The 56,390-nt window shown below is 69.3% G+C and carries 53 protein-coding genes, 1 pseudogene and 1 riboswitch (1 of these 55 cut by a window edge); of the genes and pseudogenes, 21 read left to right on the top strand and 33 right to left on the bottom strand.

Going from position 1 to position 56,390, the window contains the following annotated elements; all coding sequences use genetic code 11:
• Positions 1-73: 73 nt before the first annotated feature.
• The 3 genes from yhjD to T333_RS07880 all read right to left on the bottom strand — a co-directional run bounded on the left by yhjD (position 74) and on the right by T333_RS07880 (position 3,197).
• The gene (gene yhjD / locus T333_RS07890) at positions 74-1,096 is read right to left on the bottom strand and encodes an inner membrane protein YhjD (protein ID WP_496424024.1); all 1,023 of its coding nucleotides are present in this window, start codon (positions 1,094-1,096) and stop codon (positions 74-76) included.
• Between the two features lie 102 nt (positions 1,097-1,198).
• Positions 1,199-2,230 carry a tryptophan--tRNA ligase gene (gene trpS / locus T333_RS07885; protein WP_496424023.1) on the bottom strand — a complete coding sequence of 344 codons (1,032 nt, stop codon included), beginning with the start codon at positions 2,228-2,230 and terminating at the stop codon, positions 1,199-1,201.
• On the bottom strand, positions 2,193-3,197 hold the full coding sequence (locus T333_RS07880) for an oxygenase MpaB family protein (RefSeq protein ID WP_355000015.1): 1,005 nt from the start codon (positions 3,195-3,197) through the stop codon (positions 2,193-2,195). The genes trpS and T333_RS07880 overlap by 38 nt, the downstream gene beginning before the upstream one ends.
• A gap of 124 nt (positions 3,198-3,321) precedes the next feature.
• On the opposite strand from T333_RS07880, the gene T333_RS07875 reads away from it, so the two are divergent.
• The gene (locus T333_RS07875; protein ID WP_496424022.1) at positions 3,322-3,957 is read left to right on the top strand and encodes a TetR/AcrR family transcriptional regulator; all 636 of its coding nucleotides are present in this window, start codon (positions 3,322-3,324) and stop codon (positions 3,955-3,957) included.
• 17 nt (positions 3,958-3,974) lie between these two features.
• Here T333_RS07875 and T333_RS07870 read toward each other — a convergent pair.
• From T333_RS07870 to T333_RS07855, 4 genes and pseudogenes are all read right to left on the bottom strand, one after another.
• Positions 3,975-4,085, bottom strand: a pseudogene (locus T333_RS07870) (hypothetical protein); the annotation flags it as partial.
• Complete coding sequence (locus T333_RS07865; protein WP_496424021.1) at positions 4,081-4,572, bottom strand: barstar family protein; 492 nt, start codon at positions 4,570-4,572, stop codon at positions 4,081-4,083. The pseudogene T333_RS07870 and the gene T333_RS07865, both read right to left, overlap by 5 nt.
• On the bottom strand, positions 4,572-5,096 hold the full coding sequence (locus T333_RS07860) for a guanyl-specific ribonuclease (RefSeq protein WP_496424020.1): 525 nt from the start codon (positions 5,094-5,096) through the stop codon (positions 4,572-4,574). Before T333_RS07860 ends, T333_RS07865 begins: the two co-directional genes overlap by 1 nt.
• A 70-nt stretch (positions 5,097-5,166) precedes the next feature.
• A complete protein-coding gene (locus T333_RS07855; protein ID WP_496424019.1) occupies positions 5,167-5,946 on the bottom strand; it encodes an exodeoxyribonuclease III in 780 nt (259 codons plus the stop codon).
• Between the two features lie 69 nt (positions 5,947-6,015).
• On the opposite strand from T333_RS07855, the gene ephH reads away from it, so the two are divergent.
• Positions 6,016-6,912 carry an epoxide hydrolase EphH gene (gene ephH, locus T333_RS07850; protein ID WP_496424018.1) on the top strand — a complete coding sequence of 299 codons (897 nt, stop codon included), beginning with the start codon at positions 6,016-6,018 and terminating at the stop codon, positions 6,910-6,912.
• A 71-nt stretch (positions 6,913-6,983) separates the two neighbouring features.
• On the opposite strand, the gene T333_RS07845 is transcribed toward ephH, so the two are convergent.
• The 8 genes from T333_RS07845 to T333_RS07810 form a co-directional block, all read right to left on the bottom strand.
• Positions 6,984-8,243: an acyl-CoA dehydrogenase family protein gene (locus T333_RS07845; RefSeq protein ID WP_496424017.1), complete on the bottom strand. Its 1,260-nt coding sequence runs from the start codon at positions 8,241-8,243 to the stop codon at positions 6,984-6,986.
• Between the two features lie 28 nt (positions 8,244-8,271).
• Entirely contained in the window at positions 8,272-9,153 is an 882-nt protein-coding gene (locus tag T333_RS07840; protein ID WP_357251247.1) for an SDR family oxidoreductase, read from the bottom strand.
• Between the two features lie 93 nt (positions 9,154-9,246).
• Positions 9,247-10,125, bottom strand: a complete 879-nt coding sequence (locus tag T333_RS07835; RefSeq protein ID WP_357251250.1) for a MaoC/PaaZ C-terminal domain-containing protein — start codon at positions 10,123-10,125, stop codon at positions 9,247-9,249.
• Between the two features lie 9 nt (positions 10,126-10,134).
• Positions 10,135-10,569 (bottom strand): type II toxin-antitoxin system Rv0910 family toxin, encoded by a 435-nt coding sequence (locus T333_RS07830; RefSeq protein WP_496424016.1) that lies wholly within the window; start codon positions 10,567-10,569, stop codon positions 10,135-10,137.
• 30 nt (positions 10,570-10,599) lie between these two features.
• Positions 10,600-11,868, bottom strand: coding sequence for a lipid-transfer protein (locus T333_RS07825; protein ID WP_496424015.1), 1,269 nt, complete (start codon positions 11,866-11,868; stop codon positions 10,600-10,602).
• A gap of 796 nt (positions 11,869-12,664) precedes the next feature.
• Positions 12,665-13,303 carry a TetR/AcrR family transcriptional regulator gene (locus tag T333_RS07820; RefSeq protein WP_355000026.1) on the bottom strand — a complete coding sequence of 213 codons (639 nt, stop codon included), beginning with the start codon at positions 13,301-13,303 and terminating at the stop codon, positions 12,665-12,667.
• Complete coding sequence (locus T333_RS07815; protein ID WP_496424014.1) at positions 13,300-14,550, bottom strand: MFS transporter; 1,251 nt, start codon at positions 14,548-14,550, stop codon at positions 13,300-13,302. Before T333_RS07815 ends, T333_RS07820 begins: the two co-directional genes overlap by 4 nt.
• A gap of 145 nt (positions 14,551-14,695) precedes the next feature.
• Entirely contained in the window at positions 14,696-15,691 is a 996-nt protein-coding gene (locus T333_RS07810) for a helix-turn-helix domain-containing protein (RefSeq protein WP_357251256.1), read from the bottom strand.
• 188 nt (positions 15,692-15,879) lie between these two features.
• Here T333_RS07810 and T333_RS07805 point away from each other — a divergent pair, with 188 nt between their 5' ends.
• Positions 15,880-16,767 (top strand): NAD(P)-dependent oxidoreductase, encoded by an 888-nt coding sequence (locus T333_RS07805; protein WP_496424013.1) that lies wholly within the window; start codon positions 15,880-15,882, stop codon positions 16,765-16,767.
• A 246-nt stretch (positions 16,768-17,013) separates the two neighbouring features.
• On the opposite strand, the gene T333_RS07800 is transcribed toward T333_RS07805, so the two are convergent.
• Both T333_RS07800 and T333_RS07795 read right to left on the bottom strand, forming a co-directional pair.
• The gene (locus tag T333_RS07800; RefSeq protein WP_141807251.1) at positions 17,014-18,231 is read right to left on the bottom strand and encodes an NADP-dependent isocitrate dehydrogenase; all 1,218 of its coding nucleotides are present in this window, start codon (positions 18,229-18,231) and stop codon (positions 17,014-17,016) included.
• A 351-nt stretch (positions 18,232-18,582) separates the two neighbouring features.
• Positions 18,583-20,076, bottom strand: a complete 1,494-nt coding sequence (locus tag T333_RS07795; RefSeq protein WP_355000028.1) for an MFS transporter — start codon at positions 20,074-20,076, stop codon at positions 18,583-18,585.
• Between the two features lie 138 nt (positions 20,077-20,214).
• Here T333_RS07795 and T333_RS07790 point away from each other — a divergent pair, with 138 nt between their 5' ends.
• From T333_RS07790 to metX, 3 genes are all read left to right on the top strand, one after another.
• Positions 20,215-21,024, top strand: coding sequence for a TetR/AcrR family transcriptional regulator (locus T333_RS07790; RefSeq protein ID WP_496424012.1), 810 nt, complete (start codon positions 20,215-20,217; stop codon positions 21,022-21,024).
• Between the two features lie 52 nt (positions 21,025-21,076).
• Positions 21,077-21,187, top strand: a riboswitch (SAM riboswitch).
• Positions 21,188-21,272: 85 nt separating this feature from the next.
• A complete protein-coding gene (locus tag T333_RS07785) occupies positions 21,273-22,601 on the top strand; it encodes a bifunctional o-acetylhomoserine/o-acetylserine sulfhydrylase (RefSeq protein WP_496424011.1) in 1,329 nt (442 codons plus the stop codon).
• Positions 22,598-23,743 carry a homoserine O-acetyltransferase MetX gene (gene metX / locus T333_RS07780; RefSeq protein WP_355000031.1) on the top strand — a complete coding sequence of 382 codons (1,146 nt, stop codon included), beginning with the start codon at positions 22,598-22,600 and terminating at the stop codon, positions 23,741-23,743. Before T333_RS07785 ends, metX begins: the two co-directional genes overlap by 4 nt.
• Before the next feature lie 51 nt (positions 23,744-23,794).
• On the opposite strand, the gene T333_RS07775 is transcribed toward metX, so the two are convergent.
• Positions 23,795-24,040 (bottom strand): DUF3017 domain-containing protein, encoded by a 246-nt coding sequence (locus T333_RS07775; RefSeq protein WP_355000535.1) that lies wholly within the window; start codon positions 24,038-24,040, stop codon positions 23,795-23,797.
• 343 nt (positions 24,041-24,383) lie between these two features.
• Here T333_RS07775 and T333_RS07770 point away from each other — a divergent pair, with 343 nt between their 5' ends.
• Together T333_RS07770 and T333_RS07765 are read left to right on the top strand one after the other, a co-directional pair.
• The gene (locus tag T333_RS07770; protein ID WP_355000032.1) at positions 24,384-24,848 is read left to right on the top strand and encodes a tRNA (cytidine(34)-2'-O)-methyltransferase; all 465 of its coding nucleotides are present in this window, start codon (positions 24,384-24,386) and stop codon (positions 24,846-24,848) included.
• A gap of 24 nt (positions 24,849-24,872) precedes the next feature.
• A complete protein-coding gene (locus tag T333_RS07765; protein ID WP_355000033.1) occupies positions 24,873-25,526 on the top strand; it encodes a Uma2 family endonuclease in 654 nt (217 codons plus the stop codon).
• A gap of 12 nt (positions 25,527-25,538) precedes the next feature.
• Here T333_RS07765 and T333_RS07760 read toward each other — a convergent pair whose 3' ends face one another.
• The 4 genes from T333_RS07760 to T333_RS07745 all read right to left on the bottom strand — a co-directional run bounded on the left by T333_RS07760 (position 25,539) and on the right by T333_RS07745 (position 30,900).
• On the bottom strand, positions 25,539-25,772 hold the full coding sequence (locus T333_RS07760; RefSeq protein ID WP_496424010.1) for a DUF167 domain-containing protein: 234 nt from the start codon (positions 25,770-25,772) through the stop codon (positions 25,539-25,541).
• Positions 25,726-26,685, bottom strand: coding sequence for a DUF4349 domain-containing protein (locus T333_RS07755; RefSeq protein ID WP_496424009.1), 960 nt, complete (start codon positions 26,683-26,685; stop codon positions 25,726-25,728). Before T333_RS07755 ends, T333_RS07760 begins: the two co-directional genes overlap by 47 nt.
• Positions 26,686-26,953: 268 nt before the next feature.
• Positions 26,954-30,316, bottom strand: coding sequence for an error-prone DNA polymerase (locus tag T333_RS07750; protein WP_496424008.1), 3,363 nt, complete (start codon positions 30,314-30,316; stop codon positions 26,954-26,956).
• A 128-nt stretch (positions 30,317-30,444) separates the two neighbouring features.
• Positions 30,445-30,900, bottom strand: a complete 456-nt coding sequence (locus tag T333_RS07745; protein ID WP_496424007.1) for a hypothetical protein — start codon at positions 30,898-30,900, stop codon at positions 30,445-30,447.
• A gap of 154 nt (positions 30,901-31,054) precedes the next feature.
• Here T333_RS07745 and T333_RS07740 point away from each other — a divergent pair, with 154 nt between their 5' ends.
• On the top strand, positions 31,055-32,038 hold the full coding sequence (locus tag T333_RS07740; protein WP_496424006.1) for an SDR family NAD(P)-dependent oxidoreductase: 984 nt from the start codon (positions 31,055-31,057) through the stop codon (positions 32,036-32,038).
• Between the two features lie 29 nt (positions 32,039-32,067).
• On the opposite strand, the gene T333_RS07735 is transcribed toward T333_RS07740, so the two are convergent.
• Positions 32,068-32,520 carry a hypothetical protein gene (locus T333_RS07735; RefSeq protein ID WP_496424005.1) on the bottom strand — a complete coding sequence of 151 codons (453 nt, stop codon included), beginning with the start codon at positions 32,518-32,520 and terminating at the stop codon, positions 32,068-32,070.
• Positions 32,521-33,127: 607 nt separating this feature from the next.
• Here T333_RS07735 and T333_RS07730 point away from each other — a divergent pair.
• Positions 33,128-33,595, top strand: a complete 468-nt coding sequence (locus tag T333_RS07730) for an NUDIX hydrolase (protein ID WP_355000040.1) — start codon at positions 33,128-33,130, stop codon at positions 33,593-33,595.
• A gap of 61 nt (positions 33,596-33,656) precedes the next feature.
• On the opposite strand, the gene T333_RS07725 is transcribed toward T333_RS07730, so the two are convergent.
• Both T333_RS07725 and T333_RS07720 read right to left on the bottom strand, forming a co-directional pair.
• The gene (locus T333_RS07725) at positions 33,657-34,547 is read right to left on the bottom strand and encodes a ferredoxin family protein (RefSeq protein ID WP_355000536.1); all 891 of its coding nucleotides are present in this window, start codon (positions 34,545-34,547) and stop codon (positions 33,657-33,659) included.
• Between the two features lie 69 nt (positions 34,548-34,616).
• On the bottom strand, positions 34,617-35,360 hold the full coding sequence (locus T333_RS07720) for an alpha/beta fold hydrolase (protein ID WP_357251530.1): 744 nt from the start codon (positions 35,358-35,360) through the stop codon (positions 34,617-34,619).
• 106 nt (positions 35,361-35,466) lie between these two features.
• On the opposite strand from T333_RS07720, the gene T333_RS07715 reads away from it, so the two are divergent.
• Complete coding sequence (locus T333_RS07715; RefSeq protein ID WP_355000042.1) at positions 35,467-35,595, top strand: hypothetical protein; 129 nt, start codon at positions 35,467-35,469, stop codon at positions 35,593-35,595.
• Between the two features lie 19 nt (positions 35,596-35,614).
• Here T333_RS07715 and T333_RS07710 read toward each other — a convergent pair whose 3' ends face one another.
• Positions 35,615-35,971, bottom strand: a complete 357-nt coding sequence (locus T333_RS07710) for a winged helix-turn-helix transcriptional regulator (protein ID WP_355000043.1) — start codon at positions 35,969-35,971, stop codon at positions 35,615-35,617.
• A 57-nt stretch (positions 35,972-36,028) separates the two neighbouring features.
• On the opposite strand from T333_RS07710, the gene T333_RS07705 reads away from it, so the two are divergent.
• Positions 36,029-36,895, top strand: a complete 867-nt coding sequence (locus T333_RS07705) for an NmrA family NAD(P)-binding protein (protein WP_496424004.1) — start codon at positions 36,029-36,031, stop codon at positions 36,893-36,895.
• A gap of 65 nt (positions 36,896-36,960) precedes the next feature.
• Positions 36,961-37,665, top strand: coding sequence for a class I SAM-dependent DNA methyltransferase (locus T333_RS07700; protein WP_496424003.1), 705 nt, complete (start codon positions 36,961-36,963; stop codon positions 37,663-37,665).
• Here the strand turns inward: T333_RS07700 and T333_RS07695 are convergent.
• Together T333_RS07695 and imuA' are read right to left on the bottom strand one after the other, a co-directional pair.
• Positions 37,656-39,227, bottom strand: coding sequence for a DNA polymerase Y family protein (locus tag T333_RS07695; protein ID WP_496424002.1), 1,572 nt, complete (start codon positions 39,225-39,227; stop codon positions 37,656-37,658). The genes T333_RS07700 and T333_RS07695 overlap by 10 nt on opposite strands.
• Positions 39,228-39,614: 387 nt before the next feature.
• Positions 39,615-40,367: a DnaE2-dependent mutagenesis accessory factor ImuA' gene (gene imuA' / locus T333_RS07690; RefSeq protein WP_355000047.1), complete on the bottom strand. Its 753-nt coding sequence runs from the start codon at positions 40,365-40,367 to the stop codon at positions 39,615-39,617.
• A gap of 235 nt (positions 40,368-40,602) precedes the next feature.
• Here imuA' and T333_RS07685 point away from each other — a divergent pair, with 235 nt between their 5' ends.
• On the top strand, positions 40,603-41,727 hold the full coding sequence (locus tag T333_RS07685) for a serine/threonine-protein kinase (protein WP_355000048.1): 1,125 nt from the start codon (positions 40,603-40,605) through the stop codon (positions 41,725-41,727).
• Positions 41,728-41,907: 180 nt separating this feature from the next.
• On the opposite strand, the gene T333_RS07680 is transcribed toward T333_RS07685, so the two are convergent.
• Together T333_RS07680 and T333_RS07675 are read right to left on the bottom strand one after the other, a co-directional pair.
• Positions 41,908-42,543, bottom strand: a complete 636-nt coding sequence (locus T333_RS07680) for a response regulator (protein WP_067785130.1) — start codon at positions 42,541-42,543, stop codon at positions 41,908-41,910.
• Positions 42,544-42,731: 188 nt separating this feature from the next.
• Complete coding sequence (locus T333_RS07675; protein ID WP_357251301.1) at positions 42,732-44,159, bottom strand: ATP-binding protein; 1,428 nt, start codon at positions 44,157-44,159, stop codon at positions 42,732-42,734.
• A 377-nt stretch (positions 44,160-44,536) separates the two neighbouring features.
• Between T333_RS07675 and T333_RS07670 the strand changes: the two genes are divergently transcribed.
• The 6 genes from T333_RS07670 (at position 44,537) to T333_RS07645 (ending at position 52,056) form a co-directional block, all read left to right on the top strand.
• A complete protein-coding gene (locus T333_RS07670; RefSeq protein ID WP_496424001.1) occupies positions 44,537-45,193 on the top strand; it encodes an MspA family porin in 657 nt (218 codons plus the stop codon).
• A gap of 245 nt (positions 45,194-45,438) precedes the next feature.
• Complete coding sequence (locus T333_RS07665; protein WP_496424000.1) at positions 45,439-49,266, top strand: NACHT and WD repeat domain-containing protein; 3,828 nt, start codon at positions 45,439-45,441, stop codon at positions 49,264-49,266.
• Between the two features lie 129 nt (positions 49,267-49,395).
• The gene (locus T333_RS07660; protein ID WP_357251310.1) at positions 49,396-50,037 is read left to right on the top strand and encodes an MspA family porin; all 642 of its coding nucleotides are present in this window, start codon (positions 49,396-49,398) and stop codon (positions 50,035-50,037) included.
• 76 nt (positions 50,038-50,113) lie between these two features.
• Entirely contained in the window at positions 50,114-51,655 is a 1,542-nt protein-coding gene (locus T333_RS07655; RefSeq protein WP_496423999.1) for a PspC domain-containing protein, read from the top strand.
• Positions 51,648-51,863: a hypothetical protein gene (locus T333_RS07650; RefSeq protein WP_355000054.1), complete on the top strand. Its 216-nt coding sequence runs from the start codon at positions 51,648-51,650 to the stop codon at positions 51,861-51,863. Before T333_RS07655 ends, T333_RS07650 begins: the two co-directional genes overlap by 8 nt.
• 25 nt (positions 51,864-51,888) lie before the next feature.
• A complete protein-coding gene (locus T333_RS07645) occupies positions 51,889-52,056 on the top strand; it encodes a hypothetical protein (RefSeq protein ID WP_355000055.1) in 168 nt (55 codons plus the stop codon).
• 56 nt (positions 52,057-52,112) lie between these two features.
• Here the strand turns inward: T333_RS07645 and guaA are convergent, their stop codons facing one another.
• Positions 52,113-53,693, bottom strand: coding sequence for a glutamine-hydrolyzing GMP synthase (gene guaA, locus T333_RS07640; protein ID WP_355000056.1), 1,581 nt, complete (start codon positions 53,691-53,693; stop codon positions 52,113-52,115).
• 158 nt (positions 53,694-53,851) lie between these two features.
• Between guaA and T333_RS07635 the strand changes: the two genes are divergently transcribed.
• Positions 53,852-54,652 (top strand): alpha/beta fold hydrolase, encoded by an 801-nt coding sequence (locus tag T333_RS07635; protein WP_355000057.1) that lies wholly within the window; start codon positions 53,852-53,854, stop codon positions 54,650-54,652.
• A 17-nt stretch (positions 54,653-54,669) separates the two neighbouring features.
• Here T333_RS07635 and T333_RS07630 read toward each other — a convergent pair whose 3' ends face one another.
• Together T333_RS07630 and guaB are read right to left on the bottom strand one after the other, a co-directional pair.
• Entirely contained in the window at positions 54,670-55,830 is a 1,161-nt protein-coding gene (locus T333_RS07630; RefSeq protein ID WP_357251318.1) for a GuaB3 family IMP dehydrogenase-related protein, read from the bottom strand.
• 460 nt (positions 55,831-56,290) lie between these two features.
• A protein-coding gene (gene guaB / locus T333_RS07625; RefSeq protein WP_355000059.1) for an IMP dehydrogenase crosses the window boundary here: on the bottom strand, positions 56,291-56,390 show its final stretch. It continues 1,445 nt past the right edge of the window; only the last 100 of its 1,545 coding nucleotides appear in the window; the start codon falls outside the window, past its right edge — the gene reads right to left on this strand; it ends in the stop codon at positions 56,291-56,293.

Raw genomic sequence — 56,390 nt, 5'->3', positions numbered from 1 at the left:
CCACGGCGCTGGGCAGTTTCGATGCCATCGCTCCGGCGAGTCCGATCAGCGCGGCCCATCCCCGCCGCGTACCTCAGCGCCGCCTGCGCAGGGTGGCCAACCCGAGGGCGGCGAGCGCGCCCGCGCCGAAGTAGGCCGCGCCGCGGCCGAACGGTCCGGCATTGTCGATCACGCGCGGCTGGATGACGGCCGGGGCCGGTGCGGGGGGCGCGACCTCGGGCTCGTTCTCGGATGCGGTCGCGGCCCACGCGGTCGCGAACAGGATGATGCGGTAGGTGATGTAGCTGAACACCATCAGACCGATGATCGAACCGAAGGCCGCCCCTGCCGGACTGCGCAGCACGATCTGCAGGTAGATCGAGGCGACGAACTTGAAGATCTCGAAGGCGATCGCGGCGATCAGCGCGGCTTTCGCGGCGCTGGCCACCGTGACGGGCTCGCGGGGCAGCCTGGCGATGATCCACGCGAACACCGCCCAGCTCGCCAGCAACGCGAGCAGGATCGACAGCAGCGTCAACAGCACCCGGGCGCCAGGTAGGTCGGCGAGGCCGTAGCGCTCGAGCAGTTGAGCGCCGAGGTTGCTCGACGCCAGCGCCGAAAGACCGAGCGACACCACGAAAGCCAGGCCGAGGCCGATCAGCGCACCGAGATCGGAGATCTTGGTGCGAATCCAGTTGCCCTCCTCGTGCTTCTGTTCCCACTGCTCGGTGAGCGCGGCGCGCAGGTTCGCCATCCAGCCGAGCCCGGTGTAGAGGCCGGCGAGCAGGCCGAGCACGCCGACCGTACCGCGGGATCGGACCGCCTGGTCGATGAGATCGTTGAGCTGGGTGCCCAGCTCGCCGGGGATGGTCTCGACGATCTTGTCCTGAAGCTCTTGGAACAGTTCCTGATTGCCCGCGAGTACGAAGCCCGCGGCCGCGAACGCCACCATCAGCAACGGAAACAGCGACAGCACAGTAAAATACGTGATCCCGGCCGCGAAGTAGTCGCCACGCTGGCGCTGATAGCGGCCACCGGCCCGGATCAGATGGTCCAGCCAGGGCCGCGCCTGCACGCGGCGTTCGATCCCGGCCTTGATGTTGTCGATCGCCTGCACCTGCTCGCCCCTTCGACGCCTCCTGACGAACCCGGCCCGTCGGCTCCCCGCGCACGGCCGGAGCGAAGGCGGCGGTACGCCCTCGCAAGCGTCGTACCCGGGCTAGCGGGCCAGGAAACCCACCCGGTCGTAGACCTGTGCGAGAGTGTTGCCGGCGATCTCACGCGCCTGCTCCGCGCCGGCGGCGAGGATACGGTCGAGTTCGCCTTGATCCGCCAGATACTCTTCCACCTTGGCGCGCAAGGGCGTGACAAATTCCACCAGCGCGTCGGCGACATCGGATTTCAGGTCCCCGTAACCCTTGCCCTCGAAATCCTTCTCCAGCGTGACGATCGGCGTTCCGGTCAGCGAGCTCAGGATCACCAGGAGATTGCTGACACCCGGTTTGGCGTCCGTGTCGTAGCGGATCTCGCGCTCGGTGTCGGTGACCGCCGAACGGACCTTCTTCGCGGTGATCTTCGGATCGTCGAGCAGGTTGATCAGACCCGCGTCGGTGGCGGCCGACTTGCTCATCTTGGCGGTCGGGTCCTGCAGGTCGTAGATCTTCGCGGTGCCCTTGACGATGTGCGCCTCCGGCACGACGAAGGTCTTCTTGTAGCGGGCGTTGAAGCGCTGCGCCAAGTTTCGGGTCAGCTCCAGGTGCTGGCGCTGATCCTCGCCGACCGGCACCTGATGCGGGCGGTAGAGCAGGATGTCGGCGGCCATCAGCACCGGGTAGGTGAACAGGCCGACGGTCGCGTTCTCCGCGCCCTGCCGGACCGACTTGTCCTTGAACTGCGTCATCCTGCTGGCCTCGCCGAAACCGGTGATGCAGCTGAGGACCCAGGCCAGCTCGGCGTGCTCGGGCACCTGGCTCTGCACGAACAGCGTCGACTTCTTGGGGTCGATACCGATCGCCAGCAGTTGCGCCGCGGCGGCCCGTGTCCGCGCCCGCAGTTGCTTCGGGTCGTGCGCGACGGTGATGGCGTGCATGTCCGGGATGAAGTACAGCGCGTCGTAGTCGTCCTGCAAGGTCACCCAGTACTGCAGCGCCCCAAGGTAGTTGCCCAGGTGGAACGAGGAGCTGGTCGGCTGGATCCCGGACAGCACACGCTGCTTACGCTCGGCGGCCGGGGCTGGTGCGGGACTCGACATGCCTCCGATCTTCCCATGTGAGTCCAGGGGAATTTCTAGCCGCCCAGTTGCGCGGGTCGACGCCGGGCATGCTCGGTCGCCCGGTCCGCGCCAGCGCGCGCTCCCGCTCGGAGACCAGCCGGTAGACCGGGCCGCTCGGACCGGCGAGCGTGCCGCGCAGCACCCTCGGTGCCAGCGGCGGCGCGAAATGCGCCGTGCGCACGCCGCGGGCCAGCGCGCGGAAGGCGAGTTCGTCGGCCATCCCCCAGCGCATGCCGTACATGGCCCGAACGCGCGGCGGCAGACTGCCTTGCACCAGCAGGAAGAACGCCGATGTGACCTGGTGCAACGGGGCACGCTGCGGATACGGCACACGCTGACCGGCCAGGTACGAGCCGACCAACCGAGCCTCCTCGGTGAGGAACAGCTCGTCGGAGGCGAGGTAGCCGTCGAAGAAGTCGCGGAAGGCAGGGTAGTCGGCGGGCGCGGCCGAGCGCGGCATGCCGAACAGCTCGCCCCAACGCACATAGTCCTGGTACAGCCCCTCCCGCTCGCCGTCGGTCAGCTTGCGGACCAGCAGGTCGTACATCACTTCGGCGGAGTCGAAGGTGAACGCCATGGTCATGAACATCAGGTGCGGATCGAGGGCCGAGTACGGGGTGCCCGCGGGATGGTGTGGCCCGGCGTCCTCGGGCAGCTCGCCGACGACCTTGGCGTGCTTCTTCGTGGTGAACGCCAGCGCCCGATCCGCCTCCTCCTTGCTGCCGAGGAAAACGGCCTCGAACAGCTTGCCGGTGAGCGCGAGCCGGGTGTAGGGCGTATCGCGGTGCTCGGTGTTCTCCGCGGTCCCGACGTAGAGCCGAGGGTGCACGGCCCCGACCACGAGCGCGCGCTGACCGTAGGTGAGGCCGACCGCGCGCTTGCTCATGACGCGCCGCGCCATCGAGTTGGCGGCGAAGTATCCCGGCGTGGACGAGCGTGCGGACATCGTTGTCTCCTCATCGAAGGACCCGGCATACACCGGGGCCCACGGCATCTGGCAATAGAATCCTCCAGATTTCTCATTGTGGCAAGGACCACTACCAGAATCGTTGCCGTGCCAGAATCGAGCTGTGACAGCGCAGCGGACCTACGGCGGCGTCTCCGCCGACCAGCGCAGGGCACAGCGCCGCACGGCCCTGCTGGACGCGGCGCTCGAGATCGTCGGCACCCAGGGCATCGCCAAGCTGACCGTCTCCGGCCTGTGCGCGCAGGCCGGGCTCAACGAGCGCTACTACTACGAGAACTTCGACAGCCGCGACGCCGTGCTGACCGCGCTGACCGACCGGATCGCCGAGGAACTGGCCGTCGCCATCCTCGGCGGCCTGCGCGACGCGCCGGACGACTCGCGGGCCAAGGCGCATTCGGCCATCGCCGCTGGCATCCACCTGCTCACCGACGATCCGCGCAAGGCCAAGGTCGCGCTGATCGCGTGCATGGCGACGCCGGAGCTGCGGGCCCGCACCACCGAGACCATCCGGGTATTCGCGCGCATGGTCGCGGCGGAGGGCATCGACTTCTACGGCATCACCGAGCCGGAACCGGATCCGGCCATCTTCTTCCGCGCGACCTACCTGGTCGGCGGGCTGGTGCAGACGCTGACCACGTGGCTCCAGGGCGATCTGCCGCTCAGCAAAGAGGAACTCATCGAGCACACCACGGATGTGTTCGTCCTGCTCGGCGAGGATCTGGCGCGCCGCCTCGGCTGATCGGCCCGAGACCGACCGACGAGGCCGTGGCCGGTGACCACGCCGTCGCCGTACAGCGCGGCGGGGAGGTCACCCGGCCTGCGCCCAAGAGCCCCGAGAACACGCGGATGAGGTGCCCCCGGATCAACCCAAGGACAGCGGAACGAACTCACCCGAGGGTGGGGCGCCCTGGTACACCACGCGGAACGCGACATCGCGCCGCGCCCAGTAACCCGCGCAGTCGCGCATCGCCTCTTCGAACCAGTCTCGCTCGTCGGGTTGATCGGCGAGCAGCGCGACCGCGTCCCGCACCACCACCACGTAGCCGCTCGCGTTGCCGACGAAATCGTCCAGGTCGCGCAGGCATTCGTCGAAGGCGTCCTTGTTCGCGCCGAAGTAGTACGGGAACTGGAACGCCGCGGCCCACTCGTCGAACACGCCCGCCGTGCCGCGCATCTTGGGCCCGCGCAGCTCGCGCACCAGGTAGCCCGCGGGCGCGCGGTAACGCACCTCGCTCAGCTCCGGCGCGTCGACAGGGAGCGCGCCGAGCACCGGCGTGGACAGGCCGCCGAGGACGGCGGGCGCGCCGTCTGGGGTGCGGGCGAGGAATCGCGAGAGCGGAACCGGGCGGGTCATCAGCGCATCCTCGTGAAGGTCTCGTAGTGGTCGCCGGTGTACCACGCCGTGCCGTCGCTGCCGGTCACGATGCGTTCGGCGTCGCGGGAGCGATTGCGCTGCTTGGGATTGACGTCCCACTCCCGATAGGTGATCGACCTGCCCGCCGCGTCGGTGCGCGGCAGCGTGCCCTCGCGATTCATCCACCGTTCGCCGCCCTTGGTGCCGGGCGCGTTCGCCGAATCCGGCCAGCGGCCCGCGTCGATCTCGGCCAGCGTCACGTAGGCGCGGTCCGGGACGCCTTGCGCCCGGCTCGGCGCCGTGCTTGTGGTCGCCGCGACGGCAGAGGTGGCGGGCGAACGCTCGGGACTGTTACTGGCGGGCGAGCGCGCCGGGCCGTTCGTGGCAGTCGCGATGGTGCCTGTAGTGGCCGAGCCCGCGGTGCGGTCGGTGTCGGAGCCGCCGCGCAGAGCGAGCACCGCCACCAGCAACACCACCGCCACCGCGCCGAGCGCCGCGAGCGCCCGAATCACCTTGCCGGACATGCCCGCACCTCACATACGCTCGACGCCCCGCGTGCGGCACGCAAGCACATGATTCGCTCACTCCGTTCGGTCACCGGTACTGCACCGTCACCGGCGCGTGGTCGGACCAGCGCTGATCGTAGGCGGCGGCCCGCTCGACAACGGCCTGCTTGGCGCGGCCGGGCAGCTCGCCGCGGGCCATCTGGTAGTCGATGCGCCAACCGGAGTCGTTGTCGAAGGCGCGGCCGCGGTAGGACCACCAGCTGTACGGACCGTCCACGCCCGGATGCAGCTGACGCACCACGTCGACGTAGCCCGCGGCGATCAGCTCATCGATCCAGGCGCGTTCCTCGGGCAGGAATCCGGCCGACTTCAGATTGCCCTTCCAGTTCTTCAGGTCGCGTTCGGTGTGCGCGATGTTCCAGTCGCCGCCGACCACGAATTCGCCGGTGCGGGTCGTCAGGTAGGCGCCGAACTCGGCCATGAAGCGGTACTTCTCGTCCTGGCGCGGGGTGCCCGCGTCGCCGGAGTGCACGTAAACGCTGGCGACGGTCAGCTCGTCGAAGTCGGCCTCGAGGTAGCGCCCGGAAGCATCGAACTCGGCGCTGCCGAATCCGACGCGCACGGCCTTCGGCTCGCGCCTGGAGAGGATGCCGACACCGGCCCGGCCCTTGGCCCCCGGCTCGGCATGCGCCAGCCACCAGCCGTCGGCCAGCGCGGGGGCGAGTGCGGCGCGGGTCTGCTCGTCGGTGGCGCGGGTCTCCTGTAGGCAGACGATGTCGGCCTCGGTGGCGGCGAGCCACTCGAGCATGCCCTTACCCGTGGCCGCTCGGACGCCGTTTACGTTGATCGTAGAGATGATGTAGGGCACCCGACGACCGTACAATGCTGGTCAGAGATATCGCCCCCGGACACCGCCGTCCAGGAAGGGGTGCTGACGATGACGTCCGACACCTCCAAGTCCCCGGCCGCCCCGCGTTCCAGCCGAGCGCGAACCGCACGCGCGGCCGACAAACCCGGACCGGTCAAGGCCCTGCACCTGGGTTCCGGCGATCCGCTGCTGCTGTTGCACGGGTTCATGCTCTCGCCGCACTGCTGGGAACGCACCGCGGACCGGTTGTCCTCGGCCTGCGAGGTGTACGCGCCCGCGCTTCCCGGGCACTGGGGCGGCCCGCCCTCCGAGGGCTGGCACACCGACGTGTCCGTGCTGGCCGACGGGATCGAGGCCCAGCTCGACGAATTGGGTTGGCGCACCTGCCACATCGCGGGCAACTCGCTCGGCGCCTGGGTGGGGGTGGAACTCGCCCGCCGCGGCCGGGCCCGCACGTTGACGCTCATCGCGCCCGCCGGTGGCTGGAACGTCCCCTCGATCACTCAGTTCCGGGTCGGCCTGAAGTTCCTCTCGCTGGTCCCGCTCGTCCGGATCGGCAGGCGGCTCGGCGACTTCGCCACCGACAACTTCATTCCGCAGCGGTTCGCGCTGTTCCTGCTGAGCAAGCAGGCTTCGGCGGTGCCGCGCCGCGAGATCGCGAACGTCCTGCGCGCCGCGCTGTACTGCACGGCGATGGTGCCGATGATCGCGGGCGGCCTGCGCGCCCCGGCCCTCGCCGACCTGTCCGACCTGCCCACGCCGGTCCGCTTGCTGCTCGCCGAGTACGACCGCATCATCCCGAACCGCGTCTACGCCCGCCGCTACCTGAAGGAACTCCCCGACTCCGCCGACCGCATCCTCGTCAACGGCGTCGGCCACGTCCCCATGCTGGAAGCCCCCGACCGCATAGCCACCCTCATCGCCGAACACGTCTACGCCAGCCGCACCCATCTCCGCGCCGTGTGAATCTCACACATCCTGTGCACGCCTCACATAGGCGGTGCCTATGTGAGGCGTGCGGTAGGGGTGTGGGAGCGTCAGCGGCCGAGGAGGGCCTTGGCGATGTGGGTTACTTGGATTTCGTTGGAGCCCGCGTAGATCATCAGGGATTTGGCGTCGCGGGCTAGTTGTTCGACGCGGTATTCGGTCATGTAGCCGTTGCCGCCGAAGAGTTGGACGGCTTCCATGGCCACGTCGGTGGCGGCTTCGGAGCAGTAGAGCTTCATCGCGGAGGCTTCGGCGAGGGTCGGCGGTTTGCCCGCGCGACCGCGCTCGAGCGCGTTGAACACCATGTTCTGCACGTTGATCCTGGCGATCTCCATCTTGGCCAGCTTGAGCTGGACCAGCTGGAAGCGCCCGATCTCCTGACCCCACAGCTTGCGGCTCTTGGCGTACTCGACGCAGAGCCGGTGGCATTCGTTGATGATGCCCAGCGCCATGAACGCCACCCCGATGCGTTCGGCGGTGAAGCTGGAGCGCGCGGACTCGCGACCGTCGCCGCCCTTGTGCTCCTCGGTCTCGCCGAGCAGCCGATCCCGGCCGAGGCGGACGTTGTCGAAGAACAGCTCGCCGGTCGGCGAGGCGTGCAGGCCCATCTTCTTGAACGGCTTGCCCTGGGTAAGCCCCTCCATGCCTTTGTCGAGGACGAAGGTCAGCACCTTGCGCTCGCGCTTCTCCGCCGAATCACCCTCGTCCAGCTTCGCGTAGACGATCATCACATCGGCGAAGGGACCATTGGTGATGAAGGTCTTCTGGCCGTTGAGGATGTAGTCCTCACCGTCGCGCTTGACGTAGGTCTTCATCCCGCCGAACGCGTCCGAGCCCGAGTCGGGTTCGGTGATCGCCCAGGACGCGACCTTCTTCATCGTCACGATGTCGGCGAGCCACCGCTCCTTCTGCGCCAGCGTGCCGCGCGACATGATGGTGGTCGCCCCCAGCCCGATGCTGACGCCCATCGCGGTCACCAAACCCATACAGACACCGGACAATTCGCCGATCAGCACCGCCATCAGCGACTCCTGCCCGCTGAACGGGCTACCGCCGGAAGACTTCTTCTTCTCCGGCGCGGGCTCCCCCGCCGCGACCGCGGCTTCCCTGGCCCGCTGTTTGGCGAGCATCTTCTCGACCGCGTCGCCGCCCATCGCGTCGATCCCGAACTCGCTGAACAGCTTTCGGATGATCGGATACGGCAGCATCTCGCCGGTGTCGAGCGCGTCCAGGTTCGGCCGGATCTCCTTGTCGATGAAGGTGCGCACCGCGTCGCGGATCATCAGATCGGTCTCGGACCATTCGAACATCGTCGTTCTCCTTTCTGGCGGCCCAACCTCAGGGCAGCCGGGCGGCGATGTCGTCGATCAGCCAGGGGCCCTCGGTCTCGATCGTCTTGACGTCGTGCCAGCCGCCCAACTCGGAGATGGCGCCGCCCTGCACCGCGAACACCTTGCCGGTGATCGGGCACTTGTCCGAAGCCAAGTATGCGACCAACGGGGAGATATTGGCGGGGCTGAAGGCATCGAATCCGCCCGCTTCCTCAGCCGCCTCCGCCTCGGCCGCCATCATCTCGCCCATGCCCGGCGTGGCGAGGGTGAGCCGGGTCCGCGCGATGGGCGCGATGGCGTTCACCCGCACGCCGTAGCGGGCCAGCTCGTCGGCGGCGACCAGCGTCAGCGCGGCGATGCCCGCCTTGGCCGCGCCGTAGTTGGCCTGACCGGCGTTCGGGATGGTGGTGCCCGAGGCGGACGCGGTGTTGATCACCGCCGCGTTGGGCTGATTGCCCGCCTTGCTCTGCTCTTTCCAGTAGACGGCCGCGTGGTGCAGCACCGCGGCGTGGCCCTTCAGGTGCACCGCGATCACGGCGTCCCACTGGGCTTCGTCCATGCCCGCGAGGAACGCGTCACGCAGGATGCCCGCGTTGTTGACCACGATGTCCAGGCCGCCCAGCTCCGAGACCGCCTGCTGGACCAGGTTGCGCGCGCCCTCCCAGGAGGCGATGTTGTCGGTGTTGGCGACCGCCTTGCCGCCCGCCGCGACGATCTCCTCGACCACCTGCTGCGCAGGCCCGGAATCGGTGCCCTCGCCCGCGTTGCTGCCGCCGAGGTCGTTGACGACGACGTGCGCGCCCTCGCTCGCGAACAGCAGCGCGTGCTCGCGGCCGATCCCCCGGCCCGCGCCGGTGATGACGGCGACCTTTCCTTCCAATGCGCCCATGTGTGCGTCTCCTGTGTGGTGCTCCCGCCCGATCGGACGAGGGTGTGATGAATGGGGTACCGGCCCGCGACCGAACGCCGCGGGCCGATCGGGTCAGTCGGCGATCTCGGCGAGGCCGTCGCTGAGCACGACGTCCGTGCCGCGCACCGTCTCGAAGGCGTAGGTGGTGACGCCGTCGGCGGCGCCCACCTTCCAGATCCGGGTCTCCAGGTCGTCGCCCGGGAAGACCATCTTGGCGAAGCGCACCGCGAAACGGCGCAGCCGATGCACGTCCGAGCCCGCCGCCTCGGTGAGGACCGCCCACGACGCGAAGGCCATGGTGCACAGGCCGTGCGCGATGATGCCGGGCAGTCCGGCGTCCTTGGCGACCTGCTCGTCCAGGTGCAGTGGCACCGGATCGCCGGAAGCCGGTGCGTAGCGGAAGGTTTGGTCGTCGTCGACGTGCTGCGGCACGACGGCGAACGGCTCGGTTCCGCGCAGCGACTCGTCGAACTTGTGCGGCGGCGCGGCCTGTCCGACGGACTTGCCCGCGTCGATGTTGCGAAAGAACGCGGTCAGGTATTGCTCGTTGACCAGTTCCCCGTCCTCGTCGCGACATTCGACGAGGATGGTGATCGTGCTGCCGTTGGACTTGCTCGCGTAGCCCACCGCTTTCGCGCGGGTGACCAGCTCGTCACCGGGCCGGATCGCACGGTGGAAGTGAAAGTCCTGCTCGCCGTGCACTACTCGGCCGAAGATGTCCATCGGCGCCACGTCGATCACCGGCATCATCATGGCCTCGAAGACCGGGACGATGCCGAACACCGGCGAGGCCACCTCGCCCGCACGGTGCGCCGCGATGGGATCGTTGGTGGCCGCGGCGTATTCGGCGATCCGCTCCGAGGTCACCTCGAAACGCTCGTCGTCACACCAGGTTTCCAGACCCGCGTCGTCGAATTCGACGACGCGTGCGGCGGTGGTTTCCGCTGTCATCGCGACGCCCTACGCCGAGGCCAGCGCGTCGAGCTGGTCGAGCGACTTGTCCAGCTGCTTGATGCCGTCCTTCTCGACCGCCTTGCCGAGCGCGCCCTTGATCAGCGCGCCTTCGAAGTCGCCGGACACCACGATGGTGCTGCCCGCGCCCTTTGGCTGGATGTCGAAGGTGAATTCGGTTTTGACGCCGGCCATTCCGGTGCCGCCGAGGGTCAGCTTGTTCGGCGCCTCGACCGCCTTGATGGTCCACTCCAGCTTGTTCGCCATGCCGAGCATGACGATCTTGGCGACCAGCTTGGACCCCTCGGCCAAGACGGTGGGCGGCTCCTCCATGAAGCGCTCGTGGATGGTGAACCACTTGTCCCAGGTCTGCGGGTCGGAGACGACCGCCCACAGCGCTTCCGGGGTGGCGTCGACATCCGTGGTTGCTTCGATGTGTCCCATGATCTCTCCTGTCGGGGAATGGTTTTCGGATCAGCGATCGGCGCGCTGGTAGGCGGTCACGACCGCGGCGCCGCCGAGGCCGATGTTGTGCTGGAGCGCGGCGGTGACGCCCTCGACCTGACGCTTGTCGGCCGCGCCGCGCAGCTGCCAGGTGAGTTCGGAGCACTGCGCAAGACCGGTGGCGCCCAGCGGATGCCCCTTGGAGATCAGGCCGCCGGAGGGGTTGACGACCCACTTGCCGCCGTAGGTGGTCTGGTTCTCGTCGATGAGCTTGCCCGCCTCGCCCGGGCCGCACAGGCCGAGCGCCTCGTAGAGCAGCAGCTCGTTGGCGGAGAAGCAGTCGTGCAGCTCGACGACCTGGAAGTCCTCGGGGCCGAGGTTCGCCTGGCGGTAGACCTGCCGCGCGGCTTGCACATTCATGTCGAAGCCGATCAGGTTCTTCGCGGTGCCGTCGAAGGTGGAACCGAAGTCGGTGGTCATCGCCTGGCCGACGATCTCGACGGCCTGCCCGGCGAGGTCGTGGGAGTTCACGAAGTCCTCGCTCGCCAGGATCACCGCGCCGGAACCGTCGGAGGTCGGCGAGCACTGCAACTTGGTGAGCGGGTCGTAGATCATCCGCGCGCCGAGGATGTCGTCGAGGGTGTACTCGTCCTGGAACTGGGAGTACGGGTTGTTCACCGAGTGCTTGTGGTTCTTGTAGCCGATCTTGGCGAAGTGCTCGGCGGTGGTGCCGTATTCCTTCATGTGCTCGCGACCCGCCGCGCCGAACATCCACGGTGCGACCGGGAAGAGCACCTCGGAGATCTCGGCCAGCGCCATGATGTGCTTGGCCATCGGCTGCTCGCGATCGTCCCAGGTGGAACCGAGCGAGCCGGGCTGCATCTTCTCGAAGCCCAACGCCAGCGTGCAGTCGGCGAGCCCGCCGCGGATGGCCTGCGCCGCGAGGTACAGCGCGGTGGAACCGGTCGAGCAGTTGTTGTTGACGTTGACCACCGGAATGCCGGTCATGCCGAGCTCGTAGACGGCGCGCTGCCCGGAGGTGGATTCGCCGTAGACGTAGCCGACGTAGGCCTGCTGCACCTCGCGGTAGTCGATACCCGCGTCGGCGAGTGCTTTGGTACCCGACTCCCGCGCCATGTCCGGGTAATCCCAGTCGGTGCCGTCCTCGTTCTTGCGACGGCCCGGCTTCTCGAACTTCGTCATGCCGACGCCGACGACGTAAACCCTGTTCGCCATCGAACTCCTTACTTCGTGCCTGCCCGCGCCGTGGTGTGCACCAGCGGTGCGGGCGGCGGACATCAGCGTCCGATCCGAACGGATCGAGCTGAAACAAACATACAAAGCTGTATGTAATGATGCAAGGGTCCTGCGCTAGTTAGGATCAATTCAGCTTTATTCGCAGGTCAGAGTGGCATTGACAGACATACAACTAGTTGTGTATCTGGAGCCACCCGCCGCTGAGATGTAGGCGGTTACGCCCGATGGATGTTTTTCGGGACGGGAGCACTACGCCGCGCCAGACCCGGCCAACGGCGGCGCAATCCTCGGCGCTTCCCCGGCACCGCCGAGCAGGCGGCCGATCCCGGCTCGCGGTACCGCTGCCCACCGCGAAGTTTTCGGCCCGCAAAGCGGTTCGAGACCGAGCCCACGGTCACAGCGATCGCCGTCAGCGGCAGACGGCAGCACCGACACTGCGGCCGCACCGACGCCGCACGAAGCGCCGACAGGCGGTCGACACTCAGCCCGCAGCAGTCAGCCAGCGGGCGTCAGCAAGCCTCGGTAACAGCGTGATGCGTATGCGACTCGACGCCATTGCGATGCCGCACTGCCACATCGGCCGAACTCGACCACATCGCGCGCTCCGCAGCGCCTCGTCGACTGCCGGTCGGATTTGGACCACGTCCCGTATCGCCTCGCCTCATCGACCACCGGTCGGACTGGGACCACGTCCCGTATCGCCTCGCCGCGTCGATCGTCATCGGAGACTCGGCGTCGCGGCCGCTGTGTTTCACAGCGTTCGCCGCCAGCGGGAATCAGCGGATTCGCCATGCGGCCATAGCCCCCAGCGAGGCTCCAGCGACCCCGCGAGCGCTCGTCATTCACTCCGCGGCACGAGGCTCGCCGTCGCGGCGGCCCGCAGGTTCGCGGACGCGCGACCCCAGCGACGGCGGGCGCGGTCGGTATCCGGCTCGATGAAGTTCGAGATGAGGATGCCGCGCAGGGCGTCCATGGCGGTGTAGACGAAATCGCGAGCGTCCTTGCGGCGCATCTCGTCCGGGACGAATCGGGCCACCGCCATCAGCACCGCGTTGTTCACGAACGGCTCGACCTTCTCCATGGCCGAGGCGAGCACCGGGTCGGTCCGGCCCGCGACCCACAGTTCGACGGTCGCGATGAACAGCGGACCCTGGTGCAGTTCCCACAGGAAGTCCAACGCCGCGGCGACCGGGTCGGCGCCGCTTTCGACCTTGGCCATTTCCCGCATCGCGGTCTCCGCGCGGCGCTGGGCCAGGTGACTGATCGCGGCGACGACGAGATCGTTCTTGGATCCGAAGTGATGCACCTGCGCCCCGCGCGTGACGCCCGCGCGCTCGGCGACCCGCGGCGTCGTCGTCCCCGCGTAGCCGTATTCGACCAGGCAGTCGATGGTGGCGTCGAGCAACCGCACGCGCATCTCGCTGCTGCGCTGTTCCTGGGTTCGGCGCTGCGGCTTGTCGGCGGCGGTCCTGGTCATTCCGACGATTCTACACTTACATACAGATCTGTATGTTCTGGCGGGTGACGCCGACCGACCAGCACTGTCACGGCGAAGAGCAGCGAACCGATCACCGCGAGACCCGCCCCGACGGCGGCGGGCGCGGTGTACCCGAGACCCGCCGCGATGACCACACCGCCGAGCCACGCGCCCGCGGCGTTGGCGATGTTCAACGCCGCGTGATTGAGCGCGGCGGCGAGGGTTTGGGCGTCGGCGGCGACGTCCATCAGCCGGGTCTGTAGCCCGGGCGCGAGCGCCGCGCCGGTCGCGCCGACCAGGAACGCGCCCGCTGCGGCGGTGAACGGATTGTGCGCCGCGGCGACGAAACCGGCGAGCACGACGGCCATCGCGATCATCGCGAGGAAGACGGCACGGTCCACACCGCGATCGGCGAGCACGCCACCGACGATGTTGCCCGCCACCATGCCGAGCCCGAACAGCATCAGCACCAGCGGCACGAAGCCCAGCGACATGCCTGCCACGTCGGTGAGGGTGGTGGTGATGTAGGTGTAGACGGCGAACATGCCGCCGAAGCCGACGGCGCCGACCGCCAAGGTCAGCAGCACCTGCGAGCGACGCAGCGCGCCGAGTTCGGTCCGGGGATCGGTGGTCCTGACGCCGGTGAGCTCCGGCACGAAACGGGCGAGCGCCGCGACCGTCGCGAGGCCGATCACCGCGACCACCACGAAGGCGTCCCGCCACCCGAGATGCTGGCCGAGCCAGGTGGCGGCGGGAACGCCGACGACATTGGCGGCGCTCAGCCCCAGCATAACGGCGGCAACAGCTTTGGCTCGCTGCCCGGCGGGCGCGAGGGTGGCCGCGGCCAGCGAGGCGACCCCGAAGTACGCCCCGTGCGGCAGACCGGAGACGAAGCGCGCCACGACCAGGCTCTCGAAGCTCGGCGCCACCACAGTTGCCGCGTTGCCCACGCTGAACGCGATCATCAACGCGATGAGCAGCCGCTTGCGCGGAACCCGTGCGCACAGCGCGGCAAGCACCGGCGCGCCGATCACCACGCCGAGCGCGTAGGCGGACACGGCGTGTCCCGCGGTCGGTTCCGAGACGTGCATGGCCTGCGCGATGTCGGGCAGCAAACCCATGGTGACGAACTCGGTCGTGCCGATGCCGAAGCCGCCGAGCGCGAGCGCGAGCATCGCGGGGATATGCCAATCGGTCCGCGCTTGGCCGGGCGGAGCTGGCAGAGGGGTGGCTACCTGACTGGTCACGCCTTCATGTAACCGGCGCGCGCGTCCGATCGCTCCCCGAGCCGAGGTGAGTTCGGCCACCGCCCGCTGTGGTATCAGTCCAGCTCACACGGCATCGCCCTACGCCCCCAGAGTCACCGACAGCCATTCTGGCCACGGGAATCTGTCAGGCGATCGGCTCCCGGCGCGCGAAGGTTCGCCGGTATTCGGCGGGTGTCACGCCGACCACGGACGCGAAATGGCGGCGCAGATTCGTCGCGGTCCCCAGTCCGGACAGGCGGCTGATCCGCTCGATATTGAAGTCAGTGGTCTCCAACAGCGACTGGGCGTGCGCGAGGCGCTGGTTGAGCAACCACTGCATCGGGGTGGCTCCGGTGGAGCGGTGCAGGCGGCGGTGGAAGGTGCGCGGGCTCATATTGGCCTTAGCCGCCAGGGTATCGACGGTCAGCGGCTCGTCGAGGTGCTCGACGGCCCATTGCAGCACCACGCCGAGGTCGTCCGCGGCACGCGCGGGAACGTTCCGGTCGACGTACTGCGCCTGACCCCCGGACCGGTGCGGCGGGATCACCATACGGCGCGCGAGCTGGTTGGCCACCTCAGCTCCCAGGTCGCGGCGGACGAGGTGCAGGCACAGATCCACTGCCGCGGTCATGCCCGCGCTGGTGAGCACGTCGCCGTCGTCGACGTAGAGCACGGAGTCGTCGACCTCGATGTTCGGGAAGCGCTTCGCCAGCATCTCGGCGTGCGCCCAGTGCGCGGTGACCCGCCTGCCGTCGAGCAGACCCGCCGCCGCGAGCGCGAAGGTGCCGTCGCAGAGGGCGACCATGCGCGCGCCGCGGCGATGCGCGGCGGCCAGTGCCTCCAGCAGCTCGGGTGGCAGTTCGCGTTCGGCGGTCACGCATTCGTGCGCCACCGAGGGCACGATCACGGTGTCGGCCGTGAGCAGGTCGTCGAGGCCGTGCTCGGCGCGCAGGAACGCGCCGAAGCCGATCGGCTGGGTCTGCTGGTCCGGGGCCACCGCGCACACCTTCAGCTCGTACCAGGGGTCGGCCAGATCGGGCTGCGGTGTGCCGAAAATCGAAGCGACGACGCCCAATTCGTAGAGATCCCACGGGTGCAGCGCGCCGGGCGCGATGGCCATGGCGACGGTTCGACCGGTCATGCCCGCGCCTCGCCGACGCTCGGCTTCGGTCCGCGCCCCGCGCGCTGGCACATGAATCGCTCGCTCATACCTCGAGTATGGCAGCAATCGTTCGATAGGCGGCAGTTCTGCCACTCACTGCTCGGCGGCTCTGTCGCGAACACTGGTCGACGGGCGCCCACCCGACAGAACGACACGATGGAGGAATCATGAGCAAGACATCGGTCACCGTGCTGGGTCTCGGGCGGATGGGCGCGGCGATCGCCGAGGTCTTCCTGCGCAACGGCCATCCGACCACGGTGTGGAATCGCACGCAGGGCAAGGCGACTCACCTGGACGGACTCGGCGCACGGCGCGCGGACGGCGTCGCCGAGGCGGTCGCGGCGAGCGAACTGATCGTCACCGTGCTCGCCGACACGGCGGCCGCCGGGGAGCAGCTCGTGCCACTCGGCGCGACGCTGCGCGGGCGGACGGTGCTGAACGTGGCCACCGGCCGCCCCGACACCGCGCGCGAGCTGGCCGAACGGCTCACCGAGCACGGTGCGCGCTTCCTCGACGGCGGCATCTTCGGCGTCCCGCAGACGGTGGGCACGCCCGATACGCTGCTCGTCTACAGCGGCGAGTCCAGCGCGCAGGCCGAATTCGCCGAGGTCCTAGCGGAATTGGGCGCGACCGAGTACGTCGGCGCGGACCCGGGCCTCGCGGCGCTGCACGACATGGCGGTGCTCGGCGGGATGTACGGGCTGTTCGGCGGCTTCTTCCAGGCGACGGCGATGGTGCACACCGAGCGGGTCTCCGCGGTCGCTTTCACCGACACGTTCCTGGCGCCCTGGCTGCGCGCGCTGCTCGACATGCTGCCGACGCTGGCCGCCGAGATCGACTCGCGGGAGTTCCCGGTGAACTTCTCCGATCTCGCGGTCAACGCGGCCGGTCTCGCGGACATCCGCACGACCAGCCGGAACCAAGGCGTGGCGACGGATCTGCTCGATCCGCTGCAGCGGCTGTTCGACGCCGAGGTCGAACGTGGGCACGGGGCAGCCAGCTTCACCAGGGCGTTCGCCGGTCTGCTCGACGCACCTGTGCCTGCCGGCAACTGACTGCCGCGCAATCGGCGCTCGTCCGACACGGACGGCGTTTCCGCGCGCGGCACTCGGAGTCGGCTCCGGCTCCATGCTTCGCGCGTGCACGTCGCACGCCAAAGCTCGATGTCGCGGTCTACCCCTAATACACGTCGGGCACCCGTTCCACCGTGAGGTGGGGCGGGTGCCCGGTTCAACCCCGGCGCTGGGATCACCCAGCGCCGGTCGGGGTCGGACGGATCGCGTCCGGCCCCCGGTGCCGACTCAGCGCAGCGCGCGAGCCAGGTTCGCGTCGAGCGCGCCGAGGAACTCCTCGGTGGTCAGGTAGCCCTGGTCGCCGCCGACGAGCAGCGCGAGGTCCTTGGTCATCTGGCCGCCCTCGACGGTCTTGATGACGACGTCCTCGAGGGTCTGCGCGAAGCCGATCACCTCGGGGGTGTTGTCCAGCTTGCCGCGGTGCTCGAGGCCACGGGTCCAGGCGAAGATCGACGCGATCGGGTTGGTCGAGGTCGGCTTGCCCTGCTGGTGCTGGCGGTAGTGCCGGGTGACGGTGCCGTGCGCGGCCTCGGCCTCGCAGGTCTTGCCGTCCGGGGTGAGCAGCACCGAGGTCATCAGGCCGAGCGAACCGAAGCCCTGGGCCACGGTGTCGGACTGCACGTCGCCGTCGTAGTTCTTGCAGGCCCAGACGTAGCCGCCCTCCCACTTCATGGAGGAGGCGACCATGTCGTCGATGAGACGGTGCTCGTAGGTCAGGCCCGCCGCGTCGAACTGGCTCTTGAACTCGGTGTCGAAGATCTCCTGGAAGGTGTCCTTGAACATGCCGTCGTAGGCCTTCAGGATGGTGTTCTTCGTCGACATGTAGACGGGGTAGTTCTGCTGCAGGCCGTAGTTGAACGACGCGCGCGCGAAGTCCTCGATGGACTTCTTGAAGTTGTACATGCCCATGATGACGCCGCCCTCGTCCGGCATCTTCACGACCTCGTGCACGATCGGCTCGCTGCCGTCCTCTGGGGTGAAGGTCAGGGTGACGGTGCCCGACTGGAAGACCTTGAAGTCGGTGGCGCGGTACTGGTCGCCGAAGGCGTGACGGCCGATGATGATCGGCTTGGTCCAGCCGGGAACCAGTCGCGGGACGTTGGAGATGATGATCGGCGCGCGGAAGATGGTGCCGCCGAGGATGTTGCGGATGGTGCCGTTGGGCGAGCGCCACATCTTCTTGAGGCCGAACTCCTCGACGCGGGCCTCGTCCGGCGTGATCGTGGCACACTTCACGCCGACGCCGTGCTGCTTGATGGCGTTGGCCGCGTCGATGGTGACCTGGTCGTCCGTCTTGTCCCGGTACTCGATGCCGAGGTCGTAGTACTCGAGGTTCACGTCGAGGTACGGGTGGATCAGCTTGTCCTTGATGAACTGCCAGATGATCCGGGTCATCTCATCACCGTCGAGTTCGACGACGGTGCCTTCAACCTTGATCTTGGACATGGATCTTCGTGTCCTCCTAGGATGGTGCCCTTATTGCACGGCCAGGCGAACACGCTTGTGAGCGGACCCCAGCTGTTCAACAGACAACGTATATGTACCGCGTTGTTTGCGGGACGTGTGGTGCAAGCAAGACAAGCGTACTGCTGCCGACGATCTCACCGCGCGGGGAGGGGCCACTGTGCGGACTCCTAGACGGTTACCCACGAGTAGCCCCACGAGTGATCCCAACCACTTTCTCCATCATGTCATCCGGAGCAAGTCGAGCGCGCCGACCTGCGCCGGAACCGAAGGGCGGCCGGGCGCGCGAGACGGCCCGCGCACCGTCGATGCGCGGGCCGTATCCGGTGTTGCTCAGACCGCGAGCGGGACGCGAACACTCTCCTCCGCGTCCTCGGCGAAGTCGGCGGGCTTGGCCTTGATCATCAGCGCGATCACCGGAATCGCGGCGAGGAAGAAGCCCGCGCCCACATAGAACGCGACGTCGTAGCTGTAGATGGCGGCGCGAGCGGCCAAATCGTCGACGGTCGGGTTGTCGGCGAGGTAGTCCTTCGCCGCCTGCACCGAGATCGTGGTGAGCAGCGCGGTGCCGACCGCGCCGCCGACCTGCTGGGCGGCGTTCAGCAACGCGCTGGCGACACCGGCGTCGGCCTCGTCCACCCGGTGCAGCGCCACCGCCTGCATACCGACGAACAGCGGTCCCATGCCGAGCGCGATCAGCAGCTGGGCGGGCAGCACACCGGCGGCGTAGCTGTCGCCGTAGCTCAGCTGCGCCAGCCAGAGCAACCCGACCACGCCGAGCGCGGCGCCTACGACCATCAGCGGACGCGGTCCGAGCTTGGGCAGCAGCGCGCTGGTGATGCCCGCCGACACCGCGATGCCCACGGGGAACGGCAGGAACGCGACGCCCGCCTTCAGCGGCGAGTAACCGAGCGTGACCTGGAAGTAGAAGCTCAGGAACAGGAACATCGCGAACATCGCGATGGGGATCAGCAGCGCCGCGAGCAGTGCGCCGCCGCGGTTGCTCTCCCCCGGAATACGCAGGGGCAACAGCGGATTCGACGAACGGCGCTCGATGGCGACGAACGCGACGAGCAGTGCGAGCCCGGCGACCAGCAGCGCGAGGGTGCCGCCCGAGGTCCAGCCGTGATCGGCCGCGCGGCTGAAGCCGTACACGATGGCGATCAGGCCTGCTGTCACGGTGACGGCACCGGGCACGTCGTAGCCGCCGGTCCGCGGCGCGGGCACGTCCTTGATGACGAACGCGAGCGCGCCGACGAACGCGAGGATCGCGATGGGGGTGTTGACCAGCAGGGTCCACCGCCAGGACGCGTATTCGGTGAGCGCGCCACCCGCGATCAGGCCGATCGCGGCGCCGCCCGCGGAGATGCCCGCGAACACGGCGAAGGCGCGGGCCCGTTCTTTCGCCTCGGTGAACGTCACCGAGACCAGCGCGAGCGCGGCGGGTGCGAGCAGCGCGGCGAAGGCGCCTTGCAAGCCGCGACCCGCGAAGAGCTGGGCGCCGTTCTGCGCCAGACCCGCGAGCGCCGAGGCGGCCGCGAAGCCGACGAGGCCGACCAGGAAGATCCGGCGCCGGCCGAGGTAGTCGGCAAGGCGGCCGCCGAGCAGCAGCAGGCCGCCGAAGATCAGCGTGTAGGCGGTGAGGGCCCACTGCTTGTCGCCCTCGCTGATGCCGAGGTCACGCTGCGCGAACGGCAGCGCGATAGTCACGATGGTCGCGTCGAGGACCACCATCAGCTGGGCCAGCCCGATCACGCCGAGCGCCAGCCAGCGGGCCGAGTCGCGCCGGTCACCCGGCGCGTGCACCGCTGTCGATATCTCGCTCACCTTGTCTCCTCGTCGTCCGGAAGTGCGCGTGCGAGCAATCCTGTCACTGTCCGACATTTGGCGTCAATAGAAAAATGTCGCAATCAGACATTTGCCATGTTGCGACAGTTGAGCGAGTGTCTGGGTTACAGTGGGGAGATGCTCGACTCATCGACGCCGGTGGGCACGAACGCGGCCGAGGACGCCGCCGCGACCGGGAACAGCACAGCGCGGGCGACGTCGGGCGGCCTCGCGTCCACGGAACGGGAAGGCGTGGTGTCCACGACGCGAGAAAACGCCGCGTCCACGACGCGAGACAACACAGCACCTCTCGGCCTGCGCGAGCGCAAGAAGCAGCAGACGAGGCAGCGCATCATGAACATCGCGCTCGAGCTGTGCGACAAGCAGGGCTTCGACGCGACGACGGTCGAGCAGATCGCGAACGCGGCCGACGTCTCGCCGCGCACCGTCAACCGGTATTTCGAGACGAAGGAGGACATCGTCCTCGCGCCGGTCCTCGACTTCGGTCAAATGGTTGCCGACAAGTTGCGAGAAGAGCCGCGCGGCGGCAACGAGCTGCGCGCGCTGTGCAACGCCTACCTCCAGGTGATCGATGACGCGGCGACGGAGAACTCGGCGGTGTCGTTCTGCAGGTTCCAGCAGATGCAGCGGATCGCGCGCGACAGCCCCTCGGTCAACAGCCGCGCGCTGGAGTTCGCCGACAGCAAGTCCGCTGCCATCACCGCGGTGCTCGCCGACCGTCTCGGCACCACCCAAGGCGCGCTCAGCGTGCGGTTGATCGTCTCTACCTGGCAGATGCTGTGTCACCTCGCGATGGACGTGCACAGCGAGCTGATCATGGACTGCGATCCGCAGATCGCGGTGCGCGCGGCGCGGGCGACGCTGCTCGACGCGTACGCGGAGTTCATGCGGGTCTGCACGGAACCGCCGACGGAATCGGCGGAGTGAGATCGGCTACGAATTTCGGCCATTGGCCGCCCGCCAGCTACCATGTCCGTCAGGTCATGAGTGCCAGCGCCAAGCCCCGGCTCGCTGGACGGCAACCCTCCAGCAGCGGTGGGGTGCTCCGGGTGATGACCGGGCCCTCGAAGGTCGAGGGCAAGCGCGCTGTCAGGAGGTTCCCGGAAATGTGTTGTCCTGGATAGACCGCATCACCGATCTCGTTAGTCCGGCGAACAACTCTTGTGGAGCATGATATGACCGACCCCGTCGCGGCCGAGTTCGATCCTGCCCGTTGGTCCTTCGAGACCAAGCAGGTGCATGCGGGCCAAGCCCCCGATCCGAGCACCGGCGCCCGCGCCCTGCCGATCTACCAGACCACCTCCTACGCCTTCCGCGACACCGACCACGCGGCGGCGCTGTTCGGTCTCGCCGAGCCGGGCAATATCTACACCCGCATCATGAACCCGACCCAGGACGTGGTCGAGCAGCGCATCGCCGCCCTGGAAGGCGGCGTCGCCGCACTGCTGCTCGCCTCCGGGCAGGCCGCGGAGACGTACGCGATCCTGAACCTGGCTTCCGCAGGCGACCACATCGTGTCCAGCCCGCACCTGTACGGCGGCACCTACAACCTCTTCCATTACTCGCTGCCCAAGCTCGGCATCGAGGTCTCGTTCGTCGAGGACCCGGACGATCTCGAACAGTGGCGCGCCGCGATCCGGCCCAATACCAAGGCGTTCTTCGGCGAGACCATCGCCAATCCCAGCAGTGCCGTGTTCGACATCCCCGGCATCGCCGAGGTCGCGCACGCCGCCGGGATCCCGCTGATCGTGGACAACACTGTCGCGACCCCTTACCTGATCCAGCCGCTGGCGCACGGCGCCGACATCGTGGTGCACTCGGCCACCAAGTACCTGGGCGGGCACGGCACGGCCATCGCGGGCGCGATCGTCGACGGCGGAAAGTTCGACTGGACCGTCCGCGATGACAGGGGCGAGCCGCGTTTCCCCGGCTTCACCACCCCGGACCCCAGCTATCACGGCGCGGTCTTCGCCGATCTCGGCGCGCCCGCCTACGCGCTGAAGGCCCGCGTGCAGCTGCTCCGCGATCTCGGCGCGGCAGTCTCGCCGTTCAACGCGTTCCTCATCGCGCAGGGCATCGAGACGCTGAGCCTGCGCGTCGAGCGCCACGTCGCCAACGCGCAGGCGGTCGCCGAATTCCTGGCCGAGCATCCGGCGGTCGAATCGGTGCACTACGCGGGACTGCCCAGCTCGCCTTGGCACGAGCGGGCCAAGCGGCTCGCGCCGAAGGGGACCGGCGCGATCGTCTCGTTCGAGCTGCGCGGCGGTGTCGACGCGGGCAAGAAGTTCGTGGACGCGTTGGTCCTGCACAGCCACGTGGCCAACATCGGGGATGTGCGTTCTCTGGTGATCCATCCGGCATCGACGACGCACTCCCAGCTGACACCCGAGCAACAGCTCGCCTCCGGCGTCACCCCGGGACTGGTCCGCCTCGCCGTGGGCATCGAGGGAATCGACGACATTCTGGCCGATCTGCGCGCCGGATTCACGGCGGCGACGACGTGACCGTGAGCACCGAGCAGAGCATCGAGTCCGGCGTCGGCCTGCTGCCGCCGCCGGACGGCAGGCCCGGCGTCATCGCCATCGGGGACGTGCGGCTGGAAAGCGGCGCGGTGATTCCGAATGTCCATCTCGCCGTGCAGCGGTGGGGCGAACTCTCCCCCACCCTGGACAATGTGGTGCTCGTCGAGCACGCTCTGACCGGTGACTCGCACGTCGTCGGCACGCCGGACGACGTCCACGCGCAGCCCGGCTGGTGGGAGGGCATGGTCGGGCCCGGCGCGCCGGTGGACACCGACGAATGGTGTGTGATCGCGACCAACGTGCTCGGCGGCTGTAAGGGCAGCACCGGGCCGTCGTCGCTCGCGCCGGACGGCAAGCCGTGGGGCTCGCGTTTCCCGGAGATCTCGATCCGCGATCAGGTGAGCGCCGAGGCCGCCCTGCTGGATCTGCTCGGCATCGAGCGGCTCGCCGCGGTCGTCGGCGGATCGATGGGCGGCATGCGGGTGCTGGAGTGGATGATCGGCGCGCCCGAAAGGGTGGCCGCGGCGCTGGTCCTGGCCGTCGGCGCGCGCGCCACCGCCGACCAGATCGGCACCCAGACCACCCAGATCGCCGCCATCAAGGCCGATCCGGACTGGCAGGGCGGCGACTACCACGACACCGATCGCGCGCCGATGACCGGCATGGGCATCGCGCGCCGCATCGCGCACCTCACCTACCGCACCGAGGGCGAACTCGACCACCGCTTCGAGAACCACGCGCAGGGCTCGGAGGATCCGCGGCGTGGCGGGCGCTACGCGGTGCAGAGCTACCTGGACCACCAGGCCGAAAAGCTGTGCAAGCGTTTCGATCCCGCCACCTATGTGTTGCTCACCGAGGCGATGAACCGACACGACGTCGGGCGCGGACGGGGCGGTATCGAGGCCGCGCTCGCCGCGACGCCGGTGCCCTGCGTGGTCGGCGGCGTGGACTCCGACCGGCTCTATCCGCTGCGCACGCAGCAGGAACTGGCCGATGCGCTACCCGGCTGCGCCCGGCTGGAAGTGGTGCACTCGCGCGACGGGCACGACGGGTTTCTGACCGAGGCGGCAGCGGTCTCCAAGTTGCTCATCGAGACCATGCGGTTGGCGCGCGAGAACCGGTAGTCGCGGTTCGCCGGACACCGCGTCGGAGCGCTCGGAAGGGAGGCTACGGCCTCAGCCGACACCGAGCGTGTTGATGGTCGCCGCCAAGAAGACGATGGCGGAGCCGAGCAAACTCAGCGCGCCCACGTCGAACGGCTTGCTACGCACCGCGAGCAGCCCCACCCGCGCGGTCGGCAGGCACAGCCGGAAGGCCGCCGCCAACAACGTCGCCCCACCGAAGAACAGGGCACCGCGCCGCCACCGATCCGAAGCGACGAACACCACCGCGACCAAGACGACCAGCGCGACGACCACCATCGGCAGATGACTGCGCACGAACTGCGCGGCACGACTACCGCCTGCGTGTCGTCCGCCGGACGCGTCGAGATCGGTCACGGCACCGATTCTTGCAGACGCACCCTCGCCACCCCTGCCCCCACCACCCGCTCCCGTCGATGCAGAGCCGCGCCCGCCACCGGCTCATGCAGTGAATGCGACTGCTGCGGATGGCCGAACTCGTCCGCAAGTACGCGGACTTCCCTCTGGGCGCAGTCGACGCGTCGGTCATCGCCGAGTGCCTTTCCGGCTTCTGCCGAACTGAACTCGGTTCTCGGCGGTGGCCCGTCGGCTCGGCTGTAGCGGCGCCTGATTGACTGGTTGCGTGTTCCGCCTGATGTTCCACGAGCCGTGCATTCCGCCGAACACCGGCAACGCGATCCGTCTGGTCGCCGGGACCGGCTGTGAGCTGCACTTGATCGAGCCGCTGGGGTTCGACCTCTCGGAGTCGAAGCTGCGCCGGGCCGGGTTGGACTACCACGATCTGGCCTCGGTCACCGTGCACGAGAGCCTGCCCGCCGCGTGGGCGGCGCTGCGGCCGGAACGCGTCTACGCCTTCACCACCAAGTCGACGACCCGCTACACCGACGTCGCCTATCAACCCGGCGACGTCCTGCTCTTCGGCACCGAACCCACCGGTCTGCCCGACCATGTCCTCGACGACCCGCACGTCACCGCCCACCTGCGCATCCCCATGCTCCCCGGCCGCCGCTCCATGAACCTCTCCAACGCCGCCGCCGTCACGGTTTACGAAGCCTGGCGCCAGCTGGGCTTTCCCGGCGGGATCTGAGCTCGGCACGGCTACCATTTACGCATGCCAGAGCCGCACCGCGAGCAGCCGAATCTCCCCACCCACATGACATGGGAGGAACTGGAGAAGCTACCCGCCGAGATCGCCGCGCAGATCGAGCTGTGGAACGGGCGGGTGGTCTGGCTGCGCCGTGGCCCCGGCGAACACCAGATATTCACCGGCCGAATGTGGACAGCACTCGAACGCTGCGCACGCAAATACATGTCGTCCGATACCGAGCACTGCTTGCGCGCGAACTTCGAGACCAACGTCTTCTTCGGTAGGACCGGCAAGTCCGACTTCGTGACACCCGACTTCCTCGTCCATCGCTGCCTGGAACAGCCCTACCAGGATGTTCGCGCCGGTGATGTCCTCCTGGTCGGTGAAGTGCTCTCCCCGGGCAATACCCAATCCGACATCGAAGCCAAGAAGGCGCGCTACGCCAGCGGTGGCATCCCTTGGTACTGGGAGGTCTCACTCGCCCGCGACGACAGCGCCATAGACATCGTCCGGGTCTACGGACTCGAAACCGGATATGGACAACTCCCCGACGGAATTCGCCCGCTGCGCCCCTCTAACTATCTGCTCACCGGGGAATGGACCCGCGAGGCCCTGAACGGTATCGAGTTCGATTTTCCGTTCCCGATCAGCATTCCGTGGACCGAACTCGAGTTCTGAGGCCTCCGCCCCTCAGTCCTCGATTTCGAAACGTTTGAAGCGAGAGGTGGTGCCCGCGGTGAGGCGGACGGCGGTTTTGGGGACGTCGAAGTGGGTGGCGAGGAGTTCGATGGCGGCCTTGTTGGCCTTGCCTTCGACGGCGGGGGCGCGGACGTAGAGCTGGAGGGTGCCGTCCGGAAGTGGTTCGACGAGTGGGCCTTTACGGCTGTTGGGTTTGATGATCGCCCTGACCACCGTCGGCGGCATCGGGGGCTCCTGTTCGGGTAGTCGCGGGAATCGCTGCGGTGGAAGGGCTTTCGACAGGTCGACGCCTGCGGCGCACCAAGCGGACGACGGCGAAGACGAGGGCGCCGACGATCGCGAGGAAGCCGAGCCAGGGAATCGCCTTGCCGGTGAACACGATCGCGTCCTTCAGCCAGTCGACCAGGGAGTTCCAGCCCGCGACGATGCCGTCCCAGAAGTTGCTCGGCCCCTCGTCGGATTCCTTGTCGGTCGTGGTGATCTCGATGGTGAGGGTGGACAGCGCGACCTGATCGTCGAGGCGGCGCTTCTGGGCGGTGAGACTGTCGAGTTCGCCCTGACGGCTGGACAGCGCCTGTTCGGCGGCGATGAGATCGGCGGTGTTGGCGGCGCTGGTGATCAGCGCGCGCAGCCGGTCGACCGAGGCCTGCAACGCCTTGATCCTGGCGTCCAGGTCTTCCCATTGCATGGTGACGTCGTCGCGGTTGGTGCTCACCCTGGTGAGGGTGCCGATCGCGCCGAGGCCGTTCACGAACGCGTCGGTCTTGTCGGCGGGCACCCGCACGGTCAGCGACGCGCTGGGTTCGGTGTCGTCGGTACCGGGTTGCTCGGTGCGGCTGTCCACCCGGCCGCCCGCCTCGCGCACCCGGTCGGAGACCTGCGCCGCGGCCTCGATCGGATCGCCCGCGGTGATGTCGATGCTGCCGGTGACGACCTCCTTGCGGTCGACGGTGTCGGTGTCCTGCCCACGACTGTCGCCGGGCACCGGCGCCTGCTCCCGGAACCCGGGCGGCGACACCGGCGCGGAGGCACCGGTCTTGGCGGGCGGCCCACCGGAGTCGGCCCGGTCATCGCTCCCGCAGCCGACGAGCAGCGCCAAGCCGAGCAAAGCGACGCACACCACAACAAGCTTCCGCATGCTCGCAGCGTAACCGCCGCACCCCGCCCGGTCACCGCCGTTCGTCAGCAGATGTCGGAGCGCGGCATCACAGATCCGCGGGCAGAATCCGGAAGGCCGCGACGCCTGGCGTCAGCGGTTCGATAGCCCGAAAGACGCTGATCCAACGTGAATATGCAATCGGTCCGGTACTTGTCGGCGAGCGCGACTCCGACGGCATCCGCCAAGTCCAACCGGAGGCCCTCGTACTTGGAGCGAATCGACTGCATGACGCGAGATCGACATTCGCTCAACGGAAGTCGCGTGACTTCCCGTCGATCCGCAGGTGCAAACGCTGAAGGTATTCCGCGACGACGCTGACCGCGCCCTCCGCGTTCTGCACCCGTCCGCGGATGAGCAGGGCGGTGGCGCTCTGGGCGAGACGGCGGTACCGGGCCCACAGGCCGACGGAGCAGACGACGTTCACCATGCCGGTCTCGTCCTCCAGGTTGAGGAACGTGACGCCCTCGGCGGTGGCGGGGCGCTGGCGGTGGGTGACCGCGCCGCCGACCAGCACACGGGAACCGTCGGGGACGGCGAGCAAGCCGGAGGCGGGGATGGCGCCGAGCGCGTCGAGCTGGGGGCGCAGGAATTCGGTCGGGTAGCTACCCGGTGAGATCCCGGTGGCCCACACGTCGGCGGCCGCGAGCTCCAGCTCGCTCATGCCGGGCAGGGCGGGGGCGGTGGTCGCGGCGCCGGTGCCGGGTAGCCGATCCGCGCGCTCTCCCGCCGCCGCGCCCGCCGCCCACAGCGCCTCGCGCCTGCTGATGCCGAGGCTGCCGAGCGCGCCCGCGGTGGCCAGCGATTCGGCTTGCGCGACAGAGAGTTCCACCCGCCCGGTGAGGTCGAGGAACGAGGTGTACGGTCCGCTTTCGCGCCGGGCGGCGACGATCCGCTCGGCCAGGTCCGTGCCGAGGTGCCGGACGGCGGCCAGCCCGAGCCGGACCTCGGTGCCCGCCGCCTCCAGGGTGGCCTCGGCCAGGCTGGCATTGATGTCGGGGCCGTGCACCGCGATCCCGTGCCTGCGCGCGTCGGCGACCAGGGATTGCGGGGAGTAGAAGCCCATCGGCTGAGCGCGCAGCAATCCGGCCGTGAACGCGGCGTGATGGTGCAGCTTGAACCACGCCGAATAGAACACCAGTGCGGCGAAACTCTGCGAATGACTTTCCGGGAATCCGAAATTCGCGAAGGCGTAGAGCTTCTCGTAGATGCGATCGGCGATCTCGCCGGTGATGCCGTGCAGGTCGCGCATGCCTTGGTAGAGGCGGGCCTTGATCCGCTCCATACGTTCCGGTGAGCGTTTGGAACCCATCGCGCGGCGCAGCTGATCGGCCTCGGCGGCGGTAAAACCGGCGACGTCGACGGCCATTTGCATCAGCTGCTCCTGGAACAGCGGCACGCCGAGGGTGCGGCCCAGCGAATTCTCCAGCGCCGGATGGTCGTAATCCCATTTCTCGCGCTCGTTGCGACGACGGATGTAAGGGTGCACCGAGCCGCCCTGGATCGGGCCGGGACGAATCAGCGCGACCTGCACCACCAAGTCGTAGAAATCGCGCGGCTTCAGCCGGGGCAGGGTCGCCATCTGGGCCCGCGACTCCACCTGGAAGACGCCGACCGAATCCGCCCGCGAAAGCATTTCGTAGACCGCGGTCTCTTTCAGGTCGAGCTTGTGCAACTCCACCTCGACGCCCTTGTGCTCGCGCACCATATCGATCATGTAGTGCAGCGCGGAAAGCATGCCGAGCCCGAGCATGTCGAACTTCACCAGCCCGACCGCGGCGCAATCGTCCTTGTCCCATTGCAATACGCTGCGGCCCGGCATGCGCGCCCATTCCACCGGGCACACGTCGGCGATGGGACGATCGCAGATCACCATGCCGCCCGAGTGGATGCCAAGATGCCTTGGCAGACCTTCGATGTCGGCGGCCAAGTGCAGCACCTCGTCGGGTATGTCGGTGCCGGTCTCGGCCGCGACGCCGGTCCAGCGGCTCACCTGTTTGCTCCACGCGTCCTGCTGCCCCGGCGAAAAGCCCAGCGCGCGTGCGGCATCGCGCACCGCCGACTTACCGCGATAGGTGATCACATTGGCCACCTGGGCGGCGTACTCGCGGCCGTACCTGGCGTAGACGTGCTGGATCGCCTCCTCCCGGCGATCGGATTCGATGTCCACGTCGATATCGGGCGGTCCGTCGCGCTCCGGCGAGAGGAAGCGTTCGAACAGCAGCTGATTGGCCACCGGATCGACATTGGTGATGCCGATGGCGTAGCAGACCGCCGAGTTGGCCGCCGAACCCCTTCCCTGGCACAGGATGTCGTTGTCCGCGCAGAAGCTGACGATGTCGTGCACCACCAGGAAGTAGCCGGGGAAGCCGAGCTGTTCGATCACCGCGAGCTCGTGTTCGATCTGCTGGTAGGCCGCCGGGTTCTCCGCGCGCGAACCGTAGCGGCGGGCCGCGCCGCAGAGGGCGAGTTCGCGCAGCCAGGAGTTCTCGTCGTGGCCGTCCGGCACGTCGAAGGGTGGCAGCTGGGGCGCGATGAGGCGCAGGTCGAAGGCGCATTCTCGGGCCAGCGCCGCGGCATTGGCCACCGCGTCGGGGCAGGACGCGAACAGCCGCGCCATCTCCGCACCTGAGCGCAGGTGCGCGCCGCCGGTGGGCGCCAGCCAGCCCGCGATGTCGTCCAGGCTCTGCCTGGCCCGGATGGCGGCCAGCGCCATGGCGCGGCGGCGTTGCGCCGGGGCGGCGAAATGCGCTCCGGTGGTGGCGATTACCGGAAGACCGAGCCGGTCGGCGAGGTCGATGAGGTGGGCGTTGCGCTCGTCGTCCTCCGGGACGCCGTGGTGGGTGAGTTCCACGCCGACCCGTTCGACGCCGAAACGCTCGGTGAGTTCGCGCAGCGCGGCCTCGGCACGCACCAGCCGGGTGTCGCCTACGCGCAGGTCCTCGGCGAGCGCGCGGCGCAGGTGCCCTTTGCGGCAGCCGGTCAGGATGTGCCAGTGTCCGCCCGCCGCCGCGGTGAGGACGTCGAGGTCGTAGCGGAGGATGCCTTTCTCCCCCGCGGCCAGGTGCGCGGCGGCGATCTCGCGGGACAGCCGCCGATAGCCCTCCTGACCGCGAGCAAGCACGAGCAGGTGTTGTCCGGCCGGATCCGGCGCGCCCGTGCGCGGCGCGGAGTCCGGCGCGTCGGCGTGCGTGGCCGTTTTCGGCGCGCGCCGCCGCACGTCCTGCGGACCCAGCGACAGTTCCGCGCCGAAGACGGTCGCCATCCCCAACTCCTTGGCCGCCTCCGCGAAGCGGACGGTGCCGTAGAAACCGTCGTGGTCGGTGAGCGCGATCGCCTCCAACCCCAGCCGCACCGCCTCTTCCACCAGCTCTTCGGGCTGACTGGCGCCGTCGAGGAAGCTGTAGGCCGAATGCGCGTGGAGTTCCGCGTAGGGCACGGTCGGACCGTCGCGGTGGACCGGCTCGGCCGAGTACGGCTCGCGCTTGCGCGACCAGGCCGGGCTGTCGCCGCCGTCGCCCGGGTACATGGCGTCCGGATCGGTCCGGCCGGGACGACCGGACAGCACCCGCTCCAGTTCGGCCCAGGTCGGCGGGCCGTTGCTCCAACCCATGACACGTCACCTCCTCATCTCGAACATACATTCGATAGATGCGAAGATGCGCGCGGGTCCGCCCAACGGATACCGAGTCGCAACCAGCGGGCGGCGGGCCCCTCGTCGACCCGCCGCCCGCTCGCCGATCAGCCCTCGCGAACCCGCTCGGTGGAGCCAGCGGCGACCGCGGCCTCCACGCGGTCCAGCCCGTCGCGGATCATCTCGCCGTACGCGTCGTCGGCCAGGATCCGCAGGTGACCGCGCGCGATCGCCAATTGCATTCGGGCGCCGTCGAAATCGCCGAGCCTGCGGTGACTGTCGGCGAGGTTCAGGTACAGCGAGGGCAGGAAACAGCGCAGCCCCTCGTCCAGCGGGATCCCGGGGCCGAACACCGCGGCCAGCGCGCGCTGATCCCAGCGCAGCGCCGCCTCGTCCGCCTCCTGCAGGACGGCGAGGTGATGCGCGATCACGCAGCGCTGCAAGGGATCACCGGACGGATCTAGTTCCTCCCACAGCGCACCGAGCGCGCGGCGCGCCGCTTCCGGATTCCCGCTGCCGAGCCGCACCGCGGCAAAGATGTCCGCCATCCGATCGTCCGCCATGCGCACGAGTATCGCACATATGTTCGATAGATTCGAGGGCTCTTCGAACGCGTCTCCGAGCGTGACGAGCGCCACTTGGCGAGTAAACTTACTTCGGAGTAAGTTCTTGCCCATCCAGGGCCGTCACCGTTGACGCGACAAAGGAGCAAACCCGATGACCCAAGCTTCCGCCGACGACGCCGGTGTGCGCGGGCAGATCCGACCCAACCGCCGCAACCGGGACCTGACCGGCAGGCACGTCCTCATCACCGGCGCCTCCTCCGGCATCGGCCGCGCCGCCGCGGTGGCGGTGGCCGCCAAAGGCGCGACGGTGTTCCTGCTGGCTCGACGCGGCGACGAACTCGCGTCCGTGGTCGAGGAGATTCGCGCCGCGGGCGGATCGGCGTACGGATACCAGTGCGACGTCACGGATTCCGATTCCGTCGACCACACCCTCGAGTCCATCCTCGACGAGCACGGCCACGTCGACATGCTGGTGAACAACGCGGGCCGCTCGATTCGCCGCGCCATCCACCGCTCCACCGACCGCCTGCACGACTTCGAGCGGACCATGGCGGTGAACTACTTCGGCGCGCTGCGCATGACGCTGGCTCTGCTGCCGCAGATGCGCGAGCGCGGGTTCGGCCACATCGTCCAGATCAGCAGCGCGGGTGTGCAAGTCGCGACTCCGCGGTTCTCGGCGTACCTGGCGAGCAAGGCGGCGCTGGACAAGTTCACCGAGGTGGCGGCCGTGGAGACCATGGCCGACGGCGTCACCTTCACCACCATCCACATGCCGCTGGTGCGCACACCGATGATCACGCCGAGCGGCGACCAGGGGCCGTCGGAATCGCCCGAGTGGGCGGCGGCCACGATCGTGCGCGCGCTCACCGAGCGGCCCAAGCGGATCGACGTCCCGATCGGCACCATCGCGGAGTACGGCGCGCTGCTCACGCCCAAGTTGCGTGACCGCGTCCTGCACCGCTACTACCGCGCGCTGCCGGACTCACCCGCCGCGAAAGGCGAGACCGCCGATACCGAGGAAGACGCGGAACCCGTTGCACCACAAGCGGAACCGCGGGAGCCTTCGACCGCGCGCCGGGTCACCGGCACCGTGCTGCGCCGCGCCGCGCGCTGGGTGCCCGGCACCCACTGGTGATCTGCGCGGTTCCCTGCGCTGTGGACGCGCTACCCCAACACCTGACGCGGCTCCGGCAGGTAGGCCCGCGCCTGTGAGCGCACACCGTGCCACAGCGCCAGGCCGACGGCCGGGGTGTTGGAGGCGATGTGCAGCTGGCGATTCCCGAGATCCACGATCACAGGCGTCACCACCGAGCCCCAGCTCATCGGCCGGTTCCGCAGCGCCTGCACGGCAGCGGGGTGCACGCGTTCGGAGACCAGCGCGGCCACGCCCATCGCGCCGCCCTTCACCCCGATGAAGCTACGCCTGCGCTGGTGCTTGGCGAAACCGTCCACGTGGCGCGGGAAGTCGACGGCGGCCGGTGAGACCTCCTCCAGCGTGGCGACGCAGAGCACGAAATCGATCGGGTTCAGCGCGGTCGCGATCACCGCGTTGACGCCGACCAAGCTCATCAGCGGGCCGACCATGTGCTGGGCGATCTGCATGCGGCCGCGGGTCATGTGGTGGGTGACCGCGGTGAGGTAGGCCTGAACAGCGGGGGTACCGGGGAATTGGAGAGGTGGCGGGGCGGCGTGCGGGTAGCCCGGCGGAGGAGCCGGTTGCCCATACGGTGATGGGGCGGGATATCCCTGTGGCGCACCCGGATAGCCGGGCGGCGGTGGAGCCGGGTAGCCAGGTTGCTGCGGTGCTGGATATCCGGGCGGCGCGGGATAACCGTGCGGAGGTGGGGTCGCGGGGCCATGCGGGAGCGGGGGCTGTTGCCCATGCGGTGGCGGGGTGGGATTCCCGTGCGGCGGGACGGGATAGCCGGGTGCAGGTGGGGCCGACTGGCCCTGCGGGGTCGGCTGCGATGGCAAGGGGTGTCCGCCGGAATGCGCAGGCAGCTCCCTGCTCGGCGATCCGGGCGGATATCCCGGCCCGTTCGATCCCCACGGCGGTGTCGTCATCTCGTCCCTCCCTCGACCGGCGCGCTTGCCGTCGGGACATTACCCGCCCCGTACCGCGCCCTGTTCCGCCAGCATCCGAAGCCGCACGCTCGCAAGGCAATACCCCGGTGGTGCCGGATGTCGCGCGGAGTTGGGTAGGGTCCGGCGGGAGGTTACGGTGATGAGCTTCAGACTGGCAGCGTACGCGGTGTCCATCGAGGACGAGCGGGTGCTGCTCGCCCGTCATGTATTTCCGAGCGGCGAGACCCACTGGACTCTTCCCGGCGGCAAGGTCGAGCACGCGGAGGATCCGTTCGACGCGGTGATCCGGGAGGTCGCCGAAGAAACCGGCTGCCACGGGATCGTCGAACGCCTGCTGGGCGTGGACTCGCGGGTGATTCCCGCTGCCGCCGCGCGCGCCGGAGCCGAGCACCACAACGTCGGCATTTTCTACCAGGTTCGCATCACCGGCGGCCGGCTCCGGCCCGAACCGAACGGCGAGACCGCCGAGTCGATTTGGACTCCGATCCCAGAGGTCGCCCGCCTGCGCAGGTCCGCGCTCGTCGACATCGGGCTCACCCTGGCTCAGACCCTTCCGGCGACCGGCCACGTCGCGCCTGTCCGGGTCGGCGGCTTGATCCAGCACTGAGGCGCCGCCCACGGACTGGATGACGAAAGCAGTACGCAGGCTATAGGTTTGAGCAGGGCGATCAGGGCAGCGCCTGGATGGGATCGGCGACAAGGGCGGTGACCGGCTTCGGGCCCGCGCCACAGCTGGCCTGGCGCGGGGTGTAGGCGACCGTCCGGACGGTGGCACGCCAGCGCCTGCCGTCGCGGTGGGTGACCAGGGCGCTGCCCGCGTGCGTGGGATCGGTTGTGCCGGAGACATTTTCGATCTCGGATCTGAGTTCATCCAGACGCGCACCGATCTCCGCGCGCACCGCGAGTTCGGCGACCTGTTCGACCGGCCGATGCCCGCTGCGCCCGCGCAATCCGGCGAGCGCGACCTCGCCGCGGTGGACGGCCGCCACGGCGGCGGTCGCGGCGGCGGCGTCGACGCGGCCGTAGGTGAGTCCCGAGGGCAGCAGCACCATGGCGGGCGCGAAGCGGTGGCCGCCGGTGTGCGAGCACTCCCAGACCTGGTCGGGGTAGGCGGTCGAGAGGGTTGCGGCGATGGGGCGGCCGAGCATGGCGCAGCACTGGTCGCGCTTGCCGTGCGCGCACACCAAGACAAGCGGGTCGGCCACTGGCTCGCCGATGCCTGGCGGCGGGCCGTCGAGCAGGTGCAGGTCGATTTCGAGCAACTGCTTCAGGTCGGTGATCTCGAGCCGCTCGCACCAGCCGCCTTCGGCGCGCGAGTTGACGAGCAGAACCGTTCGAGCGCCGGTGAATTCGCTGCGACCGGGACGACGGATCAGGGTCGGGCGGACGCGGGCGGCGGTGGTGCGCGCGGCGAGTTCGGCGGTGATCTCGGGGCCGAGGACCTCGTCGCCGATCACGTCGCGGCCCCACGCGCCGGGATGTTCGACGCAGAGCCAAGCGCTCACCCGCGTCGCGGTGCCGGGCAGCGGGACGTCGGCCGACGCCGCCGAGCACAGCATGCCGTCGAACGCGTTCACCACGCGCTCACGCGTGGGCCCGGGGCGGACCGGTCGGTAACGAGCACCGTTTCACTCTATTCCGCACGGCACGGCGAGGAATGGCAGCACCGCGGCCTCGAACTCGCGATGACGGTCGCGGTGGATGCTGTGGCCGCAGGCGAACGGGGTGACCGTGCAGTCGGCGACCAAGCCGAGCAGCACTTCGAGCTTCGCGAGATCGACCATGCCGCCCGGCCCGCCGCGCAGCACCAGCGTGGGGGCGGTGATGTCGGCCAGCCGGTCCCACCATTCCGGGTTCGGCTTGCGGAACTGTTCCAGCGCGGTGCGGGTCATCGAACGGTCGAAGGCGAGGACGGCGCGCGGATGCCGGATCAGGCTGGTCGTGGCGTGCCAGAGTTCCGGCAGGGTCGGGAACCGGCGGGTCAGCCGGAGTTCCTCGTCGCCGGAGCGCAGCGGCAGCGGACATTCCTCGATGACCAGCCTGCGCACCAGCTCGGGCCGCTCCTGCGCGACGCACGACACCGCGTAACCGCCCAGCGAATGCCCGACCAGGTCCACCTGGCTCAGCTCGAGGTGCTCGCACAGGCGGAGCACGTCTGCACCGAACTCGTCGAAGCGGTAGGAGTCGGCGTGCGAGCTGCGGCCGTGCCCGCGCAGATCCGGGATGATCACCCGCCGCCCCGTCTGCGCCAACCGACGCGCGAAGCGATCCCAGGTGTGCCCGTCCCCGCCCATGCCGTGCACCAGCACGACGGGCGTCTCGTCGACCGCCCCCGAATCGCGATAGGCGATCTCCACCCCACCGAACGCCATCCGGGCAGCCGTCAGATTCACGATGTTCGAGAGTACCGACCCCGGCCCGACCACCGCCCGGTGTTTGTCGGCAGCATCACAGGGACCAACTCGCGACGCCGCGGGGATGGGAGCCGTTGTCGGCTCGGCCCTGGCGTTCGCGGCGGCGGCCGCTGGGGACGGGCTCGTCTGGTTCTTCGATCAGGATTGGGTCTGGCCCGCCGACCCAGGCCGGACGATCTGGGCCGGCGGCTGAGCGGAGGGCGTCCTCGGGGTCAGCTCCCGGCGAGCGGGTGTTCCTCGCCCCACTTCAGCATCGCGTACAGGATGTCCTCGAGGCTTTCGCCGTCTTCGGTGAGTTGGTAGACGACGCGGGGCGGCACTTCGGCGTAGACGGTGCGGGTGAGGATGCGCTGGTGTTCGAGGGCACGCAGGCGGTCGGTCAGGGTCTTGGCGCTCGGCGAACCGAGAGCGGTGCGCAGGTCGCCGAAGCGCTTGGGGCCGGAGAGCAGTTCGCGGACGATCAGCGTCGTCCATTTTCCGTCGAGAACCTTCAGCGTGCGCTCCACACCGCAGCCCGAGCAGTCGGTGGCTTGCAGTTGTTTCCGCTGCTCAGAACCGATGGTTTCCATCTTGAAATTATATCACTTGCTGGGTATTGCTTTACTTCTGAAACTAGCGTCGAAGGCATGAAAACATCAACCGTGACAGTCCACGGCGCGACCGGAACCCAGGGCGCCGCCATCGTCCGCGGCCTGCTCGCCGCGGGGCACCGCGTCCGTGGCGTCGTCCGCACTTCTCCCGCCCTGCATCCGGACGCCGAGCCGGTTCAGGCCGACCTGCTCGAACCCGACTCGCTCGCAGCCGCGTACACCGGCGCCGACGCCGTGATCGTGCAGTTGCCGCTCGTTTTCACCGACCTGGCCGTCCGGCAGGCCGAGGCGGTGCTGGCCGGTCTCCGGAAGGCGGGCGTCGAGCGGGTGGTCTTCAATACCGGCACCGTGCTGCCACCCGCGCCCATCGGCGTGCCGTTCGTGGACGCCCGCGTGCTGTTGTCCGCCGAACTGACCCGCGGCGTCGAGGCGGCCACGGTGGTCGCACCCGCTCGGCAGTACATGGAGAACCTCGTCGCCCCGTGGTCCGCCCCGCTCGTGCGCGCCGGGGAACTCGCCTATCCGCTGCCGCGGGAACTGCCTGTCCCGTGGGTCGCGCTCGATGACCTGGGATCGACAGTCGCCGATCTGATCGTCGCCACGACTCCGCCACCGCTGCGGATCGTGGCGGGTCCGCAGGCGCTGACTGGTGACGAGGTCGCCGCCGAACTCAGCGCGGTCCTGGGACACGCGGTGCGGTGGAATTCCATATCTCCCAACGCTTATCGGGAAATGCTCACCCCACATCTCGGGGCCGAGGCCGCCGAAGGGATCGCCGCGGTATACACACCGCCGCCCCCGGGAGCGCCCACTGCGCCGGAACCCGACCCGTCGGTGCTGGAGACGGGAGCCACCGAGCTGCGGGACTGGGCGGCGCGGCAGGACTGGCAGGTGGGCAGGTAGGCAGCCGATTTCGTGGCGCACGAAAACCGTTGGCGTTCGAGCACATCGCGGCGCAGGATGCGCACATGCCAACGTTCGCCGACTTCGACCGCCGCAACTACCGCACCGTCGACGTGACCACCGGATACGACGGTTGGGCGCCCACCTACGAGCGCACCGTGCTGGACGAGATGGATCTCGGCTTGCTCGCGCGGCTGCGCGTTCCGGTGTGGGACCGCGTCGAGCGGGCGGCGGATCTGGGCTGCGGGACCGGGCGGACCGGCGGCTGGCTGCGCGAGCGCGGGGTGACATGGATCGACGGCGTCGACGTCAGCGAAGGCATGCTCGAACTGGCCCGCGCCCGCGGCGCGCACACCTCGCTGCACCGCGCGGACGTGCGGGCGACCGGCTTGCCGGAGGGCGCCTACGACCTGGTGATCGCCTCGTTGATCGACGAGCACCTGCCCGAACTCGGCCCGTTCTACACCGAGGCACGGCGGCTGGCCGCACCCGGCGGTCGCTGCGTCACGGTCAGCTACCACCCGCAGTTCATGATGGTGACCGGCATGCCGACGCACTACACGCCGACGGGCGACGCGCCGGTGGCGATCAGCACTCACCTGCACATGCTCGGCGAGCACATGACCGCCGCGCTGACGGCGGGCTGGGCGCTCACCGAGGTCGTCGAGGCGGTCGTGGACGACGACTGGGTGCGGGCCAAGCCGAAATGGGCTGAGCTGCGCGGGCATCCGTTCACCATCGCGTTCGTCTGGACGCGGGATCAGTCGTAGAGACCTTCGGCGCGCCAGCACTCACCGCTGTAGACGAGCAGCAGCACACGGACGTCGCCCGCGTCGCCGCCCAGCTGCACCTGGGCGCGGGCCGCGGCGGCGGAGTCCGGGACCCACCAGTGTTCGTCCACCGGCCACGGTCCGGCCCAGCCCGCCAGCGGCCAGCTGCGGCTGCCCCAGTGCAGGTGGGCCGGGTCGGCGGTGAACAGGCCGCGCTCGGTGACCCGCACCGGAGTTCCGTCGGCCGCTTCCACGCGCACCACGGGACGGTTCATCAGCAGCACCGCGGGGGCGGGTTCGGGTAACCGACCGGGCCAGGGCAGTTCCGGGTCGGCCGCGGGCACCCGCTCGTCGCCGAGCACGACCATGGTGACGCGCTCGGCGGGACCGCGGCCGCCGCTGAGCACGCCCATCTGGACCGCCTCACCGCCGAGCAGCCCCTGCACCCGAACCAGGGCGCGCCGGGCGCGCTCGTCCTCCTCGCCGACGCCGCCCCACAGGCCGAGTTGCAGCGCGCCCGCCCGCACCACCTCCACGGGTTCCAGCCGCAGCAGCGTGACCGGGGCGGTGGGGCGGTCGCGGCGGGTCAGCCAGCCGTCGAGTTGCCAGCGCACCCGGTCGGCGGTGTCCTCGGGGGTGAGCGGCTCGGCGCACCGCCAGATTCGGGAGAGTTGTTCGCCCGCTTCGGTTTCGGCGAACACCGCGAGCCTGGTGCAGGCCAGCGCGGCGTCGGCGAGCTTGGCGTGCAGGCGGGTGGCGAGCATGCGTCCCGCGAAAGCGGCCGCGTCGACCCGGTCGATCGGCGGGTCGCAGCGCTGGTCCACCGCGAGATCGGGCGGCGGGCGGCGCGCGGCGGGCGGTCGCTCCGGAACGGCGCGCGCGCTGCGGTGCGCGAGCACGGCGTCCGCGCCGAAGCGGGAGGCGACCTCGGCGGGACCGAGCGCCGCGAAATCACCGACCCGGCGTAAACCCAAGCGGTGCAACAAATCCACCAGCTCGGCGCGCTCCGGCGCGGCCAGGCTGGGTTCCAGCGCTAGCTCGGACACCGCGAGCGGCGCGAGGAATCCCGCACCCCCGCCCCGCGGCACGATCGCACCGCGCCGCGCCGCGATCACCGCCGTGGACAGCTCGTCGGCGATGCCGATCTGCGCCTCCACCCCGACCGCGGCCACCGCGTCGACCAGTCGTTCGGCGGCCGCCTCCTCGGAGCCGAAGAACCGGGCGGCCCCGCGCGCACCGAGCACGAGCAACCCGGGCCGCAGCACCTCCACACCCGGCACCGTGGCGTCGACGGCCGCGACCACCGGCTCGAACAATCGCGCATCGCGATCCGGATCAACCTGCGCCAGAAAGAGTTCCGGACACCGCGCCTGCGCCTCCCTGCGCCGCAGCCCGCGCCGCACCCCCTCCGCCCGTGCCACCGCCGAGCACGCCACCACCCGGTTGGCGGACAACACCGCCACCGGCCGCGTCGGCGGCAGCTCGGCCACGGCCGCCGCCGCGACCGCGGGCCAGTCCTGGCACCACACCGCGAGCACCCGCGCCCGACTCGGCCGAATCACGGTGCCGCCCCGCCACTCGCACCTGCACGGCACACCGCGAGCACCCGCCCGGCGCCACGCACCCGGCTCGGCCGACATACGGCGCCACACCGCCACTCACACCGACCCGGCACTACACCGCGAGTATCCGCCGCGCCACACGCACGTCCACGCCGAATCACGATGCCGCCCCGCCGCACTCGACACCGCGCCGCCCAACCGCGTCGAAGATCATCGCGAGGAGCGTGCTCTTCCGACTACCTCGGCGACATGCATCCCGCCGGATCGCGACACACGTCGCCCGCGGAACCTCGGCCAACTCCAGGGGGCGCGGTTCCAACCGAATGCCGGAGGTCCGACGCGGCCGAATCAGGGTGCGGCACGGCGGAAGCGGGGCGGCGCCGCCACTCATGACGCCGCACCCCGCGCGATCGGCAATTCGATGGGGGCGGGCGAGGTCTCCTGGGCGAACCACTCGACGCGACCACCGCTGGGACGCAGCTCGACACGTCCGCGCCGCGGCATGCCCGCACGGTGCCGCGCCTCGACCTCGAGGCTCAGCGAGCGGAGGCGGCCGTGGCCGGTGCCGAGACCGACGTATCCGGCGATGCGGGCATCCAGGCGCAGGGTGGGGTTGGGCCAGTCGCCGTCGGTGACCACCAGGGTGGCGCCCTTGTTGCGGGCGCGGGCGGCGAGCACGCGGGTGCGCGCAGGCGGCACGGCGACGCCGTCGAGACCGAGTACGACCAGGTCGAGACCGTCCAGCAGCACCGCCGCCACCTCGATCGGATCGGGCCCCGGATCGGCGATCACGGCCAGCCGCGCGAGTTCGGCGCCCATCTCCGCGGCGGCGAGCAGCCCGAACCTCGGTACCCCGACCACCGCGGCGTGCCCGCCGTGCTCGGTCACCGCAGCGAGCAGACCGGCGAGCAGCGAGCGCGCACCCGTGTAGGCGACCACGGAACCCTTGCCGAGACCACCCTCCGGCAACAATTCCGCAAGGGCATCGGGCACCGGGAGCGGTTCGCGGCGCATGTCCTCGGCGAACGGCACCCGCGCGGCCGCCGACTCGCCGCGTCCCGGGATGGCGGCCATCCGATTGCGCAGCTCGGCCAGCTTCTGTTGTCTCTCTGTCTCCCCCACCCGCACGTCCGAACCCATCACAACCACCTACTTCCCACGATGGACTCCGAGGCGAAGCGAGCGGACCGACCCCACCTCCACACGGAGGAACGGAAGCCAGCACCGATCCAGCTATCGATCTCTTATCGAATATACGTTCGATAGGCCTACAGTAGAAACCCACCCCCGGAATCCCGTCAAGAGCACTCGCGCGCTCCCACTTGTCGGCATAAGAAGCGCGGCGACGCAGGGATATTCGGATACCCTGCACACCATGATCGATCGCCCCCGTCCCATCGTCGGCCCCGACTATTTGGTCGCAGGCCGCTACCGCCTCCAGTCCAAGCTGGGCGGCGGCGGCATGGGCGCGGTGTGGCTGGCCCACGACCGGCTGCTCGACCGGGACGTCGCCATCAAGCAGGTCCTCTCCACGGCCGGGCTGCCCGAGGCCGAGGCCACCGAGGTGCGCAACCGGATCATGCACGAGGGCCGGGTGGCGGCGAAGCTCTCGCACGACCACGCCATCGCCGTCTACGACGTGGTGCTGGAGGCGGGCGAGCCCTGGCTGGTGATGGAGCATCTACCCTCGCGCAACGTGGCGCGCGCGCTGGCGCTGGTCGACACGCTGCCGGTGATCGAGGTCGCGCAGATCGGCGCCCAGGTCGCCGACGCACTGGCCGCCGCGCACGCCGCGGGCATCACCCACCGCGACATCAAGCCGGGCAACATTCTCGTCGCCGATCGCGGCCCCGGTGTCGGCATGGCCAAACTCAGCGACTTCGGCATCTCCCGCGGCGCGGGCGAGATCGACGACCCGGACGGGATCATCATCGGCACCCCCGCCTACCTCCCGCCGGAAGTGGCGCGCGGCATGCAGCCGACCGAGGCCAGCGACGTGTTCTCGCTAGGCGCCACGCTGTACACCGCGATCGAGGGCCAGCCGCCGTTCGGCCTGCACGAGGACAGCGACGTCCTGGTGGAGCGCGCCGCGATGGCCCAGATCATTCCGCCCTCGCGCAGCGGCATCCTCACCAACGCCCTGCTGCACATGATGGAACCCGCGCCGCAGCGCAGGCCGACGATGGCCGAGGCGCGGGACGAAATCCTCACCGCCGCTTTCGGTCCCGGCACCGGGCCCTACATTCTCGGCGCCCCCGTGCGCACCGAGGACGGCACCATTCCGGCTTGGGCGGCCCGGAACTCGGCCTCCGGCCTGCGCAGCCCCCACTCGGCCCCGCTCCCCCGCCCGCACCGCAGCGCACCCGGCGTGGGCGTCGCCGCGACGGCCATGCCGCAACGCGCGGCCAAGCCGCAGCCGAGCAACGCCCCGTTGGCCATCGCCATCGGCCTCTTCATCGGCATGCTCATCATCATCGGGATCATCGTCATCGCGATGTAGGCGAAACCTCCGCATTCGCTCCGGCTATGCGCGTTCTGCGAAATCCCGCATCCGTCCGGGCCGTGCGTGTCGTGCACACCTCCATCCGCCCCGGTCGAGCGGGGCGAACGGACTCGTCGACGGCCTCGCAACGGGTTCACACGCCACGCAGGATGCGAGCTTGTGGAACATTCATGCGGACTAGTCGATGCGGCGGCGGTGCGCCCAGCGGGTGAGGGCGTTGCGGTTGGACTGCTGGGTTTTACGCAGCACGTTGGAGGCGTGGGTCTCCACGGTCTTCACCGAGATGAAGAGGTTCTCGGCGATCTCGCGGTAGGTGTAGCCGCGAGCGAGCAGGCGCAGCACCTCGAGTTCGCGGGGAGTCAGCGAGTCCAGTTCCGGGTCGAGCGGGGGTTCGGGGACCGGTGACCGGCCGGTGAACGAGTCGAGCACGAATCCGGCGAGCCGCGGGCTGAAGACGGCGTCGCCGCCCGCGACCCTGCGGATGCCGTCGGCGAGTTCGGCGCCGGAGATTGTCTTGGTGACGTAGCCGCGTGCGCCCGCGCGGATCACCGCGATCACGTCCTCGGCGGCGTCGGACACGCTGAGCGCCAAGCAGACCGGGCCGTCCTCGATACCGGACAGCACCGCGACGCCGCCGCCGTCGGGCATGTGCACGTCGAGCAGCACCACGTCCGGGCGGGTGGACTTGATCCCCGCGATGGCCTCGGCCACGCCGCCCGCCTCGCCGACCACCTCCATATCGGCCTCCCGGCTCAGCTCCGCGCGCACACCCGAACGGAACACGGCGTGATCGTCGACGAGAAAGACCCGCACGCTCACCTGCTTCTCCTCACCCTTCGGTGGAGCAACCCACCCTGACTGCGCCGACCCGCAGGCCGCCCGCATCTCATCGGTACCACAAGCGGACCCGCGACGGCGTGTCCGCCGCTGAACTCAGCTCCCGGCGAACCGGGGACGGCGCGAGCTATTCCAGAGCGCGAGGGCCCGCGAACCCTTCACCACTACTTTCCCGACCGCACCGACTGCCGGATGCGCTCGGTCGGTTGATCACCGGTCGCACCGGGAGCGGTATCCGGCTCGGCCCCCTCGGGCGCACCTGAATCGCTGCGCGGCATGAAGATCCGCACCTCGGTACCGCGCCCGGGCGTGGACAGGATCTCCACTTGGCCGCCGCGCCGTTCGACCCGGCCGCGGATGGATTTGGCGAGACCCTGCCGGTCCTGCGGCACCGCGGCGACGTCGAACCCCGCGCCGCGGTCGCGCACGAAGACGCTCACCTGGTGCGGTTCCACCTCGGCGAACAGGTCGATGGTCGGCACGCCCGCGTGCTTGGCGGCGTTCACCATCGCCTCCCTGCTCGCGCCGAGCAGCGCGGTGAAATGTTCCTTGGGCAGACCGTTTCCGCAGTCGTCGAGATCCATCGAGACGTCGCCGACCGTCACGGGGGTCACCTTGACGCCGTGTTGGTCCTCCACCTCGCCCGCGATGGTGCGCAGCGCCGCGGCCAGGCTCGACTGCGCCGGACCGGAATCCTCGAACAGCCACTTGCGCAGCTCCCGCTCCTGGCTGCGCGCCAGCCGCGCCACCTCCTGCGGGTCGTGCGCTTGGCGCTGGATGAGGGCCAACGTCTGCAAGACGGAATCGTGCAGGTGCGAGGCGATCTCCTCGCGTTCCTCGTTCCGGATCCGGGCCGCGCGCTCGGTGTTCAGCGCGCGCATCATGCGCAGCCACAGCGGGACGGTGAGCAGACCAGCGCCGATCAGGGTGACCGCCACCGCGATCAGCGCGGAACCGAGCGCGCTCAAGTCGATCCTGGCCAGCACCACGACGCCGAGCCCGAGCACCACCATGGTGGCGCCCGCGACGACCCGCGCCCAAGTGACCACCGAGGGATGCGCGGGCAGACCGAGCAACGAGCGCGGGCCGTCGGTGTCGTATTCGCGCCAGACCAGCGCGGCGCCGACCGCGACGACGACGATCGGCACGATCACCTTCGCCGCGACGGTGCCGTTCATCAGCCACGAGACCGCTACCGAGAGACCGAGCCCGAGCAGCGCGAGACCGATCGCCTGGCGTCGCTCGGTGCCACTCGGTTTGGCCGAGTCGGCGCCGCTCGGTGTGAAGATCCACAGCAGGCCGTAAGCGACGATGCCCGCCCCCGCCAGCGCGGAGAGCAGCACGAACGCCATCCGCACCTTGAACACGTCGAGCCCGAGGTGATCGGCGAGACCACCCGCCACACCGCCGACGATCCGACCGCCCGACCGGCGCACCAGCCGCAGCTGCGGATGCCTGCCGAGATCGAGCACCGGGGCGGGACCGACGCGCCCCGGACCGTAGCCGCGGACGGCGTCGAACCCCGGCGCGGCCCCGAAGCCCGGCGCGGGAGCGCCGCGGGCAGCGTCGAACGCGGGACCGGTGGGGTGCATGCTTTCGATACTGGCACGCTCCCCCATCCCCGGCCATCAGGAATCACCCTGATCTTGCCCTCCTCCCCGAGGGGGCGGGCGAAACTGTCCGGTCCGGACAAAGAACCTTACTGAGCTGCGAAGACACAAGTACCCGCCGGGCCATTCCCGCAGTCCGGTACCGGTCGGCGACAACCCTCACCACACCGGACCGGAAAACCCGCGTCGACGCCGCGACCAGCGCTTTCCCGCTCACCACCGGCTCGCGGCGCTAGGCCGGGGCATCCTCCACCTCATACCTTTCCGTTGGGTCGCCGAAGACCCCGGTCACCACCGGGATCACCCGGTTCGACACCACCCGCATTCCGGCGGGAAGCAAGCACTTCGGGGAGGAACACATGAAGCACATGGCGGTACTGACGGCGGCGTTCTCAGCTGCGGTCCTGGTTGTCTGCATGGTCTTGACGGGGAGTCCGTTCGCCGGGGCGGCGACGATGGCGCCGCACGAGAAGACGGTCGAGGGGCCGAACGGATTCCGGTTCACCGTCGGGCACTCAGGTCAGGCCTTTCATCCGGTCCCGCCGCTGAACGGCATGCCGACCAACCGGGAGGTGTTCCTCGACGACACGTTCTACGGACGGGTCGAAGCGGACGGGACCGGCACCTTGAAGGCCGGATACCTGGTCGCCTGCGCGGTCGATCTGACCGTCGGCATCGATCTCGGCGCCGCGATCGGCTTCGAAGCAGGGATCCGGGTCGGCGGCTCCAGCAGCGGCGACTCGGCCTCGTCGAGCGTGGACGCGGGCCTCGGCCCGGATCTGCACGTCGGCGCGAGCATCGATCTCTCGATCGTGCCGGGAAAGGTCCAGCCCTTCGAGGTCGGTACCAAGGAGCTGCCGCCCGGCAGCACCGGCTACTTCGTCAGCCGCGATTTCCACGTCTCGGTGCAGGATTGCGGCGGTCCGCTGACCATCCGCTCGTACACGATCGTCGAGGCGGAATCGCCGGAGGTCAGCGGCCGCGAAGCGGTCTACGGCGATCCGATCTTCCTGTGAGGTCGAAATGGCAGACGGTGCGCGATGCGGCGCACCGCCTGCGCCGACGTCGGAAAGCTGGGCGGCGGGTAGATTGTCTCTGTGTTCGTACCGCCCAGATGTTTCCGTGGGCACGCGTGACAGGGGACGCGCCGCGGGGGGAAACCAGTTCGCCACGAGCTGTTTTCGCTGAACGATTCGCCGAACTGTATGCCGCCGCGGGAAACCCGACGCTGCGCAGGGTCGCCGCCCAGGCGGAGAACCGGATGCGGGCCGCCGCGGCGGCGAATCCCGCCTCCGCCCAGCGGATCAGCGACTGGAAGGCGGGCCGAAATGTGCCCGCCCGCTTCGAATCCCTGCTGCCGGTGGTGCTGACGCTCATCGACCTCGCCAAGAAACGCGGCGCGACGCTGCCCGCGAAGCTCGCGGACCCGCAGGAATGGAAGCGGCTGTGGACCGCGTCGAACTCCTGGACGCCCGACGACGCCGACAACGCCGCGTGCCCGTACCTCGGCCTGGAGTCCTATCGAAACACCGACAGCGACATCTTCTTCGGACGCCAACGGGCGACCCGAGAACTCACGGAACTAGTGCGAAACACCATGCGCGACGGCGGCGATATCGTCACGCTCATCGGCGCGTCCGGAGCCGGTAAGTCATCGCTGCTCGCGGCGGGGCTGGCGACCGAACTCGCACGGAGACAAACCAACTGGCGCATCGTCACAGTGACACCCGGTGCACATCCAATGGACGCCCTGGCGAAATCCCTTGGCGCACTGGACGCGGAACGCACCGACGCCGCATCGGCGACCTGGCCCGCCGACGGTCCGCGCCTGCTGATCATCGACCAATTCGAAGAACTGTTCACCGTCTGCGCCGACGAACGGGAGCGCGACGAGTTCCTGGCGCTGCTCGACCAACACGCCACGCAGACCGACCCGGTCGCCGTCGTACTTGCCCTGCGCGCCGACTTCTACGCCCGCTGCCTCGACTACCCGGTCCTGCAAAAGTCTCTGGAGAAGCGCAGTTACCTGCTCGGCCCCATGCGCGTCGACGAACTGACCGAGGCCATCACCGGCCCCGCCGAACGCGCCGGACTGAAACTCGAAGCCGGACTCGACGAACTCGTCATCACGGAACTCTGCGGCCTCGGCGACCACCGGACCCGCCAGAGCTACGACCCCGGGGCCCTACCGCTGCTCTCCCACGTCATGGCCGCCACCTGGCAGCACCGCGAGGGTCGCAAACTGACCATCGCCGGGTACCGCGCGGCGGGTGGTGTCGTCGGCTCCGTCGCCGCCACCGCGGAACAGGCATGGAGCGAACTGTCCGATCCGCAGCAGTCGGCCGCGAAGGATGTCCTGCTCGGACTTGTTACCGTGGCGCGCGACTCCCGCGACACCCGGCGCATCGCGGCGCGCCCCGCGCTCCAACAGCGCAGCACCGACCCGCTCGCCGCCGCGGCCGCACTGGAACTGCTCGCCCGCACCCGCCTGGTGACGCTCGACGCCGACTCGGTATTTCTCACTCACGAGATCGTGCTGGACGCCTGGCCCAGGCTGCGCGCCTGGATCGATGAGAACCGGGTCGGATATCTGGTGCGGCAACGGGTGGAAGTCGATGCGGTCGAATGGAATTCGATGAACCGGGACCCGGCTCTGCTGTATCGGGGCTCCCGGCTCGAGACCGCGCTCGAGCACTCGGCGGCATCGGACGGGATCGTCCGCGATTTCCTGCACGCCTCGCGCGCATCGCGCGGACGGTCCCGCCGACGCACCACGCTGACCAGAATCGGCTTGGCGCTGGCAGGGGTAGTGCTCCTGGTACTCGGCCTGACTGCTTATACCCAGACTCAATTCGGGCAGCGGCAGCGCGAAGAGAAAAATTTCGCGGCTGTCATGCGGGAGGCGGAGCGGCTGCGCAGTACCGATCCCTCGCTGTCGGCGCAGCTCTACCTCGTCGCGGAGCGGATGCGGCCCGGCGACGCGACGGTGTGGACCCATCTGCTCGGTACGCAGGATCAGTCGCTCGCGACCACCGTCCCGGCACACGTCGGCGGCTACGTCGAGGTGGCTCAGCAGCCAGGGGGTGCTCTGCTGGCTTCGGTCGACGACGAAGAGATCGCATACCTCTGGGACAACAGCAATCCACAGCACCCCCGCAAGCTGGTACAACTCCCCGGCGAGGTCTCGACGGCGGTATTCAGCGCAAATCGTCGCGTCATGGCCACCAGCGGCAGCGTGGGTTCACGGCTGTGGGACATCACCGTGCCCGATGCACCGCGGGTGCTGGCCGAATTGCCGAAGGCCGGTGCGAGATCGCACGGGGTCATGAGCTTCAGCGCGGACGGCGATCTTCTCGCCACGGTGAACGCCGACACCGTTACGTTGTGGAATGTCGCTGATCCCGGCCGACCTCGAGCCGGTGCGACATTCCGCGCCGGACATGACGTCAACGTCGAAGTGCGGTTCAGCCCCACCGACCCGGTACTGGCCGTGCTGACGAACAATCGGCTCCTGAGCGCACAGCCCTCGGGGCGGATTCAGCTATGGAAAGTCGAGGGTCTCGATCGCGCCGTGCCGTTGGGACCGCCGATCGACGCCACGACGGTCCTGACCGACGTGGATTTCAGCTCCGACGGCCGAATTCTGGCCGTCGGCGGCGGGGACGGCTCACTGCGGGAGGACGGGCAGGTGAACCGGGGAACGGTACAGCTGTGGCGAATCGAACGAGACGCCCCACCCACGCCGCTCGGCATACCGCTGACGGTCGGCAAATCCGCTCTCTGGTCGGTGGCCTTCAGTCCCGACAGCTCGATCCTCGCGGCCGCCACCTCCGAGCACGCCTCGCTCTGGAATACGGCAGATCCGGCCCGGCCCATGCTCATCGATGAGCGGCTGACGACGAGCCCTACGACCTGCCGGTTCTCGAACGACATGGCGATGCCCTGCCGGAGCGGCCCCACCAGCCTCGCCTTCGGTCCGGACGGGCGAACCCTCGCCGCGGGTGGCTGGGACGGCAACTTACGTGTCTGGTCGATACCACCCGCGCTGGTGGCCGGCCCGCCGGCGAAGACGTCGTTCCCGCGGTTCGACGCGGCAGGACATCGCGCTATCGTCGCCGCAGGGGGGAACACCATCGAGATCTGGGATACCCGAAATCCGCTGCGGTGGCGACTGCTCGGTCGCTTCGCGCATCGCCCCGGCGACTATCTGTACGAAGTGAGCCCGGACGGAGCGACCCTGGTGACCGCTTCATCCGAGGGCCAGTTCACGGCATACGACATATCCGATCCAGCGAAGGTGCGCCTTCGGGGCGACTGGGCGACGAGCCTGGGCGACGCCGAGTACTTGGCCCTCCGGCCGGACTGGCGGATCGCGGTGACGTCGCACGACGACTCGCTGCGAGTATGGAGCCTCGAGGATCCCGCACACCCCACACCGCTCGGCGCGGAAATACCGCTGGCCAAGGCTCTAGACATCGTATTCAGCAGCGATGGCGGGATCCTCGCGGTCCGCAGGCTGGCGTCGGCTAGTGACGTCGTCCGGCAACCTGTCACGTTGTGGGACTTCGCCGACCCGCTACGTCCAGCTCCGTTCGGTGACGAACTTCCCGAGATATCCGGCGGCATCAACACGGTCAGGTACGCTCCCGACGGCCGGACGATGATCTTGGTCAACAGCGAGAGGATGCAGGTGTGGGACATCGGTGACCGCACCCGAATCCGACCGATCAGCTCACCGATCATCGCGGACAACCTCTCGGTCGGCCGGATCTCCTTCACGCCGGATTCCCGCCGGGCCGTCATCACCGGTGAGGATCGCCGGATCACGCTGTGGGACTTGACCGATCGCACCCATCCGCAGCAGATCGGCGACCCACTGACACCGCCACGCGAAGACGATGACGACTGGACCGCCCAATTCCTCCCCCACGGCAACCACCTCGTCATCTCCGGCGGCGGCCTCCGCGTCTGGGATCTCGACGTCTCCCACTCCATCGACCGTATCTGCGACGTCACCGGCTCCCTACTCACCGAAGACCTCTGGCAACGCCACCTCCCCCAACTCCCCTACCAACCCCCCTGTTCCTGAATCAGACTCTCCTACAGGAACTTTCCAAGTATTCCTTCAGCAACCCCGACCATGCTGAAAGCGACCACGGGGGCAGTCCGTGGTCGCCCCGGGTAGGGAGCCCGGGTGTGGAACGAGGGGGATACCCGCATGAATGGGAAGTCTGGGCTGGCCGCTGTCGCGATCGCGATGGGTGCCCTCGCGGGGCTCGCATCGCAGGCGGCGGCGGTCGATCTCGCACCGCACGAGAAGACGTACTCCGCCCCGGGCGGGCTGGAATTCACGGTGGGCCACAGCGAGCACGCGGCACGGCCGGTGGGGTCGTTGAACGGAATGCCGACCAATCGAGACGTCTTCCTGGACAACACCTTCTACGGCCAGGTCTCGGACGGGACGGGTCATCTGAAGACCGGATACTTCGTCGCCTGCGCCGTCGATCTGAAGGCGAAACTCGACCTCGGGGCGGAGGTCGGCATCGACGCGGACGCGAGCGCGCACCTGGGTTTGTCGCCGGAGTCGCTGCTGCCCGGGGTGGACGTGAGCGTCGGACCGTATCTGAGCGCGGGGATCGGCGTCGATCTCTCGATCACTCCGGGCAAGGTCGTCGACGTGCCCGTCGGCGAGAAGGAACTGCTGCCGGGCAGCACGGGGTACGTGTTCAGCCGGGACCGGCGCGTCCACGTCGAGGACTGCGCGGGCCCGCTGACTGTGCAGGCCTACGCGATCATCACCGTGGAAACGGCGGACGTGACCGCGGAGGGCGCGGTGTTCGGGGATCCGTTCACGATGTGAGCGCCCTGATCCACCAGGATCAGGTTGTTTTTTTCAGGGTTCCCCCCGATGCGCCGCGCCGCTGGTCAGCCGCACCATGGGAAGCATGACGAGAACAACCTTCGGCGATCAGCTGCAGCAGATGTGGCAGACGCGGCCCGTCCGGTTGCCGCGCCAGGGCCCGGTCGCGGGCGTCGCGGCCGGGTTCGGGCAGCGCTACAACGTCGACCCGGTGTTGGTGCGGGTCGCGTTCGTGGTGTCCACCCTGTTCGGCGGCGCGGGCATTGTGCTGTACCTGCTCGCCTGGCTGCTGCTGAACGAGTCCGGGGACCAGTCCTCGGCCGCCGAATCGCTGTTCGGCAAGGGGCAAAGCTCGCAGTCGCACACGAAGACCGTGGTGCTGGTCGTGGCGCTGGCCATCGCGGTCACCACGGTCGGTCCGATCGGCGTCGGACTGGCCGGTTCCGGGATGATCAGCCTGGCTCTGATGCTGGCGGGCTGGTGGATGCTGTTCATGCGCTGCCCGCAGCCGCCGCCGGGCACCAGCATGGTCGACGGCGGCTACGCCGACGGCCTCTTCGCGACCGGTTACCCCGGAGCCGCCTTCCCGACCGGGCCGCTGCGCGCGCCCGGCTACCCGATCCCGGACGTCGGGCCGGTGTACAGCCCGTACACCAAGCTGCCGGACGCGTACGTTCCCGACGCGCCGCGCGAGACGGAGGCGGAAACCGTGCTGGACAAGGATGTCGACCGACCCACCGAGGTGATCGACACGAAAACCGAAGTGCTCGAAGCGCGGACCTCGTCACCGCAGCCGGGCACCGAGGACGCCGCGCCGATCTCGCTCGAGAAGACCGGCGGTGAGCCGAAGACCCTCGCCGAACCGAAGGCACCCGCCAACCCGAAGACTCCCGCGGACCTGCCCGCCCGCGCACCATCGCACCCGACTCCCGCCGCCTTCCCCGGCGTGACCCCGCCCTCCTGGGATCCGCTCGGCGTGGCGCCGCTGGCCTGGGACCTGCCCGAACCGACGCCCGCCCGCGCGGTGGTCGCACCACCGCCGAAGCGTCCCCGATCCCGGCTGACCCCGGTCGTGCTCGGCCTGGCCATCCTGGCCGCGGCGGGTGCTGGCGCGATCGCCGCCGCGGGCGCGGAATGGATGACCCCCGGCCGCATCGCCGCCGTCGCCCTCGCCGTGATCGGCCTCGGCTTGGTGCTCGGCGCGTTCCTGCGGCGCGGCTACGGCCTGCTGGTTGTCACCGCTCCGCTCGCCGGTTTCGTCCTGCTCGCCTCGATGATCGGTCCCATCGAATTCGACCGGGGTGCCATGGGCGACCACGTCTGGACCCCCGCGACGATGGCCGAGCTGCAACCGGACTACAAGATCTCGATGGGCGCGGGCACCCTCGACCTGCGGTCGCTGAACCTGACCGAGAACCGGGCCGTGAACGTCGGCGTGCAGATGGGCGAGGTCCGCATCCTGGTGCCCGAGGGCATGACCCTCCGCACCGACTGCACCGTCAACATGGGCGACAACCAGTGCCCGGAGGGCATCACCGGACCGAACACCCCGGGCGCCCCGGTGCTCGACCTGAACGTGGACATCCAGATGGGCAGCGTGGAGGTGCAGCGTGGCTGAGCAGACCCAACCCAACGGCACGACCGAGGGACGCGGACCGTCGGCTTCCCTGCTGATCGTCGGCCTGCTCGCCCTCGCGGTGAGCGTCTGGGGCTTCATCGGCCCCGCCGCGACGGCCAGCGGCGCGATCTCCTTCGGCTGGATCGTCGTCGTCGCCGCCATCGTCGTCGGCGTCCTGCTCGTCATCTCCCCGCGCAAGCGCCGCTAGCGCGATGGTCAGACAGGAGAACCCCATGGCGCGAGACCAATTCGACGACGACGCGACCGATCCGGCGCCGCACCAGGGCACGCCCGTCGCGCGGGTGGTGCCGATCACTCCGGCCAGAACCTACATCGGTGGCGGCTCGCTACTCGGCCACGTCGTCCTCGGCCACGGCTGGAGCCGCGCCAAGACGGACTGAATCCCCGGAAAACGACGGCCCCCGCACACCGTGTGCGGGGGCCGTTGTTCTCGGGATCACTCCCACTCGATGGTGCCCGGCGGCTTGCTGGTGACATCGAGGACGACGCGGTTGACCTCGGCGACCTCGTTGGTGATGCGGGTCGAGATGCGCTCCAACACCTCGTAGGGCAGGCGGGTCCAGTCGGCCGTCATGGCGTCCTCGCTGGAGACCGGACGCAGCACGATCGGGTGACCGTAGGTGCGGCCGTCGCCCTGCACGCCGACGCTGCGGACGTCGGCCAGCAGCACCACCGGGCACTGCCAGATCTGACGGTCAAGCCCGGCGGCCGTGAGCTCCTCGCGGGCGATGGCGTCGGCCTGCCGCAGGGTATCGAGACGATCACCGGTGACCTCGCCGACGATGCGAATGGCCAGACCCGGCCCCGGGAAGGGCTGGCGGGCAACGATTTCCTCGGGCAGGCCGAGCTCGCGGCCGACCGCGCGGACCTCGTCCTTGAACAGCAGCCGCAGCGGCTCGACCAGATCGAACTCCAGGTCCTCCGGCAGACCGCCGACATTGTGGTGCGACTTGATGTTCGCCGTGCCGCTGCCGCCGCCCGACTCCACCACGTCCGGGTACAGGGTGCCCTGCACCAGGAACTCGACCTTGGGCGTCTCGCCGTCCTCGGCGCCGTGCTCGGCGACGACCTCGCTCACCGCGTCCTCGAAGGAGCGGATGAATTCGCGGCCGATGATCTTGCGCTTCTCCTCGGGATCGGTGACGCCCTTCAGCTCGCCGAGGAACTTGTCCACCGCGTCGACGGTCACCAGCTTGGCGCCGGTCGCGGCGACGAAATCCTGCTGCACCTGCTCGCGTTCGCCGGAGCGCAGCAGGCCGTGATCGACGAAGACACAGGTCAGCCGGTCGCCGATGGCGCGCTGCACGAGCGCGGCCGCGACCGCGCTGTCCACGCCGCCGGACAGACCGCAGATCGCGTGTCCGTCGCCGACCTGCTCGCGGACCTGCTCGATCAGCGCGTCGGCGATATTGGCGGGCGTCCAAGCGGCCGGAATGCCCGCGAGTTCGTGCAGGAAGCGGCTGAGCACCTGCTGACCGTGCGGCGAATGCAGCACTTCGGGGTGGTATTGCACGCCCGCCAGGCGACGGGCCCGGTCCTCGAACGCGGCGACCGGCGCGCCCGCGGTGGTGCCGGTGACCTCGAAGCCCTCCGGGGCGTCGGTGACCGCGTCGCCGTGGCTCATCCACACCGGCTGGATGGTGGGCAGACCGCCGTGCAGCAGACCGCCGTCGATGTTCAGCTCGGTGCGGCCGTACTCGCGGGTGCCGGTGTGCGCGACCGTGCCGCCCAGTGCCTGGGCCATCGCCTGAAAGCCGTAGCAGATGCCGAAGACCGGCAGCTCCAGATCGAACAGCCGGGGATCCAGCTGCGGCGCGCCCTCGGTGTACACACTCGCCGGACCGCCGGACAGAATCACCGCGAGCGGGTTCTTGTCCGCGATCTCCTCGACGGTGGTGGTATGCGGAATCACCTCGGAGTACACACTCGCCTCGCGCACCCGCCGGGCGATCAGCTGAGCGTATTGGGCACCGAAGTCGACGACGAGGACCGGTCTCTGGGATTCTGCCACGGCCACAGTCTAGTGAGCCGGGTGCGCGCCCGAACCAACGGGCATGCCCCTGTGCAGGCACGTTGTCTCCGCGGGCACCGGGCGCTCCCGGCGTCCCCCGGCTATCTCCAAGCGGGCGGCCCGAATCCCGCGTCGACCCCGCCTCGGCTCGTTATCCTCTTGCGGTGCCCTTCGCCCGTGCGATAGACGCCGACATCCACTACGAGGACAGCGGCGGGGACGGTCCGGTGGTGTTGCTAGCGCACGAATTCCTCATGGACCGCACCATGTTCGCTTCCCAGGTGGCTGCGCTCGCGCCGGAATTCCGGATCGTCTCCTGGGATGCCCGCGGCCACGGACGCACGAAAGATCAGGGCCTACCCTTCACCTACTGGACCGCGGCGCGTGACGCGCTGACCGTGCTCGATCAGCTCGGCGCCGAACGCGCGGTGGTCGGCGGCACCGCGCAGGGCGGCTTCACCGCGCTGCGCGCCGCGCTGATCGCGCCCGAGCGGATCGCGGGACTGATCCTCATCAGCACCGAGGCGCACGGACCGACACCCGAGCAGTCCACGGCCACCCAGCGCTTCCTCGACGAGTGGTACGACGACGACAGCAGGGAGCACGCGGTCCATCGGCTCGCCACCTGGCTGATCGGCGACGACGACTGGTACCGGGCGATCTGGACCAAACGCTGGCTCGGCCGCGACCGGCACGACATCGAGGTCGCCGCGGGCTGCCTGCTCGCCAGGGAATCGGTGCTCGACCGGCTGCCCGAAATCACCTGTCCCGCACTGGTCATCCACGCCACCGACAGCGGTATCCCGCACGACCGCGCCAAACGATTGGCCGAGGGTCTGGCGGCGGCGACCTTCGTGGAGATCGCGGGCGCCCGGCTCGCGGTCACCATGACGCACCCGGAACCGGTGAACCACACGATCCGCCAGTTCCTCCGCGAACAAGTCATGCCCACGGGCGTGTACTGACGACGACGCGCGAAACCTCAGGCGCGAACGCTGAGTCCGACCTTCTGGAACTCCTTGAGGTCCGAGTACCCGGCCTTCGCCATCGAGCGGCGCAGACCGCCGACGAGGTTCAGCGAGCCGAACGGGTCGTCCGACGGGCCGAACAGCACGCGCTCCAAGCTCGGCCGCACCTGCTCGGTGGACTCGCCGCCCAGATCCCACGGATCGTCCACGTGGAGCAGCGAACCGCGCGGCACCGACGGGTGCGCGGCGGCCGACGGCCAGTACCACCCGCGGCCGGGCGCCTCGGCGGCCAGCGCGAGCGGCACCCCGAGCATGGCGGCATCGGCGCCACAGGCGATCGCCTTGGCCAGCTGACCGGAGGTCGCGATGTCGCCGTCGGCGATGACGTGCACGTAGCGGCCGCCGGTCTCGTCCAGGTAGTCGCGGCGCGCGGCGGCGGCGTCGGCGATTGCGGTGGCCATCGGCACCCCGATGCCGAGCACTTCGCCGGTGGTGGTGGCGCCCGGGTAGGAGCCGTAGCCGACGATCACGCCAGCGGCGCCGGTACGCATCAGGTGCAGCGCGGTGCGGTGATCGCTGACGCCGCCCGCGACCACGGGCACGTCCAGCTCGGCGATGAAGGTCTTCATGTTCAGCGGCTCGCCGTCACCGACGTGCTCGGCGGAGATGATGGTGCCGTGCACGACGAGCAGGTCGATGCCCGCCTGCAACAGGGCCGGCGTCAGCGCGCGGGCGTTCTGCGGGCTGACCCGCACGGCGACGGTCACGCCCGCCGCGCGCACCTCGGCCACCGCGGCCGCGAGCAGATCCGGCTGCATCGGCGCGGCGTGCAGTTCCTGCAACATGCCGACGGCGCGCTCGTAGCCGCCCTTGCCGACCAGCTCCAGCAGCTGATCGATCTTCGCCTCGACATCGGCGTGCCTGGCCCACAGGCCCTCGCCGTTGATCACGCCGAGCCCGCCGAGACGGCCGAGTTCGATGGCGAACTTCGGCGACACCAGGGCATCGGTCGGGTGCGCGAGGAACGGAATCTCGAACCGGTAGGCGTCGAGCTGCCAGGCCAGCGACACCTGCTTCGACGAGCGGGTACGCCGCGAGGGAACGATGTCGACATCGTCCAGTTCGTAGGTACGCCGGGCCGTCCGGCCCATGCCGATCTCGACCATGTCGCGCACTTGTCTGTCCTTTCGGTGTTGATTGGCGCGCTGACGCGCGCGTGTTCGCGGCCGTGTCTTTGGCGCGCCGGGGCGCGCGTGTTCGCGGCCTTTATGTCTCGCTTCCGAGCGGTCGAGACTCGCGACTGCGTCGCATGCGCTTCGACCGCCCGGAAGCGAGACGGCCGCGAACGGGCTCGTAAGACTCGCCCTCGAGGTGGTCGGGAGGGAGCGACCGGTCCAAGTCGCTTCGACTCGCGAACAGGTTAATCATGCACGGTTCGTCCAGAGCGAGCGCAATCGCGTCCAGCGCAGCGCACCAATTCGGCACGGCAAGCGTGGTTTGTTCGGACTTGCCGAGTGGGCGACCCGCGCAGGGGCGCTCATATGTCGGACCACCTCATACCGCGGGATCACCCGGCGACCGGTCGCCGGGTGCGACCCGGACCGACGCTGTCGGATCCGACCGCACCCGGTTACGTCAGCTGCGACCGGTGTAGTTCGGCGCCTCGACGGTCATCGTGATGTCGTGCGGGTGGCTTTCCTTCAGACCCGCCGCGGTGATCTGCACGAACTGCGCT

The organism is Nocardia sp. CNS-044, assembly GCF_059570515.1.
The sequence above is the reverse complement of the archived record's forward strand: the minus strand, read 5'-3'. Positions and strand labels throughout refer to the sequence as shown.

What these genes read in the sequence shown, in the direction of transcription:
- T333_RS07865 (WP_496424021.1), bottom strand. Translation starts at nt 4,572, where the DNA reads ATGACCCGCCCGGTTCCGCTCTCGCGATTCCTCGCCCGCACCCCAGAC.
- T333_RS07715 (WP_355000042.1), top strand. Translation starts at nt 35,467, where the DNA reads ATGGGAGCCGTTGTCGGCTCGGCCCTGGCGTTCGCGGCGGCGGCCGCT.
- T333_RS07800 (WP_141807251.1), bottom strand. Translation starts at nt 18,231, where the DNA reads ATGTCCAAGATCAAGGTTGAAGGCACCGTCGTCGAACTCGACGGTGAT.
- T333_RS07835 (WP_357251250.1), bottom strand. Translation starts at nt 10,125, where the DNA reads ATGACAGCGGAAACCACCGCCGCACGCGTCGTCGAATTCGACGACGCG.
- T333_RS07705 (WP_496424004.1), top strand. Translation starts at nt 36,029, where the DNA reads ATGAAAACATCAACCGTGACAGTCCACGGCGCGACCGGAACCCAGGGC.
- T333_RS07670 (WP_496424001.1), top strand. Translation starts at nt 44,537, where the DNA reads ATGAAGCACATGGCGGTACTGACGGCGGCGTTCTCAGCTGCGGTCCTG.
- T333_RS07675 (WP_357251301.1), bottom strand. Translation starts at nt 44,159, where the DNA reads ATGCACCCCACCGGTCCCGCGTTCGACGCTGCCCGCGGCGCTCCCGCG.
- T333_RS07655 (WP_496423999.1), top strand. Translation starts at nt 50,114, where the DNA reads ATGGGAAGCATGACGAGAACAACCTTCGGCGATCAGCTGCAGCAGATG.
- T333_RS07755 (WP_496424009.1), bottom strand. Translation starts at nt 26,685, where the DNA reads ATGCGGAAGCTTGTTGTGGTGTGCGTCGCTTTGCTCGGCTTGGCGCTG.
- T333_RS07665 (WP_496424000.1), top strand. Translation starts at nt 45,439, where the DNA reads ATGCGGGCCGCCGCGGCGGCGAATCCCGCCTCCGCCCAGCGGATCAGC.
- T333_RS07820 (WP_355000026.1), bottom strand. Translation starts at nt 13,303, where the DNA reads ATGACCAGGACCGCCGCCGACAAGCCGCAGCGCCGAACCCAGGAACAG.
- T333_RS07740 (WP_496424006.1), top strand. Translation starts at nt 31,055, where the DNA reads ATGACCCAAGCTTCCGCCGACGACGCCGGTGTGCGCGGGCAGATCCGA.
- ephH (WP_496424018.1), top strand. Translation starts at nt 6,016, where the DNA reads ATGACGTCCGACACCTCCAAGTCCCCGGCCGCCCCGCGTTCCAGCCGA.
- T333_RS07645 (WP_355000055.1), top strand. Translation starts at nt 51,889, where the DNA reads ATGGCGCGAGACCAATTCGACGACGACGCGACCGATCCGGCGCCGCAC.
- T333_RS07765 (WP_355000033.1), top strand. Translation starts at nt 24,873, where the DNA reads ATGCCAGAGCCGCACCGCGAGCAGCCGAATCTCCCCACCCACATGACA.
- T333_RS07730 (WP_355000040.1), top strand. Translation starts at nt 33,128, where the DNA reads ATGAGCTTCAGACTGGCAGCGTACGCGGTGTCCATCGAGGACGAGCGG.
- T333_RS07685 (WP_355000048.1), top strand. Translation starts at nt 40,603, where the DNA reads ATGATCGATCGCCCCCGTCCCATCGTCGGCCCCGACTATTTGGTCGCA.
- T333_RS07720 (WP_357251530.1), bottom strand. Translation starts at nt 35,360, where the DNA reads ATGGCGTTCGGTGGGGTGGAGATCGCCTATCGCGATTCGGGGGCGGTC.
- T333_RS07725 (WP_355000536.1), bottom strand. Translation starts at nt 34,547, where the DNA reads ATGCTGTGCTCGGCGGCGTCGGCCGACGTCCCGCTGCCCGGCACCGCG.
- T333_RS07660 (WP_357251310.1), top strand. Translation starts at nt 49,396, where the DNA reads ATGAATGGGAAGTCTGGGCTGGCCGCTGTCGCGATCGCGATGGGTGCC.
- T333_RS07860 (WP_496424020.1), bottom strand. Translation starts at nt 5,096, where the DNA reads ATGTCCGGCAAGGTGATTCGGGCGCTCGCGGCGCTCGGCGCGGTGGCG.
- T333_RS07785 (WP_496424011.1), top strand. Translation starts at nt 21,273, where the DNA reads ATGACCGACCCCGTCGCGGCCGAGTTCGATCCTGCCCGTTGGTCCTTC.
- T333_RS07810 (WP_357251256.1), bottom strand. Translation starts at nt 15,691, where the DNA reads ATGACCGGTCGAACCGTCGCCATGGCCATCGCGCCCGGCGCGCTGCAC.
- T333_RS07735 (WP_496424005.1), bottom strand. Translation starts at nt 32,520, where the DNA reads ATGACCCGCGGCCGCATGCAGATCGCCCAGCACATGGTCGGCCCGCTG.
- T333_RS07745 (WP_496424007.1), bottom strand. Translation starts at nt 30,900, where the DNA reads ATGGCGGACGATCGGATGGCGGACATCTTTGCCGCGGTGCGGCTCGGC.
- trpS (WP_496424023.1), bottom strand. Translation starts at nt 2,230, where the DNA reads ATGTCGAGTCCCGCACCAGCCCCGGCCGCCGAGCGTAAGCAGCGTGTG.
- T333_RS07825 (WP_496424015.1), bottom strand. Translation starts at nt 11,868, where the DNA reads ATGTCCGCCGCCCGCACCGCTGGTGCACACCACGGCGCGGGCAGGCAC.
- T333_RS07845 (WP_496424017.1), bottom strand. Translation starts at nt 8,243, where the DNA reads ATGTTCGAATGGTCCGAGACCGATCTGATGATCCGCGACGCGGTGCGC.
- T333_RS07790 (WP_496424012.1), top strand. Translation starts at nt 20,215, where the DNA reads ATGCTCGACTCATCGACGCCGGTGGGCACGAACGCGGCCGAGGACGCC.
- T333_RS07700 (WP_496424003.1), top strand. Translation starts at nt 36,961, where the DNA reads ATGCCAACGTTCGCCGACTTCGACCGCCGCAACTACCGCACCGTCGAC.
- T333_RS07750 (WP_496424008.1), bottom strand. Translation starts at nt 30,316, where the DNA reads ATGGGTTGGAGCAACGGCCCGCCGACCTGGGCCGAACTGGAGCGGGTG.
- T333_RS07830 (WP_496424016.1), bottom strand. Translation starts at nt 10,569, where the DNA reads ATGGGACACATCGAAGCAACCACGGATGTCGACGCCACCCCGGAAGCG.
- T333_RS07710 (WP_355000043.1), bottom strand. Translation starts at nt 35,971, where the DNA reads ATGGAAACCATCGGTTCTGAGCAGCGGAAACAACTGCAAGCCACCGAC.
- T333_RS07775 (WP_355000535.1), bottom strand. Translation starts at nt 24,040, where the DNA reads ATGGTGGTCGTCGCGCTGGTCGTCTTGGTCGCGGTGGTGTTCGTCGCT.
- T333_RS07805 (WP_496424013.1), top strand. Translation starts at nt 15,880, where the DNA reads ATGAGCAAGACATCGGTCACCGTGCTGGGTCTCGGGCGGATGGGCGCG.
- T333_RS07880 (WP_355000015.1), bottom strand. Translation starts at nt 3,197, where the DNA reads ATGTCCGCACGCTCGTCCACGCCGGGATACTTCGCCGCCAACTCGATG.
- T333_RS07760 (WP_496424010.1), bottom strand. Translation starts at nt 25,772, where the DNA reads ATGCCGCCGACGGTGGTCAGGGCGATCATCAAACCCAACAGCCGTAAA.
- imuA' (WP_355000047.1), bottom strand. Translation starts at nt 40,367, where the DNA reads ATGGGTTCGGACGTGCGGGTGGGGGAGACAGAGAGACAACAGAAGCTG.
- T333_RS07840 (WP_357251247.1), bottom strand. Translation starts at nt 9,153, where the DNA reads ATGGGCGCATTGGAAGGAAAGGTCGCCGTCATCACCGGCGCGGGCCGG.